Origin of the sequence: Acetobacter sp. DmW_125128 (assembly GCF_008704325.1) — a bacterium.
Lineage (GTDB): Bacteria > Pseudomonadota > Alphaproteobacteria > Acetobacterales > Acetobacteraceae > Acetobacter > Acetobacter oryzifermentans.
Map to the genome: position 1 here is coordinate 1 of NZ_VHOP01000051.1, position 54,710 is coordinate 54,710.

At 50.5% G+C, this 54,710-nt stretch carries 45 protein-coding genes, 2 tRNA genes and 2 pseudogenes; 22 read left to right on the plus strand and 27 right to left on the minus strand.

Annotated elements, in window-relative coordinates; all coding sequences use genetic code 11:
* Window positions 1-574, plus strand: a 574-nt coding sequence (locus FKW19_RS13455) for an OmpA family protein (RefSeq protein WP_408736808.1), incomplete at its 5' end; no start/stop codon positions are given.
* 14 nt (window positions 575-588) lie between these two features.
* Here the strand turns inward: FKW19_RS13455 and FKW19_RS13460 are convergent.
* Genes FKW19_RS13460 through ispH form a run of 4 tightly spaced genes read right to left on the minus strand, consistent with a single transcriptional unit; the run spans window position 589 to window position 4,599 of the window.
* Window positions 589-2,079 (minus strand): hypothetical protein, encoded by a 1,491-nt coding sequence (locus FKW19_RS13460; protein WP_238331210.1) that lies wholly within the window; start codon window positions 2,077-2,079, stop codon window positions 589-591.
* Between the two features lie 56 nt (window positions 2,080-2,135).
* Window positions 2,136-2,630: a ribonuclease HI gene (gene rnhA, locus FKW19_RS13465; RefSeq protein WP_089179379.1), complete on the minus strand. Its 495-nt coding sequence runs from the start codon at window positions 2,628-2,630 to the stop codon at window positions 2,136-2,138.
* Entirely contained in the window at window positions 2,614-3,588 is a 975-nt protein-coding gene (locus FKW19_RS13470; protein WP_006117496.1) for a homoserine kinase, read from the minus strand. The genes rnhA and FKW19_RS13470 overlap by 17 nt, the downstream gene beginning before the upstream one ends.
* A gap of 9 nt (window positions 3,589-3,597) precedes the next feature.
* Window positions 3,598-4,599, minus strand: a complete 1,002-nt coding sequence (gene ispH, locus FKW19_RS13475) for a 4-hydroxy-3-methylbut-2-enyl diphosphate reductase (protein ID WP_026019375.1) — start codon at window positions 4,597-4,599, stop codon at window positions 3,598-3,600.
* A gap of 221 nt (window positions 4,600-4,820) precedes the next feature.
* Here ispH and FKW19_RS13480 point away from each other — a divergent pair, with 221 nt between their 5' ends.
* Entirely contained in the window at window positions 4,821-5,426 is a 606-nt protein-coding gene (locus FKW19_RS13480; protein WP_193561046.1) for a hypothetical protein, read from the plus strand.
* A 63-nt stretch (window positions 5,427-5,489) separates the two neighbouring features.
* On the opposite strand, the gene FKW19_RS13485 is transcribed toward FKW19_RS13480, so the two are convergent.
* From FKW19_RS13485 to FKW19_RS13505, 5 genes are all read right to left on the minus strand, one after another.
* A complete protein-coding gene (locus FKW19_RS13485; RefSeq protein WP_063354461.1) occupies window positions 5,490-6,854 on the minus strand; it encodes an AarF/ABC1/UbiB kinase family protein in 1,365 nt (454 codons plus the stop codon).
* Window positions 6,855-6,856: 2 nt separating this feature from the next.
* Window positions 6,857-8,794: a M3 family oligoendopeptidase gene (locus tag FKW19_RS13490; RefSeq protein ID WP_089179381.1), complete on the minus strand. Its 1,938-nt coding sequence runs from the start codon at window positions 8,792-8,794 to the stop codon at window positions 6,857-6,859.
* 61 nt (window positions 8,795-8,855) lie between these two features.
* On the minus strand, window positions 8,856-13,412 hold the full coding sequence (gltB, locus tag FKW19_RS13495) for a glutamate synthase large subunit (RefSeq protein WP_035351870.1): 4,557 nt from the start codon (window positions 13,410-13,412) through the stop codon (window positions 8,856-8,858).
* The gene (locus tag FKW19_RS13500; protein WP_006117501.1) at window positions 13,412-14,860 is read right to left on the minus strand and encodes an NAD(P)-dependent oxidoreductase; all 1,449 of its coding nucleotides are present in this window, start codon (window positions 14,858-14,860) and stop codon (window positions 13,412-13,414) included. The genes gltB and FKW19_RS13500 overlap by 1 nt, the downstream gene beginning before the upstream one ends.
* Before the next feature lie 194 nt (window positions 14,861-15,054).
* Window positions 15,055-16,008 (minus strand): complex I NDUFA9 subunit family protein, encoded by a 954-nt coding sequence (locus tag FKW19_RS13505; protein WP_089179382.1) that lies wholly within the window; start codon window positions 16,006-16,008, stop codon window positions 15,055-15,057.
* Window positions 16,009-16,189: 181 nt separating this feature from the next.
* Between FKW19_RS13505 and FKW19_RS13510 the strand changes: the two genes are divergently transcribed.
* Window positions 16,190-16,276: transfer RNA gene (locus FKW19_RS13510), tRNA-Leu, on the plus strand.
* A gap of 141 nt (window positions 16,277-16,417) precedes the next feature.
* Window positions 16,418-17,356, plus strand: a complete 939-nt coding sequence (locus tag FKW19_RS13515; RefSeq protein WP_006117503.1) for a DMT family transporter — start codon at window positions 16,418-16,420, stop codon at window positions 17,354-17,356.
* On the opposite strand, the gene FKW19_RS13520 is transcribed toward FKW19_RS13515, so the two are convergent.
* Window positions 17,320-18,219, minus strand: a complete 900-nt coding sequence (locus FKW19_RS13520; protein ID WP_089179383.1) for an N-acetylmuramoyl-L-alanine amidase — start codon at window positions 18,217-18,219, stop codon at window positions 17,320-17,322. The genes FKW19_RS13515 and FKW19_RS13520 overlap by 37 nt on opposite strands.
* Before the next feature lie 333 nt (window positions 18,220-18,552).
* Here FKW19_RS13520 and FKW19_RS13525 point away from each other — a divergent pair, with 333 nt between their 5' ends.
* From FKW19_RS13525 to FKW19_RS13565, 9 genes are all read left to right on the plus strand, one after another.
* Entirely contained in the window at window positions 18,553-21,552 is a 3,000-nt protein-coding gene (locus tag FKW19_RS13525; RefSeq protein ID WP_089179384.1) for a ribonuclease E/G, read from the plus strand.
* Between the two features lie 175 nt (window positions 21,553-21,727).
* Entirely contained in the window at window positions 21,728-22,459 is a 732-nt protein-coding gene (gene hisG, locus FKW19_RS13530) for an ATP phosphoribosyltransferase (RefSeq protein ID WP_006117506.1), read from the plus strand.
* Between the two features lie 14 nt (window positions 22,460-22,473).
* On the plus strand, window positions 22,474-23,787 hold the full coding sequence (hisD, locus tag FKW19_RS13535) for a histidinol dehydrogenase (protein ID WP_089179385.1): 1,314 nt from the start codon (window positions 22,474-22,476) through the stop codon (window positions 23,785-23,787).
* Between the two features lie 74 nt (window positions 23,788-23,861).
* A complete protein-coding gene (gene infA, locus FKW19_RS13540; RefSeq protein WP_003623225.1) occupies window positions 23,862-24,080 on the plus strand; it encodes a translation initiation factor IF-1 in 219 nt (72 codons plus the stop codon).
* Between the two features lie 4 nt (window positions 24,081-24,084).
* Window positions 24,085-24,717, plus strand: a complete 633-nt coding sequence (locus tag FKW19_RS13545) for a nucleoside triphosphate pyrophosphatase (protein WP_089179386.1) — start codon at window positions 24,085-24,087, stop codon at window positions 24,715-24,717.
* Window positions 24,714-25,799: a ribonuclease E/G gene (locus FKW19_RS13550; protein WP_089179387.1), complete on the plus strand. Its 1,086-nt coding sequence runs from the start codon at window positions 24,714-24,716 to the stop codon at window positions 25,797-25,799. Before FKW19_RS13545 ends, FKW19_RS13550 begins: the two co-directional genes overlap by 4 nt.
* The gene (locus FKW19_RS13555) at window positions 25,796-25,981 is read left to right on the plus strand and encodes a DNA gyrase inhibitor YacG (protein WP_006117510.1); all 186 of its coding nucleotides are present in this window, start codon (window positions 25,796-25,798) and stop codon (window positions 25,979-25,981) included. The genes FKW19_RS13550 and FKW19_RS13555 overlap by 4 nt, the downstream gene beginning before the upstream one ends.
* 55 nt (window positions 25,982-26,036) lie before the next feature.
* Window positions 26,037-26,112, plus strand: a tRNA-Phe gene (locus FKW19_RS13560).
* A 291-nt stretch (window positions 26,113-26,403) separates the two neighbouring features.
* A complete protein-coding gene (locus FKW19_RS13565; RefSeq protein WP_063354469.1) occupies window positions 26,404-26,874 on the plus strand; it encodes a cytochrome c in 471 nt (156 codons plus the stop codon).
* A 69-nt stretch (window positions 26,875-26,943) separates the two neighbouring features.
* On the opposite strand, the gene FKW19_RS13570 is transcribed toward FKW19_RS13565, so the two are convergent.
* The 3 genes from FKW19_RS13570 to FKW19_RS13580 form a co-directional block, all read right to left on the minus strand.
* On the minus strand, window positions 26,944-27,162 hold the full coding sequence (locus FKW19_RS13570; RefSeq protein WP_089179391.1) for a hypothetical protein: 219 nt from the start codon (window positions 27,160-27,162) through the stop codon (window positions 26,944-26,946).
* A 48-nt stretch (window positions 27,163-27,210) separates the two neighbouring features.
* Complete coding sequence (locus FKW19_RS13575; RefSeq protein WP_089179392.1) at window positions 27,211-27,972, minus strand: glucose 1-dehydrogenase; 762 nt, start codon at window positions 27,970-27,972, stop codon at window positions 27,211-27,213.
* A gap of 167 nt (window positions 27,973-28,139) precedes the next feature.
* Window positions 28,140-29,591: an aldehyde dehydrogenase family protein gene (locus FKW19_RS13580; protein ID WP_116100263.1), complete on the minus strand. Its 1,452-nt coding sequence runs from the start codon at window positions 29,589-29,591 to the stop codon at window positions 28,140-28,142.
* Between the two features lie 255 nt (window positions 29,592-29,846).
* Here FKW19_RS13580 and dld point away from each other — a divergent pair, with 255 nt between their 5' ends.
* Complete coding sequence (dld, locus tag FKW19_RS13585) at window positions 29,847-31,562, plus strand: D-lactate dehydrogenase (RefSeq protein WP_035350829.1); 1,716 nt, start codon at window positions 29,847-29,849, stop codon at window positions 31,560-31,562.
* 112 nt (window positions 31,563-31,674) lie between these two features.
* Here dld and FKW19_RS13590 read toward each other — a convergent pair whose 3' ends face one another.
* Window positions 31,675-32,751: a putative zinc-binding metallopeptidase gene (locus FKW19_RS13590; RefSeq protein ID WP_089179394.1), complete on the minus strand. Its 1,077-nt coding sequence runs from the start codon at window positions 32,749-32,751 to the stop codon at window positions 31,675-31,677.
* On the minus strand, window positions 32,748-33,584 hold the full coding sequence (locus FKW19_RS13595) for a transglutaminase family protein (protein ID WP_089179395.1): 837 nt from the start codon (window positions 33,582-33,584) through the stop codon (window positions 32,748-32,750). The genes FKW19_RS13590 and FKW19_RS13595 overlap by 4 nt, the downstream gene beginning before the upstream one ends.
* Window positions 33,585-33,831: 247 nt before the next feature.
* Between FKW19_RS13595 and FKW19_RS13600 the strand changes: the two genes are divergently transcribed.
* Both FKW19_RS13600 and FKW19_RS13605 read left to right on the plus strand, forming a co-directional pair.
* Window positions 33,832-35,310 carry a circularly permuted type 2 ATP-grasp protein gene (locus FKW19_RS13600; RefSeq protein ID WP_089179396.1) on the plus strand — a complete coding sequence of 493 codons (1,479 nt, stop codon included), beginning with the start codon at window positions 33,832-33,834 and terminating at the stop codon, window positions 35,308-35,310.
* Window positions 35,310-36,314 carry an alpha-E domain-containing protein gene (locus FKW19_RS13605; RefSeq protein WP_193561047.1) on the plus strand — a complete coding sequence of 335 codons (1,005 nt, stop codon included), beginning with the start codon at window positions 35,310-35,312 and terminating at the stop codon, window positions 36,312-36,314. Before FKW19_RS13600 ends, FKW19_RS13605 begins: the two co-directional genes overlap by 1 nt.
* A gap of 47 nt (window positions 36,315-36,361) precedes the next feature.
* Here the strand turns inward: FKW19_RS13605 and nadC are convergent, their stop codons facing one another.
* From nadC to FKW19_RS13620, 3 genes are all read right to left on the minus strand, one after another.
* Window positions 36,362-37,219 carry a carboxylating nicotinate-nucleotide diphosphorylase gene (gene nadC / locus FKW19_RS13610; RefSeq protein ID WP_089179398.1) on the minus strand — a complete coding sequence of 286 codons (858 nt, stop codon included), beginning with the start codon at window positions 37,217-37,219 and terminating at the stop codon, window positions 36,362-36,364.
* Window positions 37,220-37,245: 26 nt separating this feature from the next.
* Window positions 37,246-38,226 (minus strand): quinolinate synthase NadA, encoded by a 981-nt coding sequence (gene nadA, locus FKW19_RS13615; protein ID WP_089179399.1) that lies wholly within the window; start codon window positions 38,224-38,226, stop codon window positions 37,246-37,248.
* A gap of 80 nt (window positions 38,227-38,306) precedes the next feature.
* Window positions 38,307-39,191 (minus strand): NrtR DNA-binding winged helix domain-containing protein, encoded by an 885-nt coding sequence (locus tag FKW19_RS13620; protein WP_089179400.1) that lies wholly within the window; start codon window positions 39,189-39,191, stop codon window positions 38,307-38,309.
* Window positions 39,192-39,447: 256 nt separating this feature from the next.
* Between FKW19_RS13620 and FKW19_RS13625 the strand changes: the two genes are divergently transcribed.
* Window positions 39,448-40,080, plus strand: coding sequence for a TetR/AcrR family transcriptional regulator (locus tag FKW19_RS13625; protein WP_089179401.1), 633 nt, complete (start codon window positions 39,448-39,450; stop codon window positions 40,078-40,080).
* Here the strand turns inward: FKW19_RS13625 and FKW19_RS13630 are convergent.
* The 6 genes from FKW19_RS13630 to FKW19_RS13660 form a co-directional block, all read right to left on the minus strand.
* Window positions 40,052-41,344: an NAD(P)/FAD-dependent oxidoreductase gene (locus FKW19_RS13630; protein WP_063354477.1), complete on the minus strand. Its 1,293-nt coding sequence runs from the start codon at window positions 41,342-41,344 to the stop codon at window positions 40,052-40,054. The genes FKW19_RS13625 and FKW19_RS13630 overlap by 29 nt on opposite strands.
* Window positions 41,345-41,522: 178 nt before the next feature.
* Window positions 41,523-42,914 carry an NAD-dependent succinate-semialdehyde dehydrogenase gene (locus FKW19_RS13640; protein ID WP_089179402.1) on the minus strand — a complete coding sequence of 464 codons (1,392 nt, stop codon included), beginning with the start codon at window positions 42,912-42,914 and terminating at the stop codon, window positions 41,523-41,525.
* A gap of 480 nt (window positions 42,915-43,394) precedes the next feature.
* Entirely contained in the window at window positions 43,395-44,630 is a 1,236-nt protein-coding gene (locus tag FKW19_RS13645) for an MFS transporter (protein WP_006117526.1), read from the minus strand.
* 24 nt (window positions 44,631-44,654) lie between these two features.
* The gene (locus tag FKW19_RS13650) at window positions 44,655-45,056 is read right to left on the minus strand and encodes a heme-binding protein (protein WP_089179403.1); all 402 of its coding nucleotides are present in this window, start codon (window positions 45,054-45,056) and stop codon (window positions 44,655-44,657) included.
* A 174-nt stretch (window positions 45,057-45,230) separates the two neighbouring features.
* A complete protein-coding gene (locus tag FKW19_RS13655) occupies window positions 45,231-45,803 on the minus strand; it encodes an NADPH-dependent FMN reductase (protein WP_089179404.1) in 573 nt (190 codons plus the stop codon).
* A gap of 98 nt (window positions 45,804-45,901) precedes the next feature.
* Window positions 45,902-46,771, minus strand: coding sequence for a pirin family protein (locus FKW19_RS13660; RefSeq protein WP_006117529.1), 870 nt, complete (start codon window positions 46,769-46,771; stop codon window positions 45,902-45,904).
* Between the two features lie 120 nt (window positions 46,772-46,891).
* Here FKW19_RS13660 and FKW19_RS13665 point away from each other — a divergent pair, with 120 nt between their 5' ends.
* Window positions 46,892-47,821 (plus strand): LysR substrate-binding domain-containing protein, encoded by a 930-nt coding sequence (locus FKW19_RS13665; RefSeq protein ID WP_089179405.1) that lies wholly within the window; start codon window positions 46,892-46,894, stop codon window positions 47,819-47,821.
* 202 nt (window positions 47,822-48,023) lie between these two features.
* A complete protein-coding gene (locus FKW19_RS15835; RefSeq protein WP_162269446.1) occupies window positions 48,024-48,185 on the plus strand; it encodes a hypothetical protein in 162 nt (53 codons plus the stop codon).
* Window positions 48,186-48,284: 99 nt separating this feature from the next.
* Here FKW19_RS15835 and FKW19_RS15840 read toward each other — a convergent pair.
* Window positions 48,285-48,480, minus strand: a pseudogene (locus FKW19_RS15840) (ExbD/TolR family protein); the annotation flags it as partial.
* Window positions 48,481-48,771: 291 nt separating this feature from the next.
* On the opposite strand from FKW19_RS15840, the pseudogene FKW19_RS15845 reads away from it, so the two are divergent.
* The 3 genes and pseudogenes from FKW19_RS15845 to FKW19_RS13695 all read left to right on the plus strand — a co-directional run.
* Window positions 48,772-49,031: pseudogene (locus FKW19_RS15845) on the plus strand (hypothetical protein); the annotation flags it as partial.
* A 56-nt stretch (window positions 49,032-49,087) separates the two neighbouring features.
* Window positions 49,088-50,449, plus strand: a complete 1,362-nt coding sequence (locus tag FKW19_RS13685; protein WP_089179407.1) for an amidase — start codon at window positions 49,088-49,090, stop codon at window positions 50,447-50,449.
* Between the two features lie 756 nt (window positions 50,450-51,205).
* Window positions 51,206-51,775 (plus strand): SCO family protein, encoded by a 570-nt coding sequence (locus FKW19_RS13695; protein ID WP_238331211.1) that lies wholly within the window; start codon window positions 51,206-51,208, stop codon window positions 51,773-51,775.
* Between the two features lie 18 nt (window positions 51,776-51,793).
* Here FKW19_RS13695 and FKW19_RS13700 read toward each other — a convergent pair whose 3' ends face one another.
* Window positions 51,794-54,148 carry a TonB-dependent receptor domain-containing protein gene (locus FKW19_RS13700; RefSeq protein WP_089179408.1) on the minus strand — a complete coding sequence of 785 codons (2,355 nt, stop codon included), beginning with the start codon at window positions 54,146-54,148 and terminating at the stop codon, window positions 51,794-51,796.
* A gap of 23 nt (window positions 54,149-54,171) precedes the next feature.
* Window positions 54,172-54,561: a hypothetical protein gene (locus FKW19_RS13705; RefSeq protein ID WP_089179409.1), complete on the minus strand. Its 390-nt coding sequence runs from the start codon at window positions 54,559-54,561 to the stop codon at window positions 54,172-54,174.
* Window positions 54,562-54,710 lie beyond the last annotated feature (149 nt).

A 54,710-nucleotide genomic window follows, 5' to 3' on the forward strand; every position in this document is an offset into this window, starting at 1 on the left:
ACCCGCACCCGCACCCGCACCCGCACCCGCACCCGTGGCTAAAGCCGCACCTGCCCCGGCGCAAGACACCAAAAGCGTAACACCTGCGGCCCAGCCGCATAAACCGCCACCGCCGGCAACAATACCAAATGCCCCACCTCCGCTGCCGCAGCTTACCCCTGCCCCATCAGACGTGGAAACCCATCCCTTTCCAGTGCCTCCGCAGCCAACTGTGGATTTAAAAGCTCCAGGCACCGTGACACCTATTGAAGGCGGTGTGCGCATTACCTTTGCACCAGATGCGGCAACACTTAACCCAGAAACACATCAGGCCATTCTGGCATTTGGGCAGCGTTTGTCTGACAAACCGCATGAACGCGCCCTGATAGATGCCTACAGTTCCGGCGCTGTGGATGATCCATCATTGCCGCGGCGTATGGCATTGGCCCGCGGGCTGGCGGCGCGCAGCGTGCTCATGAATGGTGGCACACCCTCTACCCGCATTTACGTGCGCGTTATTGGCCTGCCCAAACAATCCGCCCCTAACACACCGCAGGATTATATTGATATTTACCAGTCTGACGTTGTGCCCTAAAAACGAGCATCTTTTCAGTTTTCAGGCACCTTAAAGGGGTGTGACCATACCAGCAGCATATTGCTGCCTATGCGTATTTCTTTTTGTGCAGGCCCAAACTGTGTTTGAGCCTGTGCGGCCTGATCCGCACTTTCACATACAATAAAATTGCCACCCGTTTCATACCATTGTCGCTTGCTGAGGGTATGAAACGCTTTGATGCCTGATGGCGTGAACTCAATAGGCGCAAGCCGTGCCTGAAATGGCAGACTATTGCGGGCAGCGCTCCAGTATGGCGCAAAACCCTGCTTTAGGCCCATTTGTTCCAGAGCATGGTTTACGGGAAAGTTCTGATTTGCTGCTGCATACCCTAAAACGGGACGCGGCAGAATTGTTGCCGCATACAAAATACAGCAGCCACCAAACAGAAAGCCATAACCACGCGGCACCTGCACATGCCGAACAACTAGCAAAACAGACAACAGGCATGGAAAAACCAGATAACGGAATGACTGCTCATCCATTGTCAGTTCGCCAAAAATAAAGGCTGCCAACATAATAAGAATAGCGAGGGCGGCTGAAAGATCAAACAGCGTCCATTGCCGGTTTTTACGCAGCACATGAAAGCAGCACCAGACCGTGCCACCTGCACACATCAGATGAAACAGCTCACGCCCAGAACCTGAAAGCGTTATCGGCTTTCCAAAAAAATCAGCACCAAAATACTGTAAGAAGCCGGAAAACAGAACGCTTAGATTATACGAAGCCCGACTTTGTGAACCAAAAGATGAACTCCACAACCCCGGCACATGGAACGCTCCATTATGAGCGAGCACTGTTTTAATAACATGCTCCAGCAGCAAGGCCCCCACCATGCTGCTGGCAATTCCGCAATATCTTGGACCGCGCTGTTCAAGACTGCATCCGATAGCCGCCAGAATAATCGGCAAAGCCAGAGTATACTTAACCAGATCATCACTGCTCAGTAGTAGAGCGACAAACAGGACAGTGCCGCTCCAGCGCGTACAGATTGCGAATAAGCTTTTAGATTGTAACCATTGCGGTTTGCGTAACCACATCAACCAAAACAGTAACATGCCAACATATGCGCCGACATGATAACAAGGTGACAACACCAGATGGATGGCAAAAGCGCTGGGTGCCCCTAACAAAACCAGAAGCGGCCAGCCCACAATACACGTTGCCGAACGTACGATACGAAACGCCAGCAACATAGCAACGGCCCACAACATGGCTGGCACAATGTAATAAAAAGACACATGCCAACCAAATAGGCCGAACACCACAACATAAGGCAGTATTTCAGTAAAATAGAAGGACTGGGTAGAAAGATCCCACCCTTTCAGTAAAACATTACCGTGCAGAATATCTTGCGCGGCCAGCAAGGTCGAAACACTGTCTGAATTCAAAGGCTGCGTCATACCCAAAGCGGTATAAAGCAACGTTAAAACCACAAACGCCACCAAATAGCCTACTACGTTTTGGTATGTTTTGCGTTCAACCACAGTGGTTTTCCCTCGCAATGTCTCATGAAAAAACCGGCCTTTCAGCCGGTTTATTTTTAGCTCTCTAAAAGAGACTGTTCTATTTTTTCTCGGGCTTCTGTTGCGAGTTGATCCACCCGTTCATTTTCTGGCACGCCGGAATGTCCCTTGACCCAATGCCATGAGACCTCGTGCCGCTTGGAGACATCCAGCAGCCTGCGCCATAAATCCATATTGGCAACCGGATCACCCGATGCATTGCGCCAATTGCGCCTTACCCACCCTGTATGCCACCGGGTAATGCCATTGCGCACATATTCACTATCTGTGTGTAAATTCACCACACAAGGGCGCGTAAGAGCTTCCAGCGCTTCTGCTGCGGCTGTTAGTTCCATACGGTTATTGGTGGTTTCACGCTCACCGCCAGAGAGTTCTCGTTCCACGCCTTTGCAGCGTAGCAGAACACCCCAGCCACCTGGGCCAGGGTTTGGGCGGCATCCACCATCCGTCCAGATTTCAACCTCCAGAGCAGGTTGTTCTGTTGCTCTGGTATTTTCAGAATCCGTAGGCATCAGCACTTTCCGTTTCCAGATGGAAGCGCAGGCGCTTCAGATAATCCATAGGATTTTTAGGCGTTACCAAGGCATCTGCTGGCGTGTTGATCCAATCATACAACCGGGTCAGCAAAAAGCGCATGGCCGCACCTCTGGCCAGAACAGGCATAAGTTTGCGTTCTGCTGGCTCCAATGGGCGTATTTCCTCATACCCTTGCATCATATGCCGGGCAAAGGTGATGTTAAACGCCCCATCGGCCTGAAAGCACCATGCGTTCAAACAAATGGCGATATCGTAAGCCAGAAAATCCGTGCAGGCGAAATAGAAATCAATCACACCTGAAACTGCATGATCCAGAAAGAAAACGTTATCTGGAAACATGTCTGCATGAATCTGCCCACGCGGCAGTAGCGGGTTATTCTCCCGCCCCGGCCAAAACGGCAGAATATGCTCCAGTGCATTTTGCAGTTCATCCCGCAAACCTGCACACACGTTATCTGCACCTGCGCCGCAGCTTTCTAGCAGCGCAAACCACGCATCTGGCCCCAAACCATTCTGACGTTCCGGCTTATAGGAACGCCCCGCCACATGCAGTTGTGCCAAAGCTCGCCCCAATGGGCGACAATGCTCCAGCCTGACAACACGCGGCCAAACGCCGGGCAAGAATGTGGTAATGGCAGCGGGCCTGCCTGCCAGTGTTTTGAGCACGTGCCCCTGCGAATCTGCCACAGGCTGGGGGCATGTTACCCCCTCACGCGCCAGATGCTGCATAAGCCCTAAAAACCAAGGCAGATCCTGCGCATTCACCCGTTTTTCGTATAGAGTAAGAATGTAATCTCCATCTGTTGTACGCAGTTGGAAATTACTGTTCTCTACCCCTTCGGCAATACCGCGAAACGCAACCAGAGACCCTATGGCGTAATCCTGTAAAAACGCTTCTAGGGCCTCGTTCCCAACGTCCGTATAAACGGCCATGCAGCACCTTTAGCCTAACGGTGCGGGAAGGCGGAACGTTACGTTTTCTTCCTTCACAATCCGCTCTTCAATGCACAGCGTATAACGCTTGGCCATTTCTGCCAGCATTTCCTGCACCAGTGCTTCCGGCGCAGAAGCACCCGCCGTAATACCCAGCGTGTTTACGCCTTCCAGCACGGACCAATCCAGAGAATCCAGACGGGGCACCAAAAGCGCACGCGGTGTGCCAGAGCGTTCCGCCACTTCACGCAGACGCTGGGAATTGGAAGAATTGGGAGAGCCGATAACAATCACCAGATCGCATTCCGGCGCGATGGTTTTAACGGCTTCCTGACGGTTGGTGGTAGCGTAGCAGATATCTTCGCGCTTTGGCCCTTCAATCAGCGGGAACCGCGCACGCAGAATATCCACAATTTCTGCCGTATCATCCACGGAAAGCGTTGTCTGAGTGATAAAGGCCAGACGTGTTGGATCTTCCGGCTCTACCGTGCGGGCTTCTTCTGCATCGTTAATCAGCGTCATGGCGCCCGGCGGCAGTTGGCCCATTGTGCCCACCACTTCTGGGTGGCCTGCATGGCCAATCATCAGGATATGGCGGCTTTCTGGCCCACCACCAGCAAAATGACGCTCAGCTTCACGATGCACCTTGGAAACCAGCGGACATGTGGCATCTAGATACAAAAGGTTACGGCGTTCGGCCTCAACAGGCACGGTTTTTGGCACGCCATGAGCAGAAAAAACAACGTGGCCATCTACGGGAACTTCATCCAGTTCCTCAACAAAAATGGCGCCTTGTGCTTCCAGCTCTTCCACCACTGTCCGGTTATGGACAATTTCATGGCGGACATAAACAGGCGCACCGTAGCGACGGATGGCTTCTTCCACCACACGGATGGCACGGTCCACCCCTGCGCAGAAACCACGTGGGCCTGCCAGCAGAACCTTAAGAGATCTGCCGTGCTGAGCATCTGCGCTCTGGGGCGGGGTAAGGGTATCAGTTTGATCGGGCATGGTGTTCCCCAAAGTTGCAGCGGACTGTATAGAAGAAAACTGGCTATGAAGAAGCATATTGAAAACAGGCTATGCCCGAAACCCATAAAGGTGACGGAAGTTGTGGCCTACGCAAAGGACGCATGGGATGCAACCCGTTTTACGGCATCAAAGCCTTGAAAAACATACCTATCCGGGTGTGATGGCTGCTATCTGCTGTGTTCAACCCGTTTTAACCGATAATGCCGGATCCATACATGTTCCTTAATCACAACCAACGGCGCAGCCTGTTCCCCCGTATTGCCGCTCCGGGTCTGGCAGCTCTTGGGCTGCTGGCCACACTTGGTGGCTGCGGTGATGGTGAAAGCAAATCCATGGATTTTGCACCCACCTGCCCCATTACGCATATTCCATCCGAAGCTGCAGATTACTACCTCTATCAAGGCAAGGGGACGGGCTTTAAAAATATGATCGCCCGCGCCAGCATCCTGCAATTACAGGGAGATTGCCTTGCCGCTGGCCCCAAGGATCTGAAAACCCGAATCGTGTTGCGCTTTGTGATCGAACGCGGCCCAGCCGCGGCAGCCAATACGCTTACCCTACCGTGGTTTATTGCCGTGCTGCATGGAGACAGAATTGTGAACAAACATGTCTTCCACCACACCGTGTCCTTCCCGGCCAATCTCTCTACCTTTGAAGACGATACAAAGGTGATCACGGTGGATCTGCCCATTCCACCCAAAAACGTGGATTCAGATTATCGGTTTGAAATTGGTTTTCAGCTGACCAAGGAGCAGCTTGAATATAATCAGGTTCACCTTAAACGCGCGGCTTATCAGGCTTACTGAGGTAAGCCACCTTACTTTGCTGGGGCTTTTAGCGCACCCCAGCAAAGCAAGCTTCGCCTTTAATCAGGAAGCCGACTGCGTTTCTGGTGGAAAATGTGCTGCCTTAACGGCAGCCTGCTGACGCTGGGCCAGAGCCTGCTCATCAAAATCCTGCACGATTTCGTGAAACAATTGGTACCAGTTCATCTTAACTTTCAGCCGCATGAACACAGATCCAAGCCCAAGGGCTGAACGATCAACCAGCACAAATTCACGCGGCAGGCGCACGCCTCCGGCTTTTTGCAGCCCATCATGCACTTTGGAAAGAATTTCCCGCCCAAGGGCTGGGTTATTGTCATCCTGAATGTAGCGTTCTTCATCTACCATCAGCGGGGCATATAACAGCCCTGCCCATTCGTTCAGAACAGCCACTTTCTCACGCGTCAGATCACGGAAACCCCATGCTTCATAAGCATGGGCGGCCATATCCATATCCTTGTTACGGAGCGCGTAATACAGGTCAATATTCCCCTTGATGAACGAAGGCTGGAAAATACGGATAGCCCCAAAATCCAGTAGGTTCAGGCCTGCATCTTCCCTCATGGTAAAGTTGCCCATGTGCGGGTCACCATGCACCACGCCATACTGATACAGCGGCACATACCATGCCCGGAACAGCGCACGCGCAATGCGTTTTTTCTGCTCTTCCGTAAGACCTGCTTTTATGGCTGCATTCAGATTCTGCCCCTGCACCCATTCCATCGTTAGCAACCGCTGCGTGCAGAGTTCATCTATTGGTAAGGGCACCGTAACTTCGGGACAATCTGCCAACACGGAATGATACAGGCGCATATTCGCGGCTTCGTGCCGGTAATCCAGCTCTTCCCGCAGCCGTTCAGAAAGTTCCTCCACCACATCATCCTGCCGAATGGCGTTATCCAGCTTGTGGTAAACCCCAATAGCCATACGGAACTGGCGCAGATCGGCCTCAACAGCGGCCTTCATATCCGGGTACTGCAACTTACAGGCTACGCGGCGACCATCGGCCAGCACTGCCTGATGCACTTGCCCAAGGCTGGCAGCCGCAGCGGCTTCCCGCCCGAAGGAGCGGAAATTCTTTTCCCATCCCGGCCCAAGTTCCGCCGTCATGCGGCGGCGCACGAAGCTCCACCCCATTGGCGGCGCGTTGGACTGAAGCTGCGCAAGCTCATCAGCATATTCATCAGGCAACGCGCCGGGAATGGTGGCCAGAAGCTGCGCTGCCTTCATGAGCGGGCCTTTTAGCCCACCCAGCATGGATTTAAGATCTTCTGCATGAGAAGCCCCACCAGAGCGCAAACCTATTTTGTTGCCTGCCAGCCGGGCTGCAATGCCACCAACGGTTCCGGTTGTTTGCACCATACGGCGCAGTTCACCAAAAACGCCGGTATTATCCATATCTCGCGCCATAATCAGCCCTGCTCCAACTGGTCAATAAAGCCGGAAATAACATCCAGCCCCTTGCGCCAGAAACCCGGATCAGATGCATCCAGCCCAAAGGGGGCCAGCAGCTCCTTATGGCGCAGGGTGCCACCGGCTTCCAGCATGGCAATATATTTATCCTGGAAACCCGGCGCGCCCTCACTGAACACCTGATACAGCGCGTTCACCAAGCAATCTCCGAATGCATAGGCATACACATAGAACGGAGAATGGATGAAGTGCGGAATGTAAGCCCAGAACACATCGTATTCCGGCGTAAAATTAAAGGCCGGGCCGAGGCTTTCTGTCTGCACACCGCGCCAGATGGCACCAATTTGTTCAGGAAGCAGCTCGCCTTTTTTACGGGCATCGTGCACGCGGGTTTCAAATTCATAAAACGCAATCTGGCGCACCACAGTATTGAGCATATCCTCAACCTTGGCAGCCAGCAGCAGACGGCGGCGCTGTGGGTCTTTTTCTGCATCCAGCAAAGACTGGAATGTCAGCATCTCGCCAAACACACTGGCCGTTTCCGCCAATGTCAGCGGCGTATCGGACATGAAGTAGCCCTGCTTTGCCGCCATAACCTGATGCACACCGTGGCCCAGCTCATGCGCCAGCGTCATGACATCGCGGATACGACCATGATAGTTCAGCAGAATATAAGGATGTGCTGAAGGCACGGTAGGATGCGCAAAAGCGCCGGGAGATTTACCCGGTGCTGGTGGCACATCAATCCACGGATTGGTCAGGAAGGTGTTGATAACCTTGCCCATACGTGGGTCAAACCCATCATATGCCTTTTGCACAATATTCTTGGCTTCAGACCACGGAATCAGCTTATCATCATTCCCAGGAAGTGGGGCGTTGCGGTCCCAGTGCTCCAGCTTATCCAGCCCCATCCATTTGGCTTTTAGGGCATAGTAGCGATGGGAAAGGCGCGGATAATCAGACCGCACAGCAGAAACAAGAGCATCCACCACCTCATCTTCCACCATGTTGGAAAGATTGCGGGAGGAAGTTGGCCGTGCGAAATGCCGCAGATTATCCGAGATGGATTTATCCTTGGCCAGCGTATTTGTAATGAGCGCAAACAGGCGGATATTTTTTTCAAAAACGCCACCTACGGCTTTACCTGCCTGCTCTCTTGTTGCCCGGTTTGTATCCGACAAACGGTTAAGCGCATCCCCTACCGTAATTTCCTGCCCATCGAGTGTGACGCGCAAAGCCGCAATGGTTTCATCAAACAGACGGCACCATGCCTGTCCACCGGTTACAGATTTTTCCAACAGAACCTTTTCCACATCATCAGAAAGCTGATGCCGACGATACATGCGGATATCACGCAGGTAAGGCTGCCAATGCGCCAGTGTGGGATCTTGTAGCTTTTCCCGAAGGTCTGCTTCTTCCAGCCGGTTCAGTTCCAGCGTAAAAAACAGCAAATAAGTGGAAATGGCTGTCAGCCGTTCATTGATGGACTGGCTAAACTGGCTGATGGAAGCATCTGAAGAATCTGCGGCAAACAGCAGAGAGGCATAAGAACCTGCCTTGCCCAGCATTTCCTCAATAATTTCAAAGGTTGCTATGGCGTCTGCCAATTCCTTGCCGGAAAGGCCGCTAATTTTGCCCTGATACTGCTTGGCAAAAGCCTGAGCTTTTTTTTCTGCCTCAGCCAAATCAGCGTGCAGCTTCGGATCATCCATACCCGCGTAAAGGGCTGAAAGATCCCAACGCGGAAGAGAGGCCGCCCCCTGCCCTGCAGGTGTGTTGGCAACGGTACCGGCTTCCGTTGCAAAAACCGGAAGCGGATGTGAACGGAGGGAATGCGCTGTGTGTTCCATATCTAACACTTTACAGTGCATTTCTGCTAGAAGCGAGAGGCCGCAAACATAAGCGCGGTTCACATGCACAACAGATATGAAAAACAAATGGGCGAAAGGTTTCCCCTCCGCCCATCTGCTTCTGTCAACTTACATGCGGCCTTATGGTTCAGGCTGTTTTTTCCAGTTGCTGTTCCGGCACCGTAAAGCCGATAATCCGGGCATAATCCTTAGGCACGATATGCCAGAAGTGCGGCAGAACCTCATCCCATTTATGCAGCAACATGCTGGCATAGGCAGAACCTGTTTCTTCCACATGCCGTTCAACAAGGCTGCGCAGCATCTGTTCCCATTTCGGTTCAGTTACACGCACCCACAACAGGGATTCGGGGTTTACCCGGCTATCAAACACATTGTCCTTGTCCAGCACAAAGGCCATGCCGCCGGTAAAGCCAGCGCCAAAGTTGTCACCCACATCATCCAGCACCACCACGGTGCCGCCTGTCATGTATTCACACCCGTTGGAACCACAACCTTCTACAACAGCTATCGCACCAGAGTTACGCACAGCAAAGCGTTCCCCTGCCTGCCCTGCGGCATACAGTTCACCCGCAGTGGCCCCATACAGAACCGTGTTGCCGATAATGGCATTTTTGTTAGACACCAGCGTAGAGGACGGGGAAGGACGCACCGTAATGGTTGCGCCAGAAAGCCCTTTGCCCACGTAATCGTTGGCATCGCCCAGCACCTCTAGCTTAAGCCCCTGCACGGCAAACGCCCCTAGAGACTGCCCCGCAGAGCCGCGCAGACGCACCGTAAGATGCCCCGGTGCCAGTGTTTTCATACCAAACTGACGCACAATCAGAGAGGAAATGCGCGTGCCAATGGCGCGCTGGGTGTTCTGCACATTGTAGTGCAACTGCATTTTCTCACCGTGGTCGAACAGCGGCTTGGCATCACCAATCATCTGCGCATCCAGCGTATCTGGCACTTCATTCCGGCCATCCAGCGTGCAGTAGCGTGCGAACGGCCCCGGATCTGCCTGAGACAGCAGAGAGTTCAGATCCAGATCATCCAGATAATCATCCCCGCGGGAAACCTGCCGCAGCAGATCCGTGCGCCCGATAATTTCATTTAGAGAACGGAAGCCCAGCGAAGCCAGAATATTCCGCACATCCTCTGCAATGAAGGAGAATAGATTGATAACCTTTTCGGGCGTACCTTCAAACTTGGCACGCATTTTGGGGTCCTGAGAACACACACCTACAGGGCAAGTGTTGGAATGGCACTGGCGCACCATAATGCAGCCCATGGCCACAAGGCTGGCTGTGCCAATACCAAATTCCTCTGCCCCAAGCATAGCGGCAATAACCACATCGCGCCCGGTTTTGATACCACCATCGGCGCGCAAACGCACCCTATGGCGCAGACGGTTAAGCATAAGCACCTGATGCGTTTCCGCCAGCCCAAGTTCCCACGGCAAGCCCGCATATTTAATAGAGCTCAGCGGGCTTGCGCCTGTGCCACCGCAATGGCCGGAAATCAGGATGGCATCAGCTTTTGCCTTGGCCACACCAGCGGCAATGGTGCCAATACCAGAACGCGCCACCAACTTAACGGTAACCGTTGCTTCCGGGTTGATCTGCTTGAGATCGTAAATCAGCTGCGCCAGATCTTCGATCGAATAGATATCATGGTGCGGGGGCGGAGAAATCAGCGTCACACCCGGCGTGGCATGGCGCAGCTTGGCAATCAGCTCCGTTACCTTAAAGCCCGGAAGCTGCCCACCTTCACCCGGTTTGGCACCTTGTGCCACCTTAATTTCCAGTTCACGGCAATCATTCAGATACTGCGCCGTTACACCAAAGCGGCCAGATGCCACCTGTTTGATAGCGGAGGATGCGTTATCCCCATTCGGGCGCGGCTTAGCACGTGCCGGATCTTCCCCACCTTCACCCGAATCAGACTTTGCGCCAATTCGGTTCATGGCGATGGAAAGCGTTTCATGCGCTTCCGGGCTCAAGGCCCCCAGGGAAATTGCCGGGGAAATCAGGCGTTTACGCAACTGCGTAATGCTTTCCACTTCTTCCACCGGAATAGGCGTGCGCCCATCACGGAAGTCCAGCAGATCACGCAGGGCTACAGGTGGCTGCGCATGTACGGCATCTGCATAACGCTGGTAGATGGTAAAGCTGCCAGTAGCCACTGCTGTTTGCAGCATATGGATCAGACCGCCATCAAATGCGTGCTGTTCTCCACTCCGGCGCAGCTTGTAAAGGCCGCCTACAGGCAAAGTGAGCGTATTGGTCGCGCCCCATGCGCTTTCGTGCAGTTGCAATACGTTGCGTGCAATGCCCGAAAGCCCAATACCAGAAATACGCGAAGGCATACCGGGAAAGAATTCTGCCGTAAGCGCACGAGAAAGGCCCACAGCCTCAAAATTGCACCCACCACGGTAAGACGCCACGATGGAAATACCCATCTTGGACATAATCTTAAGCAGGCCTTTATCTACCGCTTTACGGTAGCGTTCCATGCACTCACGCAGACTCATCTGCCCAAACAGGCCACGACGATGCCGGTCTGCAATGCTTTCCTGCGCCAGATAAGGGTTAACTGTGGTGGCGCCCACCCCAATTGTTACTGCAATAGCGTGCACATCCAGCGCCGTAGCCGTGCGCACGTTCAAAGATGTAAACGTACGCAAGGATGTACGCACCAGATGCGTATGCACAGCCCCGGTCGCCAAGATCATTGGAATAGATGCACGCTCAGCAGACTGATCTTCATCTGTCAGGAATACGTGGGTGCAGCCACCCCGCACACCTTCTTCTGCCTCACGCCGGATACGGGCAATGGCTTCGCGCAGCCCTGCTTCCCCATCATTGGCGGGGAATGTGCAATCAATCACGCAACCAGAAGTGCCCGTAAAGTGGCGCAGCCCTTCATACTCACCAGATGTCAGCACCGGACTGGGCAGTTGAAGCATGTCACACTGTTCGGGGGACTGATCCAGAATATTGCCCAGATTCCCTAACCGCGTTGTCAGGCTCATCACGCGGGATTCGCGCAGAGAATCGATTGGCGGATTGGTCACCTGGCTGAACATCTGCCGGAAATAGTGTGCCAACCCACGATAACGCGGAGAAAGCACAGCCAGAGGCGTATCATCACCCATGGAGCCAATGGCTTCACTGGCGGTAGAGACCATTGGGTGCAGAATGGCTTCCAGTTCTTCCAGCGTGCTGCCCACAGCCAACTGGCGGCGGCGCAGTTCTTCGCCTTCGTAATAAACTGGCTCTGTCACATCCGAACGGACGATATGGCCAATTTTCTGGGTGCGTTTGATCCAGCTAGAAAAATCTTGCCGTGCAGCAAGCAGATCAAGCAGTTCGGTATTACCATACAGCTTGGCTTCCTGAAGATCGACACCAATCATCTCACCCGGGCCAAGGCGACCGCGGCTGACAATGGCGTTTTCAGGCACGCGCACCATGCCGGTTTCAGAACCGACAATCAGCAGATTATCGGTTGTTACCGTATAACGCAGCGGGCGCAATCCTGAACGATCCAGCCCAGCCACAACCCAACGGCCATCTGTGGCGCACAGTGCTGCGGGGCCGTCCCACGGTTCCATTACCGCGTTGCAATACGTGAACATATCACGGTGCGCGGGCTTCATGGAGGAATTACCGCCAACACTTGCCGGGATCATCAGCGCCTTGGCAAAAGGTGCATCACGCCCAGCAAAAGTCAGCAGTTCGTAAACGTTATCCAGCGTTGCGGTATCTGAGCCACCAGCCTGCACTAGCGGCTTGATATCTGCCATCCACGGATCAAGATCTGGGTGAGAAAGCCGTGTTTCATGGCTTTTCATCCAGTTGATATTGCCGGAAATGGTGTTGATTTCACCATTATGCGCAAGGCGACGGAACGGCTGCGCCAATTTCCATGTAGGGAAGGTGTTGGTGGAATAGCGCTGATGATAGATGGCAAATCGGCTGACAAAGCGTTCATCCAGCAGATCTGGGTAAAACTCTGTCAGATGCTCTGCAAGGAACATGCCTTTATAAATAACAGACCGGCATGACAGCGAGCAGATATACAGATCAACCTGCGCGGCGATGGCGGCCTTTTCTATCCGGCGGCGGATCACATACAGATCACGCTCAAACTCTTCTTCCCCTTTATTGGGAAGATTACGGATAAGTATCTGCTCAATTTCCGGGCGCGTTGCGTTGGCTTTTTCACCGATACAGGAAGTATCAATCGGCACCTGACGCCAGCCATAGATGCCGTATCCAAACGCCAGAATCTGGGTTTCGATAATCTGGCGACACTGTTCCTGTGCTGCCAGATCGGTTTTGGGCAAAAACACCTGCCCCACCGCAATCCGGCTTTCATCTGGCCGATCCCCTGTGCTGGTAATGGCATCTGCAAAAAATTCCTGCGGAATTTCTACATGAATACCCGCACCATCGCCTGTCTTGCCATCGGCATCCACTGCGCCGCGGTGCCAGATAGCTTTCAGAGCGGCGATGCCAGCTTCAACCACCTCACGCCGACGCTTGCCATCCAGTGCGGCCACAAGGCCCACACCACAGGAATCACGTTCATCAGCTGGATCATACAGCCCATCCAGCGCGGCCACGTTGGCATCCCACGCTTTCAGAAATTCCTCGCTACTTTCAGCGGAAACGGTGTTGGGAAACTGTTCCATATCCATTAACCCTGCTCCGCCTTGGCGGTAGCCGTTACATTTTCCTGAATCCATGTGTGCATGCAGGCGGCTGCATCGCGCCCATCACGAATGGCCCACACAACCAAACTGGCCCCACGCACAATGTCCCCTGCGGCAAACACGCCCGGCAGGGATGTCATGAAATCTTTCTGACCAACCTTGAGCGTACCCCAACGGGATACAGCCAGATCCTTCTGCCCCCAAAGCTGCGGCAGAGGTTCTGGGTCAAACCCAAGAGCCTTGATAACCAGATCAGCATCCAGCGTGAAAGAAGAGCCTTCCAGTGGCTCAACTGACTGACGGCCCGTGGCATCTGGCAAGCCCAGCTTCATCCGCACGGCCCGCACGCCAGAAACATGGCCTTCACCCAAAAAGGCTTCAGGGGCTGCCAGCCATTCAAACTGCACACCTTCTTCTTCCGCATTTTTTACTTCGCGGGCAGAACCAGGCATGTTGGCTTTATCGCGCCGGTACAGACATTTCACGGATTTTGCACCTTGGCGAATAGCCGTGCGCACGCAGTCCATTGCGGTATCACCACCACCCAGAACCACTACGTTTTTACCTGCGGCATCCAATGCCTGTGCTTCCGGCGGCAAGGTATCCCCCAAGGAACGTCGGTTAGAAGCCGTAAGGTAATCCAGCGCCTTTTCAATACCCGCCAGCCCAACGCCGGGGCCTCCGATTTCACGCGATTTGTAAACACCTGTTGCAATCAGAATAGCATCATGGCGGTTACGCAAATCTGCAAAAGACAGTTCGCCTTCACCATCCCCAATGCCTTGGCCGAGGTGGAAAACAACACCACCTTCTTCCAGCAGCTTATGACGGCGGGCCACAATGTGTTTTTCCAACTTAAAGCCGGGAATACCGTAAACCAGCAGACCGCCTACCCGATCATACCGATCATACACATGTACTTTATAACCTTGCGCGCGCAGCTGATCTGCCGCAGCCAAACCAGCCGGGCCAGCACCAATAATAGCAACGGACTGGCTGCGCTCCAGCACCGGGTTAACAGGTTTAACCCAGCCTTTTTCAAATGCTGTATCGGTAATGTAGCGTTCCACGGCGCCAATGGTCACGCTTTCGAAACCCGGTTCGATCACGCAGTTACCTTCACACAGCCGATCCTGCGGGCAAATACGACCGCAAATTTCCGGGAAGGTATTGGTAGCGGAGGAAACACCATAGGCTTCTTCTAGCCGCCCCTGTGCTGTGAGCATCAGCCAATCAGGGATATTGTTGCCGAGCGGGCAATGAACTGAACAGAAAGGCACACCGCACTGCGAGCACCGACTGGCCTGCTCGGTTGCTTCTGGTGTTGCGAAGTCCTCATAAATTTCATCAAAATCTGCCCGCCGCGCCGTAGCCGTGCGCTTGTCTGGCTGCTTTTGCGGCACAGAGACAAATTTAAGCATCTTGGTCGTCATGTGGCATCCCCGGAGAAAGGGCGCGCCAGACAGACTCCGCCCCTAAACTTTGCTGGAGCTAAGGTGCTTGTTCTCCGTAAATATAAAAAGACAGCAATGCTTACCTTTTTATATTTTTCCTCATGACAAAACAAAAATCCATCCAATTGGTCGGATAAAAAGGTATATTTTCGGGCCTTTTTATCCCCAACCCATTATACAGAAAAGGATATATCTTTTTGAGCCTCATCCACCCTAAACCGCGCCAAATAAGACGGCACAATAGCCGCAACGCTTTGCGGCACGATATTCAACGCTTCAAAACCGGATTTCCCTGCGGGCACAACATTGTCGGTTGCCAACATCCGCAATTGATCCTGCGTCAGAAAATGTCCCGGCAGCCGCTCCAAAACCATAGCCTGCAACTTTGCCAGCACTGATGGCACAATAAAAACAGGCTTATGGCGCTGCGTTACGCGCAATACAAACCGCGCAATATCCAGCATGGTCATTTCCTGCGGGCCACCCAACAAAAGTTCTTTCCCCGCAAACGCAGAAGACTGCGCCGCCACAAATACTGCTTGCGCCACATCTCCCACATAAACAGGTTGCAAGCGCGAATGGGCACCATAAACCGGCAAACACGGCAAATACCGCGCAAGACCTGCAAACATGTTAAAGAAATGATCCTCCGGCCCAAAAATAACAGAAGGCCGTATAATCACAGCATCTGGCCGATATTGGCGCACAACCTTTTCACCCGCAGCCCGACTTCTACCATAAGCCGAAAGAGCCGTTTCTGAAGCACCAAGCGCCGACATTTGCACAAATACAGGCACATCTGTTTCTGCCGCTATACGCGCCACACGCCCTGCGCCCTCTACATTAACGGCTTGCAGTGTTTGCTGCTTGACGGAAGATAAGACAGCCACAAGGTTGATCACCACATCCGCCCCCTGCACCGCACAAGCTACAGAAGCATCATCCAGAACAGATGCATAAAAAGGCGCAATCTGTCCGACATACCCTAACGTGCGTAAACGCGCAGTTAAATCTGGCCGCCGGCTGGCAACGCGCACCTCGTACCCGGCCCGCGCCAGATTTTGCACCACATAACGCCCTACAAATCCGCCACCACCCAATACGGTTGCAATTTTACGCGCACCCATAAGTCACCCTCGTCTTCCACGTTTATCCAGTGTTTTGTGCACTGTGTGCCATTCCCTCCGCCCACGCCAGACAGGCAAATGACACAAATCTGTCAGAAAAATCATTTTCCCTGTTGACGCTCCCATCACAGAGGGGTAAACGGCTCTTCACCAGCCGGGGACACTCCTGGTTGCCATTTGAGCCCAGATGGCGGAATTGGTAGACGCGCAGGTTTCAGGTACCTGTGGCCGCAAGGTCGTGGAAGTTCGAGTCTTCTTCTGGGCACCAAATATCATATATAGCTTATATGATATTTTTCTTCTCCCTAAATGGTAAATATAAAGAGTTGAGTATTCAATTCAGCCTTCGGGCTGTTTATGACACTTCTTTATTCTTTTCACTTACGCGCCATTAGGCAGAGCACAACACATGAAACTTAGCCCGCCCACTAAGGGCCTGCTGCTGTCTTTATTGGGGTTTGCAGCTTTCTCTATAAGTGATGCTTTTTCTAAACTGCTTACTGGCAGGCTCAACCCGTTTGAGGTTGCCTTTTCTGGTGGCGTTTTTGGGCTGCTATTGGTTCCGTTTGTTAAATCGCGCGGGCAATCATGGCTGAACATTCTGCCCATTCAAAAACCGGGTATGTGGTGGATTCGGGCTGTCGCAACATTTATTGCCACAGCCGCCAGCGTAGAATCCTTCATGCTTCTGTCCATGCCAGAAGCGCTCTCGCTAATGTTCCTTATGCCCTTTATTGCCACCATTCTTTCTGTTGTCGCACTTAAGGAAAAAGTATCCCTTTGGGGATGGGTTGCTGTGGCTATCGGGTTTGCAGGCGTTCTGGTTGTGCTGCGCCCCGGCGTGCGGCCACTTCATTTTGGCCATGCCTGTGCATTAGCCGCTGCCATTGCCAGCGCTGTAAACGTTATTGCTTACCGTGTAGCTGGCACAGGCACCACAAAACTGGGGGTTCTTGGCTCTAGCCTAGCCGGGCCTCTGCTTGGGGATGGCCTTTTGGCCCTTCCCAACTTTACGTGGCCGCATACAGTTACGGATTGGAGCTTTTTGTTTGGTTACGGATTTCTGGCGGCTCTAGGCCAACTACTTATTATGTTGGCGGCCACCCTTACCCCCGCCAGCCGCGTGGCATTGCCACAATACACCCAAATGGTTTGGGCTGTGCTGTTTAGCTATTTGCTGTTCCATGAACCGCTAGATAAATGGACCATTATTGGCGTAACAATTGTTACCTTATCTGGCATGCTGGATTGGTTCCGCAAGCATCTACTCGCACTCAAACAGCGGCGCCTTGCACGCAAGCAGGCGCGCCTTCAGCCTGCAAGCCCCACTCCGGCTGATGCAAAGTAACGATTAACGGCGTCTCGCATGGCCCCGGCCACCATGGCTCGGTGGCCTGCCTGACGCAACGCAGCCTCATCTATTCGATTAGACATAAAGCCCATTTCAACCAGAACCGAGGGGATTTGGGCAGATTTCAACACCGCAAAAGCGGCATGCCTATGCGGATGCGGCAGCAACAGCACCCGAGAATTAAAGGCCGACACCACAGCCTGCGCCATATGGGCTGAGCCTTTGCGGGTTTCTTCTGTTACCAAACTAGCAAGAATCTGCTGCACCTCTGGTGATGCACTATGCACCATCGGGCCGCCATATCTGTCTGCACTGTTTTCGGTTTTGGCCAGATCTGCGGTCTGGCTATCTGATGCGCCATGCGAATGGGTGTAAACACTGGCCCCACGCACCTGCGGACTATGCAAAGCATCTGCATGTATGGAAATAAAAAGCGATGCTCCGTGCTGCTGCGCCAGTTCCACCCTACCATCCAGCGGTACAAAATGGTCTCCAGCACGTGTCATGGCTACGCGGTAACGTCCCGTTGCCAACAATTGCCGCCTTAGCTCCTGCGCGGCAGCTTCCGCTACATGTTTTTCATACGTACCAGTGTACCCAATGGCCCCAGGATCTTTGCCTCCATGCCCAGGGTCTAGCATAATAAGCGGGGCTGCGGGCCGTGCCTTACCAACAAGAGCTGGAGCTGCCAGTTTACGCCCTGTTACCTGCTTATTTGCGGCCCAAACATCTGCTGGCGTAGCGACAGCAACCAGTCCGCCACCGCCTAAATACAGCAGCCCGGAACGGCGTGTAACACCCTTCTGTACCGTTGCAGAAGCAACGATTTTGCCGCGCATCTTGCCTGCCTGAAAAGCCATTAAAGTGCTCCTGTTCACTTTACGCTAAAGTGTGCACTCAAAATGACAGAAAAAAGATGTATCGGCACCCTAAAACAGCGTTTGTTACGAATGGCTTGCGATTTATGGTTATTTGAGCCATGTTCGCACAGTATGGCACAAGGGTAGAAATGCCCGTCATGCGCTTTATTCCGCTCCGTCCATGCCGTGAACGGGGGCCGCCGGTTACATCAACACCGCGCCCGCACGCATAAAGATCAGGGGCAGAAACACTGACTGAAGGATACATGACCATCGCCCGCCCCATCCCTTTGCTGAAAACAGCCAGACCACAGGCCGTACCGTGCCTGAAGGATGCTGATACAGGGGCAGCTATGGAAACTTTGTACGCCTTCCAATTTTTATCGCACGCCTGTTTATATCCGCCGGAAGAGCCCCTGCTCCGTCGTGCCATGCCATTTACACGGCAGCACCACACAGGCTGGCCACCGGCGCACCGGAGTTTTTCTTTTTATGTCAAAGCGTATGCTGATCGACGCGACACACGCGGAAGAAACGCGTGTTGTTGTGATGGACGGAAATCGGCTTGAAGATTACGATGTTGAATCTGCTGCAAAAAAGCAGCTTAAAGGGAACATCTACCTTGCCCGCGTTGTTCGCGTAGAGCCAAGCCTGCAAGCCGCCTTTGTAGAATATGGCGGCAACCGCCACGGCTTTCTGGCCTTTAGCGAAATCCATCCGGATTACTATCAGATCCCGGTTTCTGACCGCGAAAAGCTGCTGGCCCTTCAGGCGGAAGAAGAAGCTCTGCTGGAAAACAGCGAAAATGGTTCTGATGAAGATGATGTATCTGACAATGCAGAAACTCAGGCATCTGATACGGAACAGGATATAGAAGCATCTGACACTGCCGCTCAGAATGAAGGCGAAGGTTCTGAACGGGAAGAACGTTCTGCCAACAAGCCGGATGCTCCGGACTACGTCGGCGGCGAAACAGATACGGGTGAAGAAGCCCTTATTCAAAAACGCATTGCCCGATTCCTGCGTAACTACCGTATTCAGGAAGTTATCCGCCGTCGGCAGGTGCTACTTGTGCAGGTGGTTAAGGAAGAACGTGGCAACAAGGGCGCAGCCCTGACCACCTATGTTTCTCTGGCTGGCCGTTACTGTGTGCTTATGCCCAATGCCCTGCGTGGTGGTGGCGTTTCACGCAAGATTACATCTGTGGCAGACCGCCGCCGCCTGCGAGATATTGTTTCCGACCTCAACCTGCCCCGCGGCATGGCCATGATTGTGCGCACTGCTGGCGCACAACGGCCCGGCCCAGAAATTACGCGAGACTGCGAATATCTGCTCCATCTGTGGGATGATATCCGCGAACATACGCTTCAATCCGTGGCCCCCGCACTGATTTACGAAGAAGCGAGCTTGGTAAAACGCGCTATCCGCGATGTTTACACCCGCGAAATCAGCGAAATTGTAGTGGATGGAGAAAACGGCTGGAAGGCCGCGCGGGACTTCATGCGGATGCTGATGCCTCAGCACGCAGAAAAAGTCCGGCTGTGGAACAAGGAAAACCAACCTCTGTTCACCCACTACCACGTGGAAGGGCATCTGGATGCCATGTTCTCCCCCGTGGTATCTCTGCGCTCTGGCGGTTATCTGGTTATCAACCAGACAGAAGCCTTGGTTGCCATTGACGTAAACTCGGGCAAAGCCACCAGCCAACGTAACATTGAAGAAACGGCGTTCCGCACCAATCAGGAAGCTGCTGATGAAGTAGCCCGCCAGTTGCGCCTGCGCGATCTGGCTGGCCTGATTGTAATCGACTTCATTGATATGGAGTCTCGCCGCCATAACTCCATGATCGAACGCCGCCTGAAAGATGCCTTGCGGCATGATCGGGCACGTATCCAGATTGGCTCTATCTCCCATTTCGGGTTGCTGGAAATGTCGCGCCAGCGGCTACGCCCATCTGTAGCAGAAGCCGCCTTTATGCCTTGCCCGCACTGTAATGGCACAGGCATGATGCGCAGCATTGAAAGCTCTGCCCTGCATGTTCTGCGCGCAGTGGAAGAAGAAGGTGCACGCCGCCGTTCTTCCGCTATTACCGTGCATGTTGCTGCGGATATTGCTTTCTACATCCTAAACAACAAGCGGGACTGGCTGACCCAGATCGAACAGCGCCACCAGATGGAAGTGCTGTTTGCCGCAGACAATACGCTGCCAGCTCCGGAAGTTCGGATCGAACGCCGCCAGCATGCACGTCCGCCACGGATTCAGCCGCCATTGCCGCCGGTTGAAAACATTGTGGCAGATGAGGTTGCTGCTGCCACGCCAGAAATTCCGGCTGCAGAACCTTCTTCTATTCAGGAAACTGCCGATACTTCCGACGAGCCACGTCGTCGTCGTCGGCGTCGGCGCCGTCGGCGGAATGATCAGGATACCAATCAGGTATCTGAAACACAGACACAGCCTGATACAGAAACACCAGAAACTGCTGAAACCGCACCCATTGCAGCGCCTGAAAACGCGGCAGAACCTGTTGCAGAAGCCGAAGCAGAAACCAATCTGGTGCCGGGCCGACGCAGAACCCGCCGCTCCCGTGTGCGCAAACCAACTGAAACACGCACGGAAATCCATGTAGATATCGAAGAAGGCCCCGCGCCACGGCCCAATATGCCAGCATGGGAAGGCCCAACCCCGGCCAATCCATTTGGCGGTGCGCCGGACATTTTCGAACTTCTGGAAAACACTGCCCGCCAACAGGCTGTTGACATTGCACCAGCACCTAAAGCAGCTAACGTGCAGGAAGAAGCTGCAAGCGTGCCAGTAGAACCCGCCAAAACGGAAGAGGTTGCACCCCAGCCCGTTATGGCTGCACCGAAAGAGCCTGAAAAAACGGAAGAAGCGCCTAAACCGCGTCGGCGCCGCACACGCAAGAAGGTAGAACCCGCAGCAGAAGAAAATGCCGAACAGGCAGAAACATCTGTAGCCGCACCAGAAGCAGAAGCTGCATCAACGGAAGCAGAGGCCCCCAAAAAACCTGTGCGCCGCCGTGCAACCCGCCGCAAAACAGCGGCAAAGGATGAGGCAACAGAAGCGGCTGAAGCTTCTACAGTAGACACTGCCAAGGAAAAGCCAAAGAAAACAACCCGTCGGCGCACCACTCGTAAAAAGGCAGAACCAGCCTCTACTCCAGAAGCCGCCAGCGGAAGCGAAGCAGTTGCTACTTCCGCACCTAAAGAGGCTGCATCTGAAGTTTCTGATAAAGAAGAAGCTATTGTCCAGCCTATCGTGATCGAAGATAGCCCGCCAGCAACGCGCAGGCGTACCGGCTGGTGGAAAAAGTAAATCACACCACGCTTCTACCAAATTTAAAGGGCTTTCTCCTTTAGATCTGGTAAGTGGCCATATCTGCCAGACGCAAACTGATGGCAGATGTGGCCACTACATATTTTTCTTCTGCTGCGCCTTGTGGTAGGAGTGCAGGCTTAATTTGACACGCCTTGCCTCCGCCGGAGTTTTCATGAACCATCCCCGCCCTGCCCATCAGACCGAAACATCTTTCGGCACGGAAGATAACGGGCGTATTGTTCTGGCTCTCCCTAAAGGCCGTATCCTCAAAGCTGTCTCCCCCCTTATGTCTGGCACAGGTATGGCCCCTGCCCCAGAATGCTTGGGGGGAGATAGCCGCAAACTGCGCTTTCCCACGCAGGACCCACAGGTTGATGTGGTGCGCGTGCGCTCGTTTGACGTTGCAACCTTTGTGGCCAGCGGCGGTGCTCAGGTTGGCGTTTGCGGCGCTGATGTGCTGATGGAATTCGATTACCCCGAAATTTACGCCCCGCTTGATCTGGGTATTGGCGCATGCCGCATTTCTGTGGCGCAGCCTGCTCACCTTCCGCATGATCCACAGGAATGGAAGCGTTGGTCCGAAGTGCGGGTAGCCACCAAATACCCCGCTATCACACGTCGCTTTTTTGCAGCACGCGGCATTAACGCCACTATTGTGCACCTGCACGGTGCCATGGAACTGGCTCCAATGCTTGGTCTTTCCCGCCTCATTGTGGATCTGGTGGATACAGGATCTACCCTGAAAGCCAACGGCCTAAAGGAAGTAGAAACCATCGCTCAGGTCACCAGCCGCGTTATTGTTAACCGCACGGCCCTTAAAACCCGCCCGGAACAGATTGACCGCATTCTCTCCCGCTTTCGCACGGCGCTTGCTACATCCTCGCCCGTTGCGGAAAATGTGTAAGGCAGACGCATTCCATGAAACGGCTTGATACGCGCGAACCGAATTTTGAAACCGCCTTTACCGCTCTTCTTTCCAATCGTGAGGAGCAAGGGCAGGAAGTTCATAAACCGGTTGCAGATATTCTGGCTGCTGTACGCAAAGAAGGTGATGCCGCACTTTGTGCTTTTACAGAGCGCTTTGACCGCCTGCCCCTTACCGCGCAACAGCTTGCCTTTACGGCACAGGAGATTGAGCAGGCACGCGCAAAAGTAAGCCCTGAACTTCTGGAAGCACTGGATATTGCCGCGCAGCGTATCGAGTCCTTCCATAAAAACCAGTTACCTTCTGATATCCGTTACACAGATGATGTGGGCATGACATTGGGCATGCGTTGGATTCCGCTAGATGCAGTCGGCCTGTACGTGCCCGGTGGCAAAGCAGCATATCCATCTTCCGTGTTGATGAACGCCATCCCCGCCAAAGTTGCTGGAGTGCAGCGTTTGGCCATGTGTGTGCCAACTCCTGATGGGGTGATTAACCCGTTGGTGCTGGCCGCAGCGCACCGAGCTGGTGTAACAGAAATCTACCGTGTTGGCGGTGCGCAGGCTGTGGGCGCTATGGCCTATGGCACGCAAACCATCCGCCCGGTGGACCGCATTGTTGGCCCGGGCAACGCATACGTGGCCGAAGCCAAACGTCAGGTTTTTGGATATGTGGGCATAGACAGTATTGCTGGCCCATCTGATGTGGTGGTGATTGCCGATTCGAATACGAATCCACGCTTGATTGCGCTGGATCTGCTGGCACAGGCCGAGCATGATGAATGCGCGCAAGCCACACTTATTACCCCTGATGCAGCATTTGCAGATACCGTTATTCAGGCTGTGGAAGCTGAACTGCGCGTACTGTCCCGCTCAGCTATTGCGGGGGAAAGCTGGGCACGTAATGGTGCAGTGCTGATTAGCCGCGATATGCAGGAAGCCGTAGAACTGGCCAACCGTCTGGCACCCGAACATCTTGAACTGATGGTGGATGATCCGGAAAGCTTGTTTACCCATGTACGCCATGCCGGGGCTGCCTTTCTGGGCCGTTTCTGCCCCGAAGCCATAGGGGATTACGTAGGCGGCCCCAACCATGTGCTACCTACATCCCGCACCGCGCGTTTTGCTTCTGGCCTGTCTGTTTTTGACTTCATGAAGCGCACAACGTTTTTATCTGGCGGCCCGGATGCCCTCCGCCAGATCGGGCCCGCTGCTGTGGCGCTGGCTCAGGCCGAAGGGCTGGAAGCCCACGCACTTAGCGTTTCCGCCAGATTGGATGTTCTGGCAGCCTCAACACCTAATGCTTGACCATAGGCTGCCGCTCACCCATATCTGCTCACCAAGATTGACCTTTAACGGCTCTGAAACATACGAAGGATGCAATGTCTAAAGAAGACATGATTGAATTTAGCGGCACGGTAACTGAACTGCTGCCTAATGCCATGTTCCGCGTAAAGCTGGACAATGAACACGTTATTCTGGCGCATACCAGCGGCAAAATGCGTAAGAACCGTATTCGCGTTCTAGCGGGTGACCGCGTGAATGTTGAAATGACACCTTACGACCTTTCCAAGGGTCGCATTACGTTCCGCTTCAAATAAAGCCGTGACAGTTTCCGGCCAGCAGAACTCCGTTAAAGGAGAGGCTCCTCTCCTTATACTGGCATCTGCTTCGCCCCGGCGGGTAGAGCTGCTGCGCCAGATTGGCGTAGTGCCTGACCGCATCATTCCGGCTGATATTGACGAAACACCCGCAAAAACAGAACGTCCCCGTGCTTATGCGCGCCGTATGGCGTTGGAAAAAGCACGCGCGGTAGCTGCCACCGTTACTGAACCGGCCTTAATTCTAGCTGCAGATACAGTGGTTACGTTGGGGCGGCGTATTCTACCAAAAGCAGAAAAGCGGGAAACTGCGCAATTCTGTCTGGAACGCCTTTCTGGCAGACGGCATACAGTCATAACATCGGTTGCGGTTATGCCTAGCTCCGCGTGGCCACAAGGTAAAACAGCAGAGCGACTGGTAGAAACAGCGGTTACGTTTAATCGTCTTACACCGCATCAGATCAATGCGCTATTAGATGCGGGAGACTGGGCAGGCAAAGCAGGCGGATATGCCCTGCAAGGCCATGCTGCAGGCTTTATTCGTTTTCTATCTGGTAGCAGCTCTGCTGTTATTGGTTTGCCGCTATTTGAAACAGCCCAGCTTTTACGCGGGCAACCCGGACACTGGCTGGCGTGATGCATTATTTGCGCGTTGCCACCTTTCCGGGTGAAATGCGCCTTGCTGTTACCCAAGATGATACGCTGCTGGATTACGCACTTTGGCGGCCAGCCACCCCCGATCTTGTTGGCAATATCTATGTTGGGCGTGTAGCGGCACAAGCTGCCTTTATGGGGGGAGCATTTGTAGATCTGGGGCATGGCCTGCAAGGTTTTCTATCCGACCAGAAAGCAGTCTCTCACCTTACCGAAGGCCAGAGCATAACGGTTTGCGTTTCCCGCGCAGCGCAAGGCGGCAAAGGCGTGCGTGTGCGCATGCTGGAACCTTCTGCTCAGGGTAAGGATGTTGGCCTCGTAGCCACCGGTCCAACCCCTCTGGAACGTCTGGCGGCCCAATGGCCAAATGCGATCATTACCGTAGATACCCCGCAGGCGGCCGCCCTTGTGCCCCCGCTCCTACGCGCAAAAAGAGAAGCCGGATTTATGCCTATGCCGCCAGAAATTATGGCAGCATGTCATGCTCTGGAAGAGAGCAGTGTAGATCTACCAGGCAACATGCAGGCAACCATTACGCCAACCCCCGCGCTTATTGCCATTGATATGGACGCACCGCCTGTTTCGGGCTCCCGCCCCAAGCAGACTGCACAGTTTGCAGCAAATCGTGATGCGTTGCCTGAACTTTTACACCAAATCCGCCTGCGCAATCTTTCTGGAGCAATTGTCATTGATCCAGCAGGTATGGCCATGCGCAAGCGTCAGGCTTTGCAAGATGTCGTGCAAGAGGCTTTGCGGGCAGATCCACTTCGCCCACGCTGCCTTGGCGTAAGCGCTTTAGGGTTGATTGAGATTGTGCGCCCGCGCATTCACCCCTCCCTTCCAGAGCTTCTCAACTCTCCTCATGGGCATGCGCTTAAGGCACTCCGAACCATCTTGGCACAAGCCCCTACGGCAACCATCTTACGTGGTAGTATCCCCCTTATTCAGGCACTGGAGCAAGACCCGCAAGCCGTGGCAGACTGTGTACAACTCCGCGGCAAACCTTTGGCCCTAAAGGCCGATCCTGCTTTGCCTGATTTTTTCTGGACGGTTCAGGACGCATGACTTCTAAACCAGCTAAATGCCCCGTATGCGGCAAGCCTGCACAGGCAGAATTCCGCCCTTTTTGCTCAAAACGCTGCGCAGATATTGATTTAGGCCGCTGGTTTTCTGGCGATTATCGCATTCCGGGTGCACCTGTCCTGATCGAAAATGATGAAAAAGCTGAAAGAAATGACGAAAGGTGACTTGATCTCCTGCAAAGAGTGAGATACATGCTCTCTCACGCCGCAAGGCTGCGGTGCCCAAGTAGCTCAGTTGGTAGAGCATGCGACTGAAAATCGCAGTGTCGGTGGTTCGATCCCGCCCTTGGGCACCATTAAACGGCAGTGAACTGCCCCCCCTCCCAAAAAATAGTTTGGTATAATTTGGTGTAATCGCCTTTAGTGGTTTTAGCTCCACGCTCTCTTATTTACAGCCGCGATCGGCTCTGCTCTCTCTTTTTGCGCAGCCATCTCATCAGTTCATCCCTTCTGTGCAGCCATAAAGCCTTTCTTCCGCCCTGATTGTTCGAAATAAAGAAAGCATATTCTTTCAGCTCCCTTAGGTTGAGAAGATAGGCTATCTGTGTATAGTCGTTTCATTATCGAACAGTTTTCAGGAGTATTTTATGAAAAAGACCGTTCTCGCTCTGCTAGCAGCTCTTACCGGAGGCGTAGGCTTTTCTGGTGCAGCGCATGCAGCGGCGGATGGCGCGCAGCTTTATGCAACGCACTGCGCCATGTGCCACCAGAGCAGCGGCGATGGCGTTCCAGGGCAATTTCCACCCCTGAAAGGACGCATTGACAAAATTGCGGCTTCTCCTGAAGGCAAAACCTACGTGACACACGTACTGCTGAATGGTCTTGCTGGCAGCCTGAAGGCCGCTGGTGGTTCCTACATGGGTTACATGCCTTCCATGTCATCCATGTCTGATGAAGAAATTGCTGCTCTGCTAACCTACGTTTCCTCCCTGAGTGGCGCGGCTTCTACGCCAACCTTCACAGCGGATGATATTAAAAAGGAACGTGCTACACCCTTGCAGCCGGGTGTTGTGCTGGAAGAGCGTGAAAAGCTGAACGCTGCTCACCCTCTGCCATAAATAAACCAAGAGCCAGCCATTCTTACAAATGGCTGGCTCTTTTAAATACGCTTTAATTTCTAAAAATATTTAACCACTAACGTCTGGATTATTTTCAGCAACTTCTGCCTTGCTAGTTTTTGTCCTGCGTCCGTCTACAGCTTCTGCAATTTCAGATACGAGATCCAGATATTTATCCTGATCTGTTTCTACAGAAGAACCAAACTGGTTAAGCAAGCCAAGGATCAGATCCTCACGTGTTGCATGTTTTTTCTCCCTTCTTGGAGAAAAATGCTTTTTACCAGACATGAAATTTCATCCCTTTACACCTGCATGCTTCTACCATTTGCGCCTTGTTTATTGCGCGGTGTATCCACCATCAATCACCAGCTCGCTTCCTGTAACAAACTTGGATTCATCAGAAGCAAGATACAGAATACCGTAAGCAATATCGTTGGGCTCCCCCAGATGGCCAATGGGGTGCAGATCAACCAGTTTTTGGCGGGCTGCGGCGTCTTCCTTTGTTAAACCGGCCACCATGGGTGTCCAGATATAGCCGGGATGCACTGAATTCACCCGAATTTTGTATCCAGATTTGGCACAATGTAGGGCCGCAGATTTTGTAAACAGCCTTACTCCGCCTTTACTGGCGTTATAGGCTGCCAACATTGGATCCCCTATCAATCCTTCAATAGAAGACAGATTGACAATGGAACCGCCGCCAGACTTCTTCATGGCCTCAATAGCTGTCTGTGTGCCCAGAAATACGCCATCCAGATTGATGGACTGAACACGCCGCCAATCTTCCAGAGATGTGCTTTCTACACTACCAGAATACGCGATACCTGCATTATTCACGGCAATATCCAGCCGCCCATAAAGCTTGAGCGTCTGCTCAATAGCGGCTTTCCATGCCGCCTCATCCGTTACATTCAATTTGACAAATGCAGCTTCACCACCTGCATTTTTAATTTCTGTAACGGCTTTCTGACCGTCTTCTTCTTTTAAGTCACCAATAACAACCTTTGCGCCTTCTTTGGCCAAAAGCTGTGCTGTAGCCTTGCCTATTCCGTTAGCGGCTCCAGAAACAATGGCAACCTTGCCTGCTACACGCGCCATAATACTTCCCTACCTATGCCTTACGTTGCATTGCGTGCTGATCCCAGCCTGAATCAGATATCTCAACCATGACCTGCATCAATTCTTGCAAATGATGGAAAGATTTGAACAGACTTATACTCAGAGCATAATGCCTCTGGGCTATAAGAGTTCCTTTCTAAGAAGTTTTACTGCTTTGTTGAATCTGCTCCATATCCAACAATTGCTTTGGTTTCCAGAAACTCTGCAATTCCAAAACGGCTGCATTCACGGCCATTGCCAGACAGACCATACCCACCAAATGGTGCCTTTACCGTCCATGCTGCGCCATTAAGGGTAACGGTACCAGCCCGAAGTTTACGAGCAACCCTACGAGCACGCTCCATGCTGCCAGACTGTACATAGGCTGCCAAACCATATGGATTACTATTCGCCAGCCTGATGGCATCATCTTCATCCGCATACCCCATAATGGACAAAACCGGGCCAAAGATTTCTTCCTGCGCAATCACCATATCCGCAGTTACATGCCCAAACACAGTTGGCCGCACGTAATAGCCTTGCGTCAGCCCTTCTGGGCGCCCTACGCCACCAGCAGCCAAGACAGCCCCTTGCGCCGTGCCTTTTTCAATCAATGCCTGAATACGGTTAAATTGAGGAGCACTTACAACAGGGCCAAGCTCTGTCACATTATCTGTTGGGTCCCCCACACGCAGGCTATCTGCAACTTTAGCTGCAATATTCATAGCCTTTTCCATCAGATCATGCGGCACCAGCATACGTGTTGGTGCATCACAGGATTGGCCAGAATTTCCAAAACACTCCTGAGCGCCCCGCTCTACTGCATCTGCAAAATCTGTATCAGCGAAAATGATATTGGCAGATTTACCACCCAGTTCCTGCAAAACACGTTTAACAGTAGGCGCTGCAGCCTGAGCCACGGCAATACCCGCCTGCGTTGACCCAGTAAAAGACACCACATTCACCAGCGGATGACTGGCCAAGGCTTCTCCGGCTACGGGGCCATCACCATTCACCATATTATATACACCAGTTGGCACACCTGCTTCATGCAGGATTTCTGTAAATATGATGGCAGATAAAGGTGCAATTTCACTGGGTTTGAGCACAACAGTGCACCCAGCCGCCAAGGCAGGCATAACTTTGCAGGCTATCTGGTTCATGGGCCAGTTCCATGGCGTAATCAGCCCCGCAACGCCTATGGGTTCATGAGTGATGAGAATATCATCCTCACATTCTTCAAACTGGTAGTGGCGCAAGGCATCTAAAGTTTCTTCTATATGCGCCAAGCCTGCTGGTGTCTGGCTTTCCCGCGCGAGGGAAATGGGCGCACCCATTTCCAAAGAGATTGCCTGCGCCATCTCTTCTGCCCTGCGCTGATAGATAGATGGAATACGGCCCAGAATCTGTAACCGCTCTGCACGTGTTGTGGCGCTCCATGCCCCGAATGCCGCATAAGCGGCCTCAACAGCTCGATTCACGTCCTGCGCGTATGCCAATGCAATACGGCCGCATGGCTGTTCTGTCGCTGGGTTGATAATGTCTTTTTGAGCTTGCGCAGAAGGCAAAACCCACTGCCCGTTGATAAAAAATCTTTCTGAGTTTCCCAAACAATTCATTTGATCACCCTCCCAATAACTGCCAGATCCGTGGGTGTTTCAAGATAATACGACAAACACGCCCCAACATGTTATAACAGCCATGCGTTACCAGAAACGACGGTAACTAAAGACTTTCTTGCTTGTCTATGACATGTTTCTTGCCATTTGTTATTCACAGCGCAATATCAGGTGCACTCGTGAAAACAACCTTACGTTATACTCTTGCCGGTATCTGAAAATAGAACCTCCGGCTGCCGTAGAAAGGATTTATGCGTGACAACCGCCGCAGAAAACAACAAGCAACTGCTTGAACAGTTGAAGAATATAGCTGGCCAGCACCATGTCCTGACCGGAGAAGACAGTACATACCGCTTTACTCATGGCTTTCGCTTTGGTGCGGGTAAGGTGCTTGCTGTTGTTCAGCCGGGCTCACTTATCGAGCTTTGGCGCGTTGCGCAGGCCTGCGTAAATGCTGGCAAAATTATTATCATGCAGGCCGCCAATACTGGTCTGACGGGCGGCTCTACCCCTGATGGCAATAATTATGACCGCGATATCGTACTTATTAGCACGCTACGGCTAGATAAATCCCACCTGATCGGTAACGGCAAGCAGGTTGTATGCCTACCCGGCGCCACACTTTACGAACTGGAAAGCAAACTGGCGGCCATTGGGCGGGAACCGCATTCTGTTATTGGTTCCTCCTGTATTGGTGCCTCCGTTCTGGGTGGCGTGAGCAACAACTCTGGTGGCGCATTGGTGCAACGTGGCCCTGCTTATACGGAAATGGCCGTGTTTGGTCAGATCGGGCCGGATGGCAAACTACAGCTCGTAAACCATCTGGGTATCCAGTTGGGGAATGACCCGGAAGCGATATTGCAGAAACTGGAAGCCGGCACCTTTACAGAAGCAGATATTGATTGGAACGCCGGCAAAGGGCACGATGGTAACTATATCAATCATGTGCGCGAAATTGATGCTGATACCCCTGCCCGCTACAATGCAGACCCGGCACGCTGGTATGAAGCCGCAGGCTGCGCTGGCAAGCTGGTTGTCTTTGCTGTGCGCCTTGATACCTTTCCCGCCAATAAAGATACGTCTGTTTTCTATATTGGCACCAACAATACCGACGAACTGGAAAACCTGCGCCGCCATGTGCTGACAGCATTTAATGAACTGCCAATTTGCGGTGAGTATATCCACCGTGATGCGTTTAATATTGCTGAAAAATACGGCAAGGATACCTTTGCCGTTATCCGCTATTTTGGCACCAAGTTTTTGCCAAAAATGTTCGCCATGAAATCAAAGTTTGACATTTTTTCCAAGAAACTTGGTTTCCTGCCCGATCATCTAAGTGACCGAATCATGCAGGCTCTCAGCTACCTGCTGCCACGTCAGCTACCTAAGCGGATGCTGGATTATCGGGACAAGTTTGAACATCATCTCATGCTTAAAGTCTCGCACGATTTGGCTGGGCCTATGCGCCAATATTTGCAAACATATTTTGGCAGCGTAACTGGCGAATATTTTGAATGCACGCCAGAAGAAGGCAAGCTTGCCTTCCTGCATCGTTTTGCTGCGGCTGGTGCGGCTGTTAGATACCGCGCTGTGCACCATAAGGAAGCAGAAGATATTGTGGCGCTAGACGTTGCCCTCCGCCGGAATGACCGCGAATGGTTTGAAAAACTACCGCAGGACATTGAAAACAAACTGATTGTTAAGCTGTATTACGGCCACTTCCTCTGCCATGTCATGCATCAGGATTACGTGGTGAAGAAGGGTTACAATGCCATAGCGGTTGAACATGAAATGCTTCCCGGCTTGGATGCTCGTGGGGCACGCTATCCGGCAGAACATAATGTGGGCCACCTATATAAGGCTCCGCAAAACATGCTGGATCACTATCAGCAGCTTGACCCATGCAACTGCATGAACCCCGGTATTGGCCAAGCTACAAAACGCAAAAACTGGCTGGCAGAAAGCGTATAATCGTAAATTTCTGTTAGCCTAGCATATTACAATACTAAAAAACCGATGTAGCACTTTTGGCTACATCGGGTTTTATTTTGCATACACATCAAATATTCTAAAAAATAAGAGTCTATGATTTATTCTGCACATTTCGAATAAGATTATGAATAAAATGCAGTTTGTGCACAACGCCATGCGTTAACGTAAAGGGGTAAAAATCTGGCAATCCCATGGAACGATTCAAATTATTGACCGCATAAGTTAATGGAACCCATGCGTTAATAATTTCTTCAAAAGGCATGGATGTATAAGGGTTTCCATGGGGGGAAAGAAGCGCACCTCCCCCTACTGTGTCGCTTACTGTCATATCGTAAGCCAAAGCCGTTTCTAGTGTAGAAATAATATGGAAATAATGCGCCCATGTTTCTGCAAAATCTTCCCATGGGTGAGATGTCGCATAAAAGCTTACAAAATTCTCGCGCCAGTTCTGTGGGGGAGATTGCGCATAATAGGTTTGTAATGCAGCCTGATAATCTGCACTATCATCCCCAAATATAGCGCGGCAGGCTTCTAGTTTTCCGCCGTCTCTTACTAGAATGTTCCAGTAATAATGCCCAATTTCATGGCGAAAATGCCCTAGGAGAGTGCGATAATACTCTCCCATTTCAATACGCATTTTCTCACGGTAAGCATCATCTGCTTCCTTGGTTGCAATTGTGATAATACCATTGTTATGGCCTGTCATAATAGCAACTGAACCATCTGCCGCATCATCCAGAAAATCAAATGCCAATCCGTTTTCCGGGTCCTGCCGCCGGTTTTTAAACGGAAGTTTCAACTGCAGAATTGTGTAAAACATTCTGTGTTTTGCAACTTCCAATTTGTACCAACGGTTTTTATTTTCTGGAACATTCAGGTTAGGGATCATACGGTTAAATTGGCAGGCAACACAAAACCCAGAATTTGCACCATTATCGGCTGCCAATGTCAGCCAGTTACACACCCCATAGGCGTGATTGATACAAAAAGCCCGCGCTTGCCCTCTAGCCTTTTTTTCCAAAGGTAACCATGTGCCATCTGCCTGTGGTTCCAGCGCAGTCATGGTTGCAAACTCTGGTAAATACCCTACAGTAACACTGCAATAATGACATTGCGTTGCTTCAAACCCCACCAGATGATTGCAGGATTGGCAGGAAAACCGTTTCATTGTCGAGGTAAGTGCTGCACTTGCATGAACACATCAAACACGGCCTTACAACAATCCAGCACGCCAGAAACTGGTGCGGCATCCTGCGGCGTATTTGCAACTGCTAACGGAATATGCCCAGCCCCTGCCAGAAAGCCAGATGTGGTATCAAACCCAATCCAGCCCTTTTGCGGTATAAGAACTTGCGCCCAAGCGTGCAAATCACCATTCAGCGTTGTAAGCTTATCCTCCTTGCGTTCTTCCTGAATAAGATAACCTGAAACAAAACGGGCCGAAAACCCAAGGTGACGCGCAGCACTTACCAGCAACCATGCGCTATCTCGGCACGAACCGCTTGCGCGCTGCAATGTTTCCTCTGCTGTCCAAACTCCCGGCTCCATACGCCGTTGGTATTGGATCCGCTGTGCAACAACTTGATTAAGTGCCTTGATTTTATCCAGCGGATCTTGCGCAATCGTTACTTGGCGTGCTCTGATGAGTGAGCGCATGTTCTCACTCATGTACTGCGATGTTACCGCTTCTTCCTCATCCAAAAGTTCAGGGCATGTGGCCACATCAGCAAGAGGGTCATACGGCGTAAGATCAAGCATGAGCGCAACTTCAATATCAAAGTGCGTCACCTGATCTGCACATTCAACGCAAGCAATCTGATTACCCAATGCATCCTGTGTCCATTTTACCAAGCACTCAGTTGGTTGCACATGCAAGTTATAGGAGAGCACAGGTGTACGAGAATGCATCGTAGGGCGTAACCGAATTGTTTGTGGCCCCATGCTGACAGGCCTATCATACCGATAACAGGTTCGATGTGTCAGCATAACGTGAGAACTCATCAAACCCTAACCTTGTCTTTTATCTTATTCATGGCAAGCAGTGTTACCTCGTTTAACAAGAACACGTGCTTGTAGCGTAAAACCATAGCAGCATGGCACGCACATGCAATACATATCCAACACAATCAAAAACTTGCTTAACTAGCTGCTATTTTAGACTTGGCAAACCTCTGGAAACCTGTTCAGTTAATTCGATAGTGAAACAAGTTGAGGCCGCACTGGCCGTCAGCCTGACGGGAGAGAAACCATGATACCAACAGCCCTGCATGCTCCCCCTCAGGCTGCTTCCTTAGGGCTTCTGGACAACTACCATATCCCAGATTTTTTTTGTGAGTTGATGAATCGGCGTGACTCAACGCCCCCCGTCCTACAGTGCGTAAAAGACCGGCTTGCAGCACTTAGCCTGCCAGAATTACGCCGTAGAACCCAAGCTGCTGAGGCTCAACTCTACCGTATGGGCATTACCTTTACTGTGTATTCAGATAAGGAAGCCATTGATCGTATTTTGCCGTTTGATGCCATACCTCGTGTTATTACCGCGCAGGAATGGGATCACGTAGAGCGAGGTGTGCAACAGCGTATTCAGGCTATCAATCTGTTTCTGCATGATATTTACCATGATCGAAATATCCTGCGTGATGGCATATTGCCTACCGAACTGGTGCTGAATAACCCCAATTACTGTGATGCCATGGTGGGTGTAGATGTTCCCGGCGGCGTTTATGTGCATATCAACGGCACAGACCTGATACGGGATGATAACGGCCAGTTTCTGATTCTGGAAGATAATGCCCGCACGCCCTCTGGCGTGTCCTACGTTATTGAAAACAGACACATGATGCTGCGCCTTATGCCAGATCTGGCCTCTGGTCTGCCCATTCGCTCGGTGGAAGAATATGGCCTGCGCTTACATCAAACCCTCTGTGAAGTGGCACCAGAAGGAATTGCTGATCCACAAGTCGTTCTTCTTTCACCCGGCATTTATAATTCTGCTTATTTTGAGCATGTTTTTCTCTCCCGCGAGATGGGCGTACCCCTTGTGGAAGGGAAAGATCTGTTTGTTGAAAATCATCGGGTATTTATGCGCACAGTCAACGGCCCCCGTGCTGTGCATGCTATTTACCGTCGCTTGAATGATGATTTTCTGGACCCGCTGGCCTTTAACCCAAACAGCCTTCTTGGGGTTCCCGGGCTAGTAGAAGCGTATCGGCGCGGCAACGTTACACTTGCCAATGCCTTGGGCACAGGTGTTGCCGATGATAAAGCCGTATATGCTTATATGCCGCGCATTATTCGTTACTATTTAGGGCAGTCCCCTATTCTGAAAAGTGTGGAAACCCATATCTGTGCAGAACCAGACGGCCTTGCTTATACGTTAGCACATATGAACAAGCTTGTTATCAAACCTGTTGGAGAATCAGGAGGTTATGGCCTGTTGATTGGCCCACACGCCAGCCAGAAAGAACTGGCTGATTTTAGAGAAAAATTACTGGCTGATCCTGCAAACTATATCAGCCAGCCCGTTATCAATCTGTCTGTTACCCCAACACTCTGCCCAGATGGTGTGGAAGCCCGGCATGTGGACCTCCGTCCTTTTGCCTTAACAGGCCGTTCTGTGTGGGTTTTGCCCGGAGGTCTCGCTCGTGTGGCGCTCCGCAAGGGGTCTCTGGTGGTCAATTCATCTCAGGGTGGCGGCTCTAAAGATACGTGGGTAATGGCATCATGATGAACGAAACACAGGGTCACCTGCTCTCTCGCTATGCAGAATGCATGATGTGGCTGGCGCGTTATATGGAACGCACAGAAAATCTAGCCCGCCTACTAGAAGTGACAGAAACATTTGTGCGCGATGCCAATGGGCAAATTGCATGGCATTCTATTGTGCAAATTAACTCGGATGAACAGACCTTCCTTGCCTTACATCCATCAGGCGATGCAGATGCGGTAGCCAATTTTTATCTGACTGAACAGGCAAATCCGGCATCTATCTGTGCAACCGCCCATGCCATACGTGAAAATGCGCGTGCTGTTCGGCCCCTTGTTTCTATTGAAATGTGGGCACAGCTCAATGTCTTCACACGCTGGGTTCTGGATCTGAAAGAAAAGGATATTTATCAAAACAGTCTTTCAAACCTGTGCACTCGTATCAAGCAGGACTGCCAAGCCCATTTTGGCGTTACGGAAGGCACGCTTTACCGTGATCAGGCATGGCTCTTTTATAAATTGGGCAAAACGCTTGAACGATGTGACCAGATTACGCGCCTGATAGATATTCGCTACCATATGCTGCTGCCCCAGGGAGAAGCTCCTGGTTCTGAAATCGACATTACGCAATGGACAGCCGTATTGCGCTCTGCAGCGGCTTACCATGCCTTCCGCCGTTTACGCCCAGTTACAGTTACGCCTGCAAATATTGTAGGATTTTTGCTAAAAAATGAGGGGTTCTGCCGCTCCTTAGCCGCTAATTTACGCTTAATGGATGAAACACTCGCACTTTTAGCCTCTTATCCCGGCTTGCGTTCACGTTGCAGCGCACTACAAGAATGTGTTGCAGAGCTACGCGTTACTCTTGCAGAACAAACTGCGGAAGACATTATTATTCGTGGCCTGCATGATTATATGAGCTGGATACAACAGCAGCTTTCTCAATTGCAGGAACAAATTGCATCTGAATTCTGGCCTCCCGTTTCCGTGGTGGCGGTTCAGGCAGATTGTCAGATGCAAGCGTGAATCTGTTTGCGTATAGTATAAAAGATTTTGGATATGTTTTAAAAAAACTAGATATAATCCAGACCAATATCCAAAGCTTTTACGCTATGCGTCAACCAACCTGCGGAAATAACATCCACTCCAGTTTCAGCAACAGCACGCACTGTTTCTTGCGTAATACCACCTGATGCCTCGGCTATGGCCATGCCATTAATCATGCCAACAGCTTTGCGCAGAGTATCCGTATCCATATTATCCAACAAATACGCATCAGCACCGCCACAAGCCAATGCGGCTTCCAACTGCTCCAACGTATCTACTTCCAGTTCAATTTTCATAAGGTGGCCTGCACGCGCACGAGCTCTTTGTAAGGCCACGTCAACTTGCCCACCACACAAAGCCAGATGATTATCCTTGATCAAAATAGCATCATCTAACCGAAAACGATGGTTGCCACCTCCGCCTGCCTTTACGGCATATTTTTGCAACGCTCTTAACCCCGGAAGCGTTTTGCGTGTGCAGCAAATAACAGCTTTTGTGCCAGATACAGCATCCACCATCTGGCGCGTTTGGCTGGCAATACCGCTAAGATGAGAGAGAATATTCAAGGCTGTCCGCTCTCCTGCCAAAACAGTTAGAGCATCACCTTCTACTTCAGCCAGCACATCACCAATCGCCAGCATATCCCCATCTTGCTTAAAGGCACGAAAATGCACCTGTTCATCTAAAAGCGCAAAAGCCTGCTGTGCGCCTGCAAGCCCTGCAACAACCCCCTGATGGCGGGCGCAGAATACGGCGCGCATTTTCTGCCCAGGCATTGCTAATGCTTGTGTAGTTACATCTCCGCCCTGCCCCAAATCTTCAAACAATGCCGCTTGAATAATAGGTTTCCATAACAAGCTGGGAAAATGACATGCGTAAGACATATGTATAAGCGCTCCTACCCTACCCCTTAAATAAGCAACATGCGCTCAACAGATAGACGCGCACGCTCTTGCAAGGCTTCAGGAATAACAACTTCTGCTTCAAAATTTTCCAGAGACTTACGGATGGCGGGTAATGTAATGCGCTTCATATGCGGGCACAAATTACATGGGCGCACAAAAGTGGTGTTTGGATACTGCGCTGCCAAATTATCGCTCATGGAACATTCAGTTACCAAAAGAACTTTTTCGGGACTTTCTTCTGCAATATATGCAATCATCTGGGCTGTGGAGCCTGAATAATCCGCAGCTTCCACCACTTCTGGCGGACATTCAGGATGCGCCACAACTTTTACACCCGGATGCATACGCCGATATTGCCGAATTTCCTGCGGGGTAAACCGTTCATGAACCTCACAATGCGCAGGCCATGTTATCATTTCAATTCCGGTTTCGGCCTGAATATTGCGGGCCAAAAATTCATCTGGAATCATGATAACACGTGGAACATTCAGGCTTTCCACCACTTTGCGCGCATTGCCTGAAGTGCAACAAATATCGCTTTCGGCCTTAACCGCGGCTGTGCTGTTCACATAGGTTACAACAGGCACCCCGGGATACGTCTGTTTCAGATAACGCACATTCTCGGCTGTAATGCCTTCTGCCAAAGAACAGCCAGCAGCTACATCCGGAATCAGAACTTTCTTTTCTGCGTTTAATAGTTTGGCAGTTTCTGCCATAAAATGCACACCAGCCATAAGAATAATATCGGCATCTATATTCTGTGCGGCACGTGCAAGAGCAAGGCTATCGCCCCGGATATCAGCCACACAATGAAATATTTCTGGCGTTTGATAGTTATGTGCAAGAATAACGGCGTTATGCTGCTTTTTAAGGCGTATAATGGCCTCAATATCAGCAGCATAACGCTCTTCCCACAAATCTCGCGCCATGATGCCAGCCACAGGCTGATACAGAGTATCCCTGTCTGGAATATTGAACGCCAACATGAATACCCTCCCTTGCGGTACATATGCTCAATTTGAGTATATGTACCGCAAGGGAAAAACAAGCGCTTTTAACCTACTTTTTATAACAATGGCGTTAGCGGCAATTTGGCGCCAGCCAGATAGCAATTTTGCCCTGCTTCTGGCCGAAAGCGGTACAGCTTTGCAGGCCGCCCTTGCTGAGGCGTATCAAAAGCACCTGTTTCTTCCACCAGCTTTTGTTGCAAAACCAAACGCCTGAAATTTTGCTTATGCATCCAACACCCTGCCAAGGCTTCCATGGCCTGCTGAAGCTGCAGCAATGTAAATGTTTCTGGCAACAAATCGAACACAACTGATGTATAACGAATTTTCGCCCGCACGCGTGAAAGGGCTGTCGCCAAAACACGCCGGTAATCTGCCTGCATTTGCAAACCTAGCTGGTTTTGTCCTTTAAAATGTTTGGCTTCGCGCACCAAGCCAGCTTCCCACAAAAGCTCATAACGATCCAAAGCCAGCTCATCGTTCCATGGGTGTGGAGAAAGGCCAAACAGTCTGGCGCATCTTTGCTGTTTAGCAATGCTTTTTCCAACCCAATTTTTCAGTAATCCAATAATATGCTGCAACAGAGCATGAGCCGCTGGATATCTGCGATCTTCCCACGGAAAATAATCATATATGGAACGTTCTGCTATTGTTTGGTCTGCATTAGAACTGATTAATGCCATGTAGGAAATACGTACCAACCGGCTTTTATCGGCCACCTGTGTATCTGCAAATGTATAAAGCTGTTCTGTATGCCCCAATACCACGCCTGTTTGCTGCTCTACCCAGCGGCATAGTTCCTTTTGTAAGGAATGGCCGCCCATGGTTAACGGGCCTGAAGGCAAAGCCTGACCGTTTTCCAGCGTAAGCACGCAGGGCGTATCTTTTCTGATATTCAAAAGAACGGCTACAAGCTCTGCCCTGCAAAACGCTGTCTGTTTCATGAAGCCTCAGTAATGAACCAAAAATAAAATATCATAGGTGAAATCTGCATACTCATTTTTCATATGGGCGTGAAGATTCTACAGCCCAGAACAGATATTCCTGAGAATGTTTCCAATACAATGTTTTCCAAATGAACATGTCTCATGATATTATACAGCTACATCATTCATGCCTGGCATCATCAGGCCTATATTTATGTCCGTTTAAAAAAGACATATAAACTTTTTTGAAAGAAATCAGGATATTTCCGCGCCCATGAATACGCCTACAAAACATGATATCGCAAAAAAGAAAATTGTAGATTCTGCACGCGCGCTTATTGCTGAGCGCGGATTTTCGGCTGTCGGGCTTTCGCAAATTCTGGAAGTTGCGGGCATCCCTAAAGGCTCATTTTACCATTATTTTGCATCTAAAGAGGCATTTGGAGAGGAACTTCTGCGCTCTTATATGCATGATTATTTAATAAATATTCATGCACTCTTTTCCACACCAGATAAAAACGGCGCACAGAAGTTATTTTCTTATCTGGATTTCTGGCGCCGCTCCCATATCAAGGGGCAGGTTGGAGATAAATGCCTCATCGTTAAACTTGCTGCAGAAGTATCTGATATATCAGAACGCATGCGCCGTATTATGGAAACCGGCACTGCTTCTGTTATTTCTCATCTCTCTCAGGTCATTAAAACTGGGCTGCAGGACGGATCTCTACAATCCTCCCTGCCCGCCCACAAACTCGCATCATCGCTCTATCAGCTCTGGCTGGGTGCAACCTTGATGACGAAAATTACGCATTCATCCCATCCTTTGGATGAAGCATGGCAAACTTCGTACACTCTTCTTGGTTGCACAGCAGATCAACTTAATCCAAGCGCACAGAAGGGCGAATAACGGTTTCTACCATATCAGCAAAGATAGACGCCAAACCGCGCACCCAGCCAAACAGCTCTATCTGGTGCTGACGATACAGCATAATATGCCCCATACGTGCAGAAAGCCCGTGCAACATACCACCCCCCATAACCCGGCCACCCGGTAGTGCTGCCCAGCCATTGTAATTACCCAGTGCCACAATAGCGCCTTTGTTATGGAAAATGCAGGAAGGTACTTCCTTACCACTTTCCAGCCATGCAGGCAGATGTTGCGCCAAATGATGCGCCTGCTGACGGGCAACCTGTGCCGTAGCGGGTAGCGGATCATCTACAATATAGGAGCAATCCCCCATTGCAAAAATACGGTCATCATCAACAGAGCACAGATTGGGTTTTACGTTGATCTGGCCAGAGCGGCTTAGAGAAAGACCACCATAGGTTTTTGTTACCGCCGGAGCCTTAACACCAGCAGCCCATACCCGCAGTGTTGCTGGTACGTGTGTGCCATCTTTAAGCGTAAAGCCCGTAGCATCTGCTGCAGCAACGCGGGCAGATGTGCGCACATTTACACCAATCCGCTCCAGTTCCTGTTGCGCGGCCATTGAAACAGATTCCGGAAAAGCAGGCAGGATACGGGCGCCAGACTGCAACAGCGTAATGCTGAGTTTTGGCGGTGCCTTACCGAAAGCATGCAAGCTTACTGGGTCAACAATTTCGAGAGATTTATGAAGTTCAGCTGCAAGCTGGGTGCCTGTGGCACCGCCCCCAACAATAGCAATATCCAGTTCAGAATTATCAGCAAATGACTTCAGAATTTCCATTCTGAACTTTTCATTAAAAGCATTTGCTTCAACAAGGTTATCAATAAACAGACAGTTTTCCAGCACACCGGGCGTGCCAAAATCATTGGCGCGGCTTCCGATAGACAGGACAATGGCATCATATGTCATGGTTCGGCTATCCAGAACCTTGCTGCCATCTGATGCATGTAAGGGGCTTAAAACAACTTCCCGCTTATCTCTATCAATAGAGACAACTTCACCCGGCCAGAATTCAAAATTATGGCTGCTGGCCTGAGCCATAAAACTGATGCGGTCGTTTTCATTCTGCACTGTGCCAGCAGCAAAGCAATGCAGCATGGGCTTCCATACGTGTGAAAAGCTTTTATCAATAAGTGTGATACGTGCTTTTCCGTGCCGGCCAAGTGTTTTACCCAGACGCGTTGCAAGGGCAAGTCCTGCCACTCCGCCACCGACAATAAGAATTTCAGACTTGGACGACATCAGGTTTACATGCCTCTTTCAGGAAGTAAGCGGGAGATAACGTTATGTTTTTGAATGAATATTTTTATTAAAAAGAATTATTTTATTACTACACTATATAATTCTATTTACTTATATTTTTATACTATGCGTATTCTGTGCAAGCGGGCACCTTTACAGGCGCCCGCTAACAGTATGATCAGAACGGTGCGTCGATATCGACCGTGTTGATCAGCTTGTGGTTCACAAACTCTTTGATACCAAGACCAATCAGTTCACGCCCATAACCGGAGTTTTTAATGCCACCGAAGGGCAGATCTGCCTTAGGCACCAGCGGATGGTTGATGAACACCATGCCTGTGCGGATTTTTGCAGCCACACGTGCGCCACGTGCTTCGTCTTTGGTGAAGACAGCACCACCCAGACCATAAGGTGAATCATTGGCGATACGGATTGCATCGTTTTCATCTTTTGCACGATACAACTGCGTTACCGGGCCAAAGAATTCCCAATGGCGGGCTTCGTTGTTGCCATCCAAACCAGTCATCAGCAGCGGACGGAAGAAAGTGCCTTTACCGGGCACTTCTGGCCCAATCACTTCAACCTTTGCACCGTGCTTGATGGCTTCCGTCACCTGGCGGTGCAGATCATCCATAGCGTCTTTGGAGCACACCGGTGCCAGCGTTGTGGAAGGATCCATCGGGTCACCAGCTTTCAGCTCGGAAACACCCTTTTTGTACAGTTCCAGAAAGCGATCATAAACTGCATCAGCAACAATCAGACGCTTTGCAGATACACACACCTGACCAGCATTCCAATGGCGGCCAATAACAGCCCATTTAGCTGCTTTTTCTACGTCAGCATCATCCAGAACAATAAAGGCGTCTGCGCCGCCCAGTTCCATGGTAGCCTTTTTCAGGGCTTTACCTGCAACACCAGCAATAATGGTGCCTGCGCCTTCAGAACCTGTCAGAGCCACACCGCAAACGCGGGGATCGTTCAGGATAACTTCCGTATGGCGACGTGCTGTATAAAGGTTACGGAACAGACCTTTTGGCAGGCCAGCTTCGTTCATCAGCTCTTCACAAGCAGCAGCGCACTGCGGCAGGTTGGAAGCGTGCTTAAGCAGAACAGCGTTACCAGCAGAAAGCTGCGGCGCAATAATGCGGACAACCTGATAGAATGGGAAGTTCCATGGCTCAATTGCCAGCACGATACCAAGAGGTTCGTGCACCAGAACAGCCTTACCTTCTGCCGGATCAGCAACCGGCAGAGATTCCGGCTTCAGAAGTTCTTCTGCATATTTTGCATAGTATTCGAAAATTTCAGCAGAAAGAATAACTTCTGCTTTGGACTCTGCAAACAGCTTGCCCATTTCCAGCGTGCCCAGACGAGCATACTTATCAACATCACGACGCAGAATGGCAGCTGCGGCATTCATAATACGAGCGCGTTCAGCAAAGGAGGTATCACGCCATTTTTCAAAAGCGGCATGAGCTTCGGACAGTGCGGTCTGGACTTCCTGATCTGTAGCTTCAGGAAAATTAGCAAGAACTTCCCCGGTGTAGGGATTGGTTGTCGCGTACGCCATTTTTACCTCGTGAACAGTGAAATGGAAAAAGCAGAACGAGCCCGCAAATGCGGCATGCACCCGGCAGAGCAGAATGCTCCAATGTGTGGCATCGTTTTCCTCATCCAAAAAATAGACCGGTCAACTTTTATCGGGCAGGAAAACTTCTGATGGCAAAAATCCATATACAAACTGGAAATATTCCTACCGAATCTGTATGGCCTGTTCTGGTTATCTGTATATGAATGGATATAGATGAAGTCAATTTATAATTAGACCAGTCGTCTTATAACTCTTATCCTATTTATGGTGGGTTCGTATAAATCCAGCTTAAGCAGGCTCTCTCCCCTGCCCAACTCCATGCCTGTTGGCACACAATAGATACAAAAAAGCTGGAAGGCATATGAGCCTTCCAGCTTAAAGCGTTCGTGCAGAACTCAATGTAGAACAAGAGTATAAAGCGTTAAAACCTTATTTGTTATAACACTCTAACATTCCTATTCAGGAAATAGGTTGCCTGATTTCCTTCTGCCCGCTCCGGCGCAACACCAGAATTGCCAGCAAATACACAACCAGGCCACCTGCTGAAAGAATAGCCCCACCAATGCCTAGCGCAGAATATCCAAACTGATGCGCCAGCAGCATACTGCCCAATGCTGCCCCTAATGCATTAGCAATATTAAATGCAGAGTGGTTGAGGGAAGCCGCCAAAGTTTGGGCATCCCCTGCAAAATCCATCAGACGTGTTTGCAAGGCTGGCCCCAAGCCATTTACAAATGTAGGGATAAGAAAGACAGCAAGCGCCAAAAGCAACGGCTGATGTAACACCGTAGAAAAACCCAACATAACAACAGCACTGCCACCAAGCGCAAGAATTGCAGCCAGATCCAATTTACGATCTACAAGCCACGCACCTGCATTTGCTCCAACCAGCATGCCCATGCCCCAAATAACCATGTAAAGCATGACAGACCATTCCGGCACATGGGTTACATTCTGCAAGATACTGGTAAGATAGGTATAAATGGCAAACATGCCGCCAAAGCCAATAGCGGCTGCCAGCAACGTAAGCAAAACCTGAGTGTTACCCATAGCAGCAACTTCTTTAAGTGGTGAGTTTTTGCGGTTGGGCTGGTCTGCTGGGATATAGCGCCATACCCCCAAAAAGGTAATACAACCAAACAGACCAATAATAAGGTACGCCACACGCCAGCCGAAATGATCCGCTGCAAATGTAGAAAACGGTGCGCCTACCAGAGTAGAAATGGCAATGCCAGACAGAACCCGCCCCACAGCCCACCCACGGCGAGAGCGCTCTACCATTGAAGCCGCAACAAGCGCAGAAATACCAAACAATGCCCCATGCGGCAGGCCGGTAATAAACCGTGCAACTTCAACCAACTCTGGCGTGGGCATGCAAATGCTTAGGAAATTCCCGAAACAAAACAACACCAATAAAGAAAGAAGCAGTTCCCGACGGGAAAGGCGCGCGCCCAGAATGGTAATAAGCGGTGCGCCAATTACCACGCCCAGAGCATATGCCGTAATGGCATATCCTGCATCTGCCGCAGACAGATGTAAGGAACGAGCAAATTCTGGCAGCATGCCCATAATGGCAAATTCACCTGTTCCAACAACAAAAGTGCCGAAAGTAAGAATGAATAAAGCGGCAGCACGCCCATGAGGCGGTTCAATAAACGAGGTCGGTACGGGAGGAGGCTGAGGAGCAGTTGTCATTTAAAAACTCAAAAATAAGAAATTTCAGTTCTTTACGGCCTGTTTCATTGCAACACGGGCAATTGCAATATCATCTTCCGTTTTGGCACCAGAAACACCTATGGCACCTAAAAAAGAGCCATCTGCGGCTTTAATCACCAGCCCACCGCCAAAGCTGGTTAAACCGCCGTTTGTATTCTCCAGCGTATAGGCCTCACCATCCGGGCGGCCTTTTGCGGCAAAGTCCGCACTGTCCATCTGGAACAAAGCTGCTGTGCGCGCCTTTTTTTGGCTCACATCAACCACACCTAAAGGTGCTTCATCCATCCGAGCAAAAACCACTGGCCATGCTGCGGCATCCACAATGGACACACATACGCTTACTTCAAGCCGACGCGCCTCTGCCAAGGCAGCATCTAGCATAGATAAAGTCAAAGAAAGCTTCATAAAACAGAACTCCTGCACGAAGAAAAGCGCGCAGACTACTCATCTCGCTCTTAAATGAAAGAGAAATTATACACAAAACACATTTATTTAACGATAATGAACATATTCTTATTATAAATGAAGCGTGAGGCCCTTATTAATTTTTATCTTTAGCCTCACAAATCTCCAGATAGTCTATTTTTGTTCCCTGCGTGCCAGATCTGCCAAGGCCTGTATCTGGCGCGTGAGAAAAGCGCGTGTTTTCTCGTCTGTCAGTTCCAGCTTATCTGTATCAAATTTATCCGCTGCCTGACCGATCATAACTTCCGGCCTATTCAACACAAGGGCATCCATAAACACCATGCTCTGGCGTATATGATACTGCGCACGGGCGCCACCAATCATGCCCGGTGAGACTGTTTGAAGCGCGACGGGTTTGCGCGCAAACGGTTGCTGCGTGAGGCGAGAAAGCCAATCAAGCGCATTTTTAAGCACACCCGGCACGGAATAATTATATTCTGGCGTTACAATAATAACGCCATCTGCTGCCCTGATCTGCTCCCCCATTGTTAGCACAGAAGCAGGAAAACCCTGCTCCTGCACATCCTGATTATAATGCGGAAAATCAGCGATAGAACCAAGCGCTGAAATAGTTATTCCATCTGGAGCCAATGCAGGTAACGTGCGCGCCACAATACCGTTATAAGATGCCTTACGCAGGCTCCCTAATACAGTTACAAAATGTAGATGTTCTTTTTCCTGTGTCATGCTTCTGTCCTGCCTTGAAGTGTTTATTGAAAAAATAGCCTGTCATGGCTGACATGACGTGCAAGCTGCATGATCGTTGCGATACATGCCACGATATATCAGTCTGAAATGTTGCCAAAACGCCCACTGTTAAAATCTTCAATTGCCTGACGGATTTCCTCCCGCGTGTTCATGACAAAGGGCCCATATCCGGCAATAGGTTCATTCAAAGGCGCACCAGTTAAAATAAGAAAGCTGGAAGCTTTGGTAGCTTGTAATGTTACCTCTGCGCCTTCCTGATCCAACAGCACAAATTGTGCGTTTCCTACTTCCTCTGCGCCATTTACAATCAACTTTCCTTCAAGCGAAACAATAGCGGCATTATGCCCCGCAGGGAGAGAAAGCGTGACGTGCGCGCCCTCTTCCAGCTTTCCATCCCACACGTTAAGTGGAGAGAAAATGCGCGCAGGCCCATGCTCACCTTCATAGTCTCCCGCGATAATCCGCAGGCTGCCCGTATTATCCGGCAATGCAATGGTTGGAATTTCCGCAGCCTGTAGGGTTTGATAGCCTGCTGGCGCACCTTTATCTTGAGCTGGCAAATTGACCCATAACTGCACCATCCGAAAATCTCCCCCAGCTTTTGCATAAGCTGGAGAATGAAATTCCTCGTGCTGGATGCCGTTACCGGCTGTCATCCACTGCACATCACCAGGGCCAATAATGCCACCACCGCCAGATGAATCACGGTGCTCCACTTCACCATCATAAACAATTGTAACGGTTTCAAACCCTTTATGTGGATGCTGGCCTACACCGCGCCGTGTATCTGTTGGCGCAAATTTATGCGGGCCTGCATAGTCTAACAGTAGAAACGGGCTGAGGTGCTCACCAAAATCCGTATAGGAAAACAGAGAGCGTACAGGAAAACCATCACCTACCCAGTGTCCACGCTCATTTCCATAACGACCAAGAATTTTCTTCTGCATGACTTTTGTCCTGTCTGAAGCAAGAGCGCTTTATGCGCCTTTTGTTGACACGAAACATGCGCTCTTCTTATCGTCGCATAAAGATTCCTAAATAAAACATTGCGTTTCATAGGTGGGACGATGAGAGACCTGAATGACTTTGGATATTTTGTACAGGTTGTAAAATATGGTGGATTTTCAGCGGCGGCTCGTGCAACTGGCCTACAAAAATCTCTCCTCAGCCGCCGTATCCGCCTTCTTGAAGAGCGCCTGCATACGCGCCTGATCCAACGCTCCTCACGCCATTTCAGCGTTACGGAAACAGGACACCGATTTTATGAACACTGTATTGCCATGTTGGAAAAAGCAGATACGGCAGAACGATCTGTAGCCCAGCTTCAAACCGAACCCTGTGGGCTTGTGCGCTTAAGCTGCCCTGTAGCTTTGCTGAATTTTCAGTTTGGTGCCTTACTTGCCCGCTTTATCATGCTGTATCCAGCCGTAACGCTACAACTTGAAAGCACCAACCGGCGCGTAGATGTCCTGAAAGAAGGTATGGACCTTGCAATACGCGTGCGGTTTCCGCCCATTGCTTCATCAGATCTTGTTATGCGCACGCTTGATACCAGTACGCAGTGTTTGATTGCAGCACCAACCCTTGTGCCGCACCCACTATCTTCCCCGGCAGATTTAAACGCCTTTCCCAGCTTGGATTTTCATACCACACCGGGTTCACACTCATGGTTACTGGAAAATCAGGAAGGACAAACAGCCACCATTTTTCATGAACCACGATTGGCAACAGACGATATGGCTGTGCTGCGCGAAGCTGCCCTTGTAGGTGCTGGTATTGTGCAAATGCCCACCATGATGGTTTGGCAAGATATTGAGGCAGGTCACCTGATGCGCGTTCTTCCAGACTGGCATCCGCAAGCTGGTATTATTCACGCTGTGTTTCCATCTCGTCGCGGGCTTGTTCCCGCTGTTCGCGCTTTGCTAGATTTTCTGGCGAAAGAATGCCGTGCCCAACGTAACTTGGCCACAGAAATTTTTAAAATACCCTCTGCATAAAAAAGTATATCTACAAAACAGACCTCTCAGTTCTTATAATCTGATTAGCAGAAAACAAAATCATTTTTCAGATGCTCAAAAACGGAAACCTTACTTGCCGGGAACGTTGTATCTAAACGCCCTACACCAATCAGGCAGACACTCAAAAATTCTGTCATTTTTGGTGCGGCTTGTTTCCACAGTCATATGTATGAGGTTTGTTATGGCCGAAAAGAAAAACAAAGACAGCAAAAAACAAGCTCAAGATAAAAAACTTGATGAAGCTTTAGATGAAAGCTTTCCTGCAAGTGACCCACCGTCCAGAAGTGGTTTTACCGGAGATAGAGAACCACCTGAAAAACCCACTAAAAAACCCAAAAAATAAATATGTTTGTTTTTAACGCGCCTTGTAAAATGGCACTCTCTTTAAGTGAAAAATCTTAAAGAGAGTGTTTCCCATCTCCTATCTTTTACCGTTTGCGAACTATTCCTGCCCGACGATTCCGAGTTTTGTAACGCCGAGGCGCTGTGCGTCGGCCATGACATGGATGACGGTTTTGTAGTCTGCCAGACGGTTGGGTTGGAGATGGAATTCTGACTGGCTGGCCATTCCACATCAACGAGCTATCAAAGTCCACAATCAACGTCACCACAGGAGTTTCTTCCGTGCTAGGCGGTGGTGGAGGTAGCGACTGAGGGGGAAGCAGCATGACTTTCCAGATTTTCGAAATGTTCTGAAATATTCTACATTATGATCTCGCTGTTTTTGTGCTGGCTTGGATTATCTGTTTGAACAACCCAAGGTATATCAGTCGTGATTCTAAAATATTAAATGTGAACACATCCCCTTTTTTAGAAATTCAAAGGGGTTTTCACATAATACACCCCACTGCTGAACCCATACGAAAAATAGGACGCATATTTGGCAAAACCTTGCTGAGTATTGGCAATAGAGCTTGGCACGCAAATAGATGAAACCGTATATTGTGGCAGAAGTTGAAGGCACTTCTAACACTTCAGGATACTGTTGCTACTGGCATTGGTTTTACTATTCTGCCTTGGTCTGTTGCCAGCAAAGTGATTGTTCTAGGCAAATCCCGCGTGTATGAACTCTGTTGCTGTTAGAAATATTCTTATTGAATTGGCCAAAAGCATGGTGATGTCGCAAAAGCAGATATTCACATTAAGCTTGCATTGCCTGTCTTTTGCTTTGGCTATAGGCCAACCATGATACACTTAAATCTATTCCTGTCATGGATCGACAGCCAATAAACACGGAACTGCCCGATGCCCTCTTCCTTCTCTTCCATGTTTCATGCAGCGCAGGCACTTGCTGATAACCGCACAACAGCCCGCAAACTGGTAGAAAATGCTTTAGACAACATTGCAGAACCTCATGGAGAAGGAGCGCGCACCTTCGTATCTGTGCATGCTACGGCTGCGCGCAGGCAAGCCGATGCCATAGATAGATTGCGGTGTCAGGGACAAGCGCCATCTCCTTTAGCTGGGCTCCCCATCTCTGTTAAGGATCTCTTTGATGAAGCTGGTTCCATTACCAGAGCTGGCTCCATGGTGTTAGCAGATGCCCCGCCTGCAAGCATGGACGCGCCTGCTATTGAACGCCTGAAGCAAGCAGGACTTATTAGTATTGGCAGAACGACCATGACCGAATTTGCTTTCTCGGGCATTGGCATCAATCCGCATTTTGGCACTCCGGCCAATCCATGGCACAGGCAAGAAAAACACATTCCCGGAGGATCTTCTTCTGGATCTGCCATTTCGGTCTCAGACAACATGGCATTTGTAGGCATTGGCAGCGATACAGGCGGCTCCTGTCGTATTCCAGCAGCACTTACCGGCCTTGTTGGCTTTAAGCCCACTGCACGCCGCATTTCTACCAAAGGTACAGTTCCTCTTTCTTCTACTTTGGATTCCATTGGAAGTATTGGCCGCACCGTAAAGTGCTGTTGGGCTACAGATAGCCTGATGGCAACCGGAACACTTCGTATACAGGATGCTCCAACCGGACGAGAAGGCAGCACACTTCGCCTAGGTATTCTTAGCACTTCTGTTATGGAAGATATGGATGACACAGTTGCCCATACATGGGAAAATTGTTTACGCAGACTTTCCAAAAACGGCGTTATGCTGGAAACATTTACCTGCCCACCCCTTAAAGAAATTCCTCAAGCCAACAGCAAGGGAGGGTTTCCCGCTGCTGAATCTCTTGCTTGGCATCAACCTTTGCTAGAAAGGCACCGTAGCGTTTACGATCCTTTTGTATTGCAACGTATTCTACGAGGTTACGAGCAGAATGCTGTGGATTACATTTCTTTACGGCAAAGCAGAACCAAATTAATCCAACAGGCAGCAGATATCATGAACCATTATGATGCTGTTATTTTGCCAACCGTGCCCATTATCGCTCCCAAAATTAGCGATATGCATGATAACACTCGTTATGTGGCAACCAACCTGCTCTTATTGCGCAATACCACTATCGCCAATTTTCTTGATTTATGCGCCATCAGCTTGCCGTGTCATCAGATGGGTGAAGCACCGGTAGGGCTCATGATTATGGGCCGTCATGCGGAAGATCATATTCTTTTCCGTATCGCTGCACAGATCGAACATATTCTGGCCTCCTAAGAACTACTCATACAATAATTAGGAAGCCAAATGGGCAGACAGTCTGCCTGCTTTTTGTAAAGCAGCTACCGAAGAATTATTCATAAAATTCTGAGAACTGTATCAGGCCGGAGTTCTCGGCCTGATATCGTAAGATTTCTGCACAAGAGCCGCGCGCTCACCAAGCCCATCGGTAACTTTCTAATTCCATGCAACCTTTTGCTGCCAATCAAATTACAACTTCATGACCAAATCCTGTGCTTGCACCTATTATAAGTATTGTTGTCATCACTTTTATCTCTTTGCAATTCAGATATAGATCAGACAACAACCGCTCCTGCAATTACGGTATTGAAGGCCCTATACATGATGAAGGCATTAATACTCTACAATGGCGGCAATGATGAAATATGCTGGCAACCCTTCTGTTCTCTCAATGCACTTCCATGCTGCTGGCCGGAGATGGATTTAGCCTTACACAGAATGGAAACAACAATGCTTATGGGAAGAGTGTACAAAACGTTATCATCCCCGTTAACAAAGTCCATCAGTTCTGTTTCGCGCTAAATGGACAAAGCCTGTTCCTATCCTTCCCCAAAATATACGGCCCTTACAAGAAAAGGTTCTTCCATAATGCCGTGATAATGCTTTGCTGCACATATATCCGCTATTTGCTATAATGTGGTTATGACCCAGAAGAGCCCACGCAAAACCATATCTGACAGGAGAAAGCCTCCCTCTCCACGCCAACAAAATTGGAAAACAATTTTGCCTGTTATGGGAATTATCTTTGCTTTGCTTATCGCAGCAACAGGGCTGCGGGCAGTCCTAACATCACATTCCCATACCCAAATTGGTGGGCCTTATGCCCTGACTGATGAAAACGGGCACGTAGTCTCACAAACTGATTTTCAAGGCCGTTATACGCTCATCTACTTTGGTTACACACATTGCGTAGATGTTTGTCCCCTGACACTTGCAACCGTATCGGCTGCACTGGAGGAGCTCGGGCCGCTCGGGCAGAATATTACACCCGTTTTCATCTCGGTTGACCCCGCACGAGATACACCGGCTGTTGTAAAAGAATATATACAACGTTTTTCACCACGTATTGTGGGTCTAACCGGAACCGAAGCACAACTTCAGCCTATAATGGCTGCATTTCATGTCTCCGCACGGTATCGTACAAGTAATGGGGCGGGCTATCTTATGGATCATAGTTCGCTCTTGTATCTGATGGACGGCCAGAACCACCTGGCTGGCATGATACCGGTAGATTCCAGCGCCCATCACATTGCACTTGAACTTAAACAGCTTTTGCCACCGCCCAAAAACCATCCATCGTAAAAGTTTATCAGCCCTTCATCAAAACCGGATACGCACACCACCAAAATACGCTCTGGGTGAGCCTGCATAAATAGAACCAGTACTATTCATGAGCATACGCGCCGTTGCCTGCTGTCCGTTGCTCTGCAAACTGTCACTGATGTTGGTCGCCCCTGCAATATAAGTTTGGTTTGCAACATTCTGCACTTCGAAATACCAGTGTAACCGATGTGCCCACCCAAGCCGTGTTGGCGGATTATAATGCACTTCCAGATTCAACAATGCGTAACCGGGAGCTTTCAAACGATTGGCATTATCCAGCCAGTAGGAATCCCGCCAAGTCACCTCAGCGTAACCACCAAGCCCTTCCAAGGCACCATCAGGCTGATCGTACAAAAAACGTGCATTAAGAAAATTGGGAATCACGCCCGGAATATAATTTCCTTTACGACTGAAACTGCGTGAGACGGTACTATTTGAAAGAACCTCAGTGTAATTTGTATAAACCTGATTATCATAAGTATAACTAAGCTTTATACGTCCTCCCGGTAGCATTGTAGGAAGCGGCTTCCACTCCACCCCCAAAACAATCCCCCGATGCTGGGATGCTGGCGCATTAAACGTATAGGACCCCACGGTATTCACACCGGCAGACTGGCTAACAAGTTCATTATTATAAAATTCGTAAAAACCCGTTGCCTGAATAGTCATGTTGGAAGATGGATGCCAATCGGCACCAAGATCAATACCAACACTTGTCTGGCTTTTCAGTTGTGTATTGTTACCATATTGCCCCTGCGGCGTAATGAATAGATTTGAAGATGACGGTGTTCCATAGGCAGTGCCAACACGGGTATGAAACGTCCATTTTTTTGATGGTGTGTAAATCAATGCTCCTTCGGGAGCTAAATTGAAGTAGAAGCGATTGGCCGTAATATAGCGCTGATCCCGGCCTGTGGCAGAATAACTGTAAAGCATCTCGGTAGCCCCAATATCCGAGTATGTTCCCCCAAGCCCCACCACTACGTGCCAGTTGGGGGCAAAATGCCAGTCCTCCTGAAACCGCGCACCTAAATTCCACTGGTGCCCATAGGATTCCGAACTCATTGCACCACGAGTGGCCCCACCAAGCGGCATGATATTGTAAGTCTGAGAGCCAAAGTCGAGATAATCAAAACTGATCCCACCAAAAGTTTCCAGTGATTTACCACCAAGACGTGCATGGTTCGTTATATCGCTGCTGGCATTGTAGGAATTGTACGGGCCAACATACGCTACTGGCGATGTCGGCTGATCAATATGGCGTTGATCATAGGTAAACTGGTTACGCCAGATTGTGCGCGCATTGAAATCATGTTCCCAACGCAAGCCAACAACTGTGCGGCGGTCAAAACGGCCCAAACCAGCAGCTTCTGGGCTCATGGCTTCCTTTGTTCCGTAACGACCATTCACCAACAGATTAACGGATGCACATCCTGTTGCTGCATTTACAGCATTATAACATCCCTGCTGGTAGGGATTGGCCCGATACTGGTTAAGCGATAGCCGCACGGGTAAAAAAGCATCCGTAACGTTGTTTACAAATTTCAAGATAAGCCGATCTGATGATGTGAGGTTAACACGCAACCGCACGTTTTCTGTTGAAGTGTTGTAACGGCTATTGGCAATAAACCCATTTCCCCGCACATCACTCCCAAAGATCATGAGATCATAATGTTTATTACCAAGCCCCAACGTTGCGTAATTATTGAACATTCCGAAGCTACCAAAATCCGAACCCACCTCAAGGCCATGAATATCGGCTCCTTTTCGGGTACGAAAATTGATCGCACCGTTAATGGCATAATTGCCGTAGAGAGTTGATGCCGGGCCTTCAAAAACATCCACACCCGCATAAGCATGTGGATCGATGAGATCGGCACGAGCGGTCCCATCAGGCTGTGTCATCGGGAAGCCATCTTCCAGCACCTGTAGGTTTTTTAACCCGTAAGACTGACGGTCTCCCGAACCTCTTACAGAAACCACTGTATCCCGTGGGCCATTCCCTTGCGTGAAGCTCACGCCGGGAATGGTCACAACCATATCCGCAACACTTTGCCCGACCTGATTACCAAAGTTGCCGCGATCAGAATGGTACGTTGTTTGCCCTGCGGGATGCGTTGTTGCGGAAGTGCGGCTATTTCCCTTTACCGTAACCTGTTCAGTTTTTGCCTGCTTCCCCATCGGGGATACGAGCTTACCATGCTGTATTTGAGAACGTGCATGGGCCATCTGAGCTGCGGAAAAAAGAGTGACAGCCACCATCACTCCGGAAAACCGAAGAGGGGTGCCATAAACATGAAACATGATTCTGAACCTGAATAAACAACACGAAAAGCCCGCGTGCCAAAACACGCGAGCAGCCCTGTAATTTCAGGTCAGACGGGAGGTCCTTGCGGACAGAGAGACGTACGTTTTGGCGTAGGCGGCCCACGGATAGGTGCAAACATCCATGTTCGGCACACACATTCAGCAATCAACCCAGCAAAAATACAGAACGCAACACTGAGTAAAAAAAGCTCAAGCACTTCAGAAAGAAGAAAACTATCGTCCTGCGAATCTGTCGTGTGGTGATGCTGTCCATCAGGATCAGAAAGCGGTTTCTGATCATCGCAAAGAATACTCAGTTTTATCAGATCTTTGAGTGGATCTTCAACCAAAGCGACCGGGGAAACAACTCCACCAAATGTCAGCCGCGCGACCAGAGCAAGCAGCACCAGTGGCCAAAAGACCACTGACTGAAGCAAGCTGTGAGAGCGAGTTAACATCCATAATGACTACCGTAGATTACTCTGATTCACCAGATCAGATTTACCAACGCTTTTGTCTCGGTGGTATGAATCCTGGGGCCGTGGGTTCGAATCCCGCCGCGGACACCATTATGTATTATTCTAGTGATTTAGACGCCTGTTGAGGC

Bases quoted from the DNA above. Each gene is read 5' to 3' on its own strand.
- FKW19_RS13625 (WP_089179401.1), top strand. From the start codon at position 39,448: ATGAATACGCCTACAAAACATGATATCGCAAAAAAGAAAATTGTAGAT.
- FKW19_RS13485 (WP_063354461.1), bottom strand. From the start codon at position 6,854: ATGGCGCGAGATATGGATAATACCGGCGTTTTTGGTGAACTGCGCCGT.
- FKW19_RS13500 (WP_006117501.1), bottom strand. From the start codon at position 14,860: ATGACGACCAAGATGCTTAAATTTGTCTCTGTGCCGCAAAAGCAGCCA.
- FKW19_RS13565 (WP_063354469.1), top strand. From the start codon at position 26,404: ATGAAAAAGACCGTTCTCGCTCTGCTAGCAGCTCTTACCGGAGGCGTA.
- FKW19_RS13705 (WP_089179409.1), bottom strand. From the start codon at position 54,561: ATGTTAACTCGCTCTCACAGCTTGCTTCAGTCAGTGGTCTTTTGGCCA.
- infA (WP_003623225.1), top strand. From the start codon at position 23,862: ATGTCTAAAGAAGACATGATTGAATTTAGCGGCACGGTAACTGAACTG.
- FKW19_RS15835 (WP_162269446.1), top strand. From the start codon at position 48,024: ATGGCCGAAAAGAAAAACAAAGACAGCAAAAAACAAGCTCAAGATAAA.
- FKW19_RS13605 (WP_193561047.1), top strand. From the start codon at position 35,310: ATGAACGAAACACAGGGTCACCTGCTCTCTCGCTATGCAGAATGCATG.
- FKW19_RS13655 (WP_089179404.1), bottom strand. From the start codon at position 45,803: ATGACACAGGAAAAAGAACATCTACATTTTGTAACTGTATTAGGGAGC.
- FKW19_RS13570 (WP_089179391.1), bottom strand. From the start codon at position 27,162: ATGTCTGGTAAAAAGCATTTTTCTCCAAGAAGGGAGAAAAAACATGCA.
- FKW19_RS13630 (WP_063354477.1), bottom strand. From the start codon at position 41,344: ATGTCGTCCAAGTCTGAAATTCTTATTGTCGGTGGCGGAGTGGCAGGA.
- FKW19_RS13695 (WP_238331211.1), top strand. From the start codon at position 51,206: ATGGGAATTATCTTTGCTTTGCTTATCGCAGCAACAGGGCTGCGGGCA.
- FKW19_RS13600 (WP_089179396.1), top strand. From the start codon at position 33,832: ATGATACCAACAGCCCTGCATGCTCCCCCTCAGGCTGCTTCCTTAGGG.
- FKW19_RS13555 (WP_006117510.1), top strand. From the start codon at position 25,796: ATGACTTCTAAACCAGCTAAATGCCCCGTATGCGGCAAGCCTGCACAG.
- gltB (WP_035351870.1), bottom strand. From the start codon at position 13,412: ATGGATATGGAACAGTTTCCCAACACCGTTTCCGCTGAAAGTAGCGAG.
- FKW19_RS13470 (WP_006117496.1), bottom strand. From the start codon at position 3,588: ATGGCCGTTTATACGGACGTTGGGAACGAGGCCCTAGAAGCGTTTTTA.
- FKW19_RS13480 (WP_193561046.1), top strand. From the start codon at position 4,821: ATGCCGGATCCATACATGTTCCTTAATCACAACCAACGGCGCAGCCTG.
- rnhA (WP_089179379.1), bottom strand. From the start codon at position 2,630: ATGCCTACGGATTCTGAAAATACCAGAGCAACAGAACAACCTGCTCTG.
- FKW19_RS13590 (WP_089179394.1), bottom strand. From the start codon at position 32,751: ATGAAACGGTTTTCCTGCCAATCCTGCAATCATCTGGTGGGGTTTGAA.
- hisG (WP_006117506.1), top strand. From the start codon at position 21,728: ATGAACCATCCCCGCCCTGCCCATCAGACCGAAACATCTTTCGGCACG.
- FKW19_RS13580 (WP_116100263.1), bottom strand. From the start codon at position 29,591: ATGAATTGTTTGGGAAACTCAGAAAGATTTTTTATCAACGGGCAGTGG.
- FKW19_RS13525 (WP_089179384.1), top strand. From the start codon at position 18,553: ATGCTGATACAGGGGCAGCTATGGAAACTTTGTACGCCTTCCAATTTT.
- hisD (WP_089179385.1), top strand. From the start codon at position 22,474: ATGAAACGGCTTGATACGCGCGAACCGAATTTTGAAACCGCCTTTACC.
- nadC (WP_089179398.1), bottom strand. From the start codon at position 37,219: ATGTCTTACGCATGTCATTTTCCCAGCTTGTTATGGAAACCTATTATT.
- FKW19_RS13595 (WP_089179395.1), bottom strand. From the start codon at position 33,584: ATGAGTTCTCACGTTATGCTGACACATCGAACCTGTTATCGGTATGAT.
- FKW19_RS13620 (WP_089179400.1), bottom strand. From the start codon at position 39,191: ATGAAACAGACAGCGTTTTGCAGGGCAGAGCTTGTAGCCGTTCTTTTG.
- ispH (WP_026019375.1), bottom strand. From the start codon at position 4,599: ATGCCCGATCAAACTGATACCCTTACCCCGCCCCAGAGCGCAGATGCT.
- FKW19_RS13505 (WP_089179382.1), bottom strand. From the start codon at position 16,008: ATGGGTGCGCGTAAAATTGCAACCGTATTGGGTGGTGGCGGATTTGTA.
- FKW19_RS13575 (WP_089179392.1), bottom strand. From the start codon at position 27,972: ATGGCGCGTGTAGCAGGCAAGGTTGCCATTGTTTCTGGAGCCGCTAAC.
- nadA (WP_089179399.1), bottom strand. From the start codon at position 38,226: ATGTTGGCGTTCAATATTCCAGACAGGGATACTCTGTATCAGCCTGTG.
- FKW19_RS13520 (WP_089179383.1), bottom strand. From the start codon at position 18,219: ATGGCTTTTCAGGCAGGCAAGATGCGCGGCAAAATCGTTGCTTCTGCA.
- FKW19_RS13660 (WP_006117529.1), bottom strand. From the start codon at position 46,771: ATGCAGAAGAAAATTCTTGGTCGTTATGGAAATGAGCGTGGACACTGG.
- FKW19_RS13515 (WP_006117503.1), top strand. From the start codon at position 16,418: ATGAAACTTAGCCCGCCCACTAAGGGCCTGCTGCTGTCTTTATTGGGG.
- FKW19_RS13665 (WP_089179405.1), top strand. From the start codon at position 46,892: ATGAGAGACCTGAATGACTTTGGATATTTTGTACAGGTTGTAAAATAT.
- FKW19_RS13645 (WP_006117526.1), bottom strand. From the start codon at position 44,630: ATGACAACTGCTCCTCAGCCTCCTCCCGTACCGACCTCGTTTATTGAA.
- FKW19_RS13640 (WP_089179402.1), bottom strand. From the start codon at position 42,914: ATGGCGTACGCGACAACCAATCCCTACACCGGGGAAGTTCTTGCTAAT.
- FKW19_RS13650 (WP_089179403.1), bottom strand. From the start codon at position 45,056: ATGAAGCTTTCTTTGACTTTATCTATGCTAGATGCTGCCTTGGCAGAG.
- FKW19_RS13685 (WP_089179407.1), top strand. From the start codon at position 49,088: ATGCCCTCTTCCTTCTCTTCCATGTTTCATGCAGCGCAGGCACTTGCT.